The sequence below is a fragment of the Paraburkholderia sp. BR14320 genome (assembly GCF_040948665.1).
GTDB classification, from domain to species: Bacteria; Pseudomonadota; Gammaproteobacteria; order Burkholderiales; family Burkholderiaceae; genus Paraburkholderia; species Paraburkholderia youngii.
Genome location: NZ_JBFPKG010000031.1, coordinates 1 through 55,695 on the forward strand (window position 1 = coordinate 1; position 55,695 = coordinate 55,695).

Consider the following 55,695-nt stretch of genomic DNA (forward strand, 5'->3'; position numbering starts at 1 on the left):
TTCCCCTGGTTCGCCGGACGGCTTTTCGGCGACTACCAGCCCGGATTCGAATTCGGCCGGCTCGGCTGCAAGCTCGTCGAACGACGCGGCCTCGTACGCTTCGAAGCCCGCACGCATCTCGCGTTCTTTGTTTATGTCGCCCGCTGGGTGCAACCTGCGCGGCAAAGTTGCGGTGACCACTTTCGCCAAATTTTCGACGCTTTGGACCGCACCGGCGATCTTCCATTCGGCGCGTTCGCGTCCAGCCACTTGGTCTCGAACCTGCTTTTCATCGGCGAGCCACTGGTTGAGGTGCAACGAGAGGGTGAAACCGGCCTGGCGTATGCCACAAAATTGCAATTCGCGCTGGCGATTCACTTTATCGAAGACCAGCTTGCGGTCATCCGGACGCTGCGCGGCTTGACGCCGGTATTCGGCTGCCTCGACGACGCGCAGTTCAACGAAGCTCGCACCGAACAGCAATATCGGGCAAAGCCGTCCCTGTCGGCCGCTGCATGCTGGTACTGGATCCGGAAACTCCAGGTGCGCTATCTCGCCGGCGACCACGAGGCGGCCATGGCCGCCGCGTCAGAGGCGCAGCGGCTTCTGTGGACCTCGCACTCGTTCCTCGACGAGGCCGAATATCACTTCTATGCGGCGCTGGCGCGGGCTGCGCTGTGCGACTCCGTCGCCGCCGGCGACCCCCAGGAGCACCTCGAAGCGCTGATTGCCCGCCACAACCAGCTGCGCATCTGGACGGATCTCTGCGCAGAGAACTTCGCAAGTCATACCGCACTGGTCGGCGCCGAGATCGCGCGCATCGAAGGCCGAGTGGTCGAGGCCGAGATGCTCTACGAGCAGGCCATCGATTCGGCGCAGGATAGCGGATTCGTCCACGTCGAGGCGCTGGCCAGCGAACTCGCGTCCCGCTTTTATGCGGCTCGCGGTCTCCGAAGAATTGCGCGTACCTATATGCAGGACGCCCGCTATGGCTATCTGCGTTGGGGCGCCATCGGCAAGGTGCGTCAACTCGAGGAACAGTATCCGTATCTGAGGACCGAAGAGACGGTGCCCGGACCAACCAATACGATGGCAGCGCCCATCGAGCACCTCGAGCTGGCAACCGTGATCAAGGTGTCGCAGGCGGCGTCAGGCGAGATCCACCTTGAGAAGCTGATCGGGATGGTCATGCGCACGGCCATCGAACAGGCGGGCGCCGAACGGGGCCTGCTGATCCTGTCGGATGCGGGCGACCTGCGGATCGCCGCGAGAGCCACCACCGCCGGCGACGGGCTCCACGTGCAGCTATCCGACACACCGCTCAATGGCGCAATGTTGCCGGAGTCGGTCCTCAACCAGGTCTTGCGTACGCGCGAGAACATTTTCCTCGACGACGCCGCAACGGACCCGATGGCCGACACGGATCCCTACGTCCGTCAGCATCGCGCACGTTCCATTCTGTGCCTGCCGCTGATGAATGGCGCCAAGCTCATGGGCGTGCTCTACCTCGAAAACAATCTCGCCGCGCGCGTGTTCAGCCCCGCGCGGATCGCCGTGCTGAAGCTCGTGGCCTCGCAGGCTGCAATTTCGCTCGAAAATGCCCGTTTATATCGCGACGTCGCGCAACGCGAAGCAAGAATCCGACGCCTCGTCGACGCCAATCTCATTGGGATCGTCATCTGGGGCGTGGATGGACGACTCATCGACGCCAACGATTCATTCCTTCACATGCTCCAGTACGAGCGTGAGGATTTGAAGGCCGGGCTTCGATGGTATGACATGATGCCTCCCGAATGGCAAGAACGCGTCCCGCGCGAGTTGGAAGAGCTCGAGGCGACCGGCGCCATGCAAGCCAGCGAAAAGGAGTTCTTCAGGAAAGACGGCAGCCGGATACCTGTCCTGATCGGCGGCGCGGCATTCGAAGATCAGCCGAGCCAGGGCGTGGCTTACATTCTCGATCTGACCGAGCAGAAGCAGGCGGAAAAGAAAATCCGTGACAGCGAAGAGCGCTATCGCGACGTGCAGGCCGAACTGGCGCATGCGAATCGCGTCGCGACCATGGGGCAGCTCGCCGCGTCGATTGCTCATGAACTCAGTCAGCCCATCGCTTCGACGGTGATCGACGCTCGGGCCGCGTTGCGGTGGCTCGACCGCGAGCCCGCCAACGTCGACGAGGCCAGCCGTGCGCTCGGCAGTATCGTCAGCGGCGCGAATCGCGCCGCTGACGTGCTCGACCGAATCCGGCAACTGGTCAGGAAGGCGCCACGGAGAAGGGAACCGGTGGACCTCAACGAGGCTATCCGCGAGATTGCCGAACTGGTCCAGGGCGAAGCGAAAAAGAGCGGCGCCCGGCTGGAGATGCAACTCGCGGAAGCTTTGCCGCTTATTGAAGGCGATCGGGTGGAAATGCAGCAGGTACTGCTCAATCTGATCATCAATGCGCTGGAGGCACTGAGCGGCATCGATGGAGTACGACAGGTGTGTCTCAGCACAGCGGAAGACGAAGGAGGCTGCGTGCTCGTGACCGTGCGCGACTCAGGGCCGGGCTTCGGCCCGAACGGTACCGAACCGGCATTCACCGCGTTCTACACCACGAAGGCGACCGGCCTGGGGATGGGTCTTTCGATCTGCCGTTCGATCATCGACGCCCATGGCGGACAGTTGTGGGCGACTGACTCGCCGCCGCGCGGCGCGGTCGTTCAGTTTACGGTGCCGAAGCATGCTGCTGTTTCTTCTTGATGGTCGCGATTGCGCGACGGAGGGTGCTCTCGGACAAACATATTCACCGCGCAACCAAAGGAAGAATTGAAAAAACCGATCGCGCAGGTGCGCCGCCAAGGTTGGGCGATCGTCGACCAGGAGCTCGAAGGCGGCTTGTTTCCAACGCATTACTTCGGCCATCGCCATGACGGCTCGGACAGATGCTCCGCAAAATAATCGGACAGCGCAGCCACCTTCGCAGGACGCGCGCGCGCCGACGGCGTGACAAAGTAAAGACCACCCTTCGTCAGCGACCAGTCGGTGAGGATCGCTTCGAGCCGGCCATCGGCCAGATATTCGCCAGCGATGAATTCGGGCAACTCGGCAATTGCGAGCCCGTCGAGCAGCGTGGGCAGCAGCGCATCGGAATTCGTCACGCGCAGCGGGCCGATCGGCATGACCGGCTCCTCCTCGCCAGCGGCGTTCGTGAAGCGCCACACATCGCTGCGCGCCCGGTACGCGTATGAGAGGCATGGCCGCTCCACCAGTTCGCGCGGATGCGCGGGCCGCCCTTCGCGCTTCAGATACGCTGGCGACGCGACCACGAACTGTGTGACCGCGCACAGCCGCCGGGCGACCAGCGACGAATCCGGCAGCGCGGCGATACGCAGAGCGGCGTCGAAACCATCGGCGACCAGATCGACCGACGCATCCGAAAGATGCAAGTCGATCGACACTTCCGGGTACGCGCGAAAGAAGCCGGGCAGCAGCGGTGCGACCCAGCGCAGCCCGAACGACATCGGCACGGCCAGGCGTACCAGTCCGCGCGGCTGCACTGACATCTCGCGCGCGGCGCTTTCTGCCTCTTCGGCCTGACGGTAGATCTCCGCGGCCTTTTCGCAGATCGTCCGGCCGAACTCGGTAAGCGACAGCTGGCGCGATGTACGGTTGAAAAGCCGTGCGCCCAGCCGGTCTTCCAGACGAGCGACGCCACGCGAGACCGTAGCGACCGATACCCCCATCGCGCGCGCGGCGGCCGCGAACGATCCTTCCTCGGCGACCTTCGCGAACATCGCGAGTCCTTCGAAATCAGGCAGCTTCGCCATTTCCCCTCATCTTTTCATTTTTGCAACGTTAGATTGCAATCAATTCTATTTCGGAAAGGGCGAGGCGTCGATATTCTCCTCACATCGCAGCACGCAACACCGAACCTCAACCTCCACTGAACGACACCAAAGGAGCAACACCATGGCACGCAAACTCGACAACAAGATCGCGCTCGTCACCGGCGCAACCAGCGGCATCGGCCTTGCCACCGCCCAGCGCTTCGCAGCCGAAGGCGCGCACGTCTACCTCACGGGCCGCCGTCAGGCCGAACTCGATGCCGCCGTGAAGAGCATCCGCGACGCGGGCGGCAAGGCAACCGGCGCCCGCGTCGACTCCACCAGGCTTGCCGAACTCGACGCGCTGTATGCGCAGATCAAGGAAGAACAGGGGCGCCTCGACGTACTGTTCGCGAATGCTGGTGGCGGTTCGATGCTGCCGTTTGGCAACATCACCGAAGAGCACTTCGACGACACCTTCAATCGCAACGTGAAGGGCGTGCTGTTCACGGTGCAAAAGGCGCTGCCGCTGCTGGCCAGGGGAGCGTCGGTGATTCTCACGGGTTCGACCGCCGGTAGCGCGGGCACGGCGGCATTCAGCGTGTATTCGGCTTCGAAGGCTGCGGTGCGCTCTTTCGCACGCAACTGGATTCTGGACCTCAAGGATCGCCAGATCCGCGTGAATACGATCAGCCCGGGCGCAACGCGCACGCCTGGCCTGCTCGATCTGGCCGGTGACGACGCCGCCCAGCGCGAGGGTCTTGCCAATTACCTGGCCGCGCAGATCCCGATGGGACGTCTGGGCGAGCCCGGCGAAATCGCGAGCGCCGCGCTGTTCCTTGCCTCGGACGACGCGAGCTTCGTGAACGGCATCGAGTTGTTCGTCGATGGCGGCCAACAGCAAATCTAGGCGTAGTTCGAGCGTGCAGGGCGCAGCGGAGGCGGTCTTCGGAAATCGCACCCGCGCCCGGCGCGTAAGGCATTCGAGCGCAGGCACATCATGATCGAACATCGTCTTGACCTTGCGTGTAGCGCAGTCAGGCGCGACTGGCTCAACACGCGAGCGCATTTCCGGGTCGGCCAAGGCGGACGAACCGGCCATGCGCCGCTCGGCGCGCTCTACGTGTGGAACGACGATGAGTTCGCGCCGCGCTCGGGCTTCGACCTGCATGCTCACCGCGACGTCGAGATCGTGACATGGGTGCGCTCGGGCGCGATCACGTACGAGGACGACGCGGGCAATCGCGCGCGACTGGTCGCCGATTCCGTACAGGCGATGAGTGCGGGCACCGCGCTCCACCATGCCGAGCGGAACGAAGAAGATGTGCCTGCGCGGCTATTCCAGATCTGGCTGCATCCACGCACGCCGGGCGGCACGCCCCGTTGGGCGACGCGTATCTGTTCGCGCGGATGTCGCGAAGGCCGCTTCGTCACGCTGGCGAGCGGCGATCCCGACGATGTGTGCGCCGGCGCGCTGCCCATCCATGCGGACGCGCGCGTGCGTATCGCGACGTTACGCGAAGGCACGACGCTGCACCACGTGCTGCCGAGGTCGCGCCGGGCGTATCTGGTTGCCGATCATGGTCGCCTTGATGTCGGCGAAGTCCGGCTCGCGCCACGCGATGGAGTTGCCGTACGCGACGAATCGCAGCTTACGTTGGTGGCGCGAGACGACACTGATGTCGTGATAGTCGAGCTTTTGCGGTAGGAAAAGTGTGCCGTTGGGCTCGGGCGCGATGACATCCCTCGCTGGCTTCCGCATTTGGCACAAGACACGCTTTGGTAGCTTTAATCGGCTGTTTTGCGATAAGGAAACCGTGGGTCTTCAGTCGAACGTGATCAAGTCCTTGAAGATCAGTCGTCCCCAGTTATTTCCCCGCGCGTGCACAAGCAGTCCACCCTCCGACAGCCCGCCAAGTTTGATTGGCGCGAAACCGAGTTTTTCCGCAAGCGCACCAATCTCCGCTGCGGCGCCGTCATCATCGCTCGCGAGGAACACGACTCTCCTGCCACCCTGTACGGCCGGGTCCTGGCCGAGGACGGCCGCGGCCAGATGATTGAAGCCTTTCACCAGCCTGGCTCCGGTGAACGCATTCGCGACGAAAGCTGAGGACGGGAGACCGTCCAGTTCCGCAGGCGGGGCGAACGTGTTCATCACGTCGACGATGGTCTTTCCCTTCCAGTTGGGTAGCACCTTCGCGACCTCCGCGTACGACTCGAAACGGACAGCCAAAAAGATGACGTCCGCCTTGACGGCTTCCGCCAGGGTTTCGGGAATGATCGTAGGTCCGACCGCTGCTGCATCGGACGCAAAGCTTGCCGGGTCGCGCGAAGTCGCAACGGATACTTCGATGCCGTTGCGCGCGAACGCCCTGGCAAGTGCGTGGCCGATCTTGCCGAAGCCAATGATTGCGTAGCTCATATGTTTCTCCTTGGTTTCCCGGCGCGCTCAGAGCTTGTAACCGCCGCTCGCTTCAATCGTTTGGCCGGTCACCCAATGGCCGTCATCGGAGGCCAGGAACGCCACCACGGCCGCGATTTCTGAAGGCTCGCCAAAGCGGCCCAGCGCGATTTGGGCCTCGACCGCCTTGACGAGTGCGGGATTCTCCCGAAAATCGGCGTTCGCATCCGTTCGCGTGAAACCAGGCGCTACGGCGTTCGCTGTGATGCCACGCGGCCCGAGCTCGATTGCCAGCGTATGAGTCAGGGTGTTGATGGCCGCTTTCGCCATCGAGTAGACGGGCGCAGCCGTCACGGGCTTGGTGGCGGCCGCGGATGAAATGTTGATGATGCGTCCACCATCGGCGAGACGGTCGAGAGCGGCCTGAATGATGAAGAAGGGCGCGCGGGCGTAGACCGCCATCAGGGTCTCCCAACTCTCCGGCGTCGCGTCCTTGAAGCCAACCCAGCCGGAATTGCCAGCGTTGTTGACCAGAATGTCGAGGGCCTTGCTTCCGTTCCGCTTGGTGAACTCGTCGTCGAGTCTCTCGAACAAGGCCGGCACGGTCGCCGGATCGACGAGATCCGCATGGATCGCGAACGCGCTGCCTTGCGCTTTCTCGATTGCCGCGATCGCCTCGTCCGCGCTGGATTTGCTGGCGTTGTAGGTTAGCGCGACTGTCGCACCATCCTGTGCAAGCCGTTCGGCGATGGCGCGGCCAATGCCTCGTGATGCCCCGGTAACGAGAGCTGTTTTGCCCTTTAGAGGTCGTGTCATCTGATTTTTCCCCTCAGAGTTGTGCCAAGCCACCGTCGACGGCGACCTCGCTGGCGGTCATGAAGCTGCTGTCCGACGACGCAAGAAAGGCGGCGACCGCCCCGATCTCCACCGGATCGGCCATACGCTGGAGCGGCGTCATCGCACCGTAGGCCTTCTGCCCCTCTTCGCCTAGCGCCTCCTTCGCTAGTTCGGTCGCCGTCGCCCCGGGCGACAGCACGTTGACCCGGATGCCGCTGCCCTTCAGGTCCTCCGCCCAAGTCCGGGCGAGGTTGCGAACCGCTGCCTTGCTCGCGCTATAGGCCGTGAACCCTGGGGCTCCTGTGGTGCCGGCGCTCGATCCGGTCAGGATGATCGAACCGCCTGAGCCCATCAGCGGCAGCGCCTTCTGGACCGTAAAGATCGTCCCCTTCACATTGGTGTCGAAGGTCTCGTCAATGTGCTGGCCGGTGATCTGTCCGAGCGGAAGCGGGCTTCCCGTCCCGGCATTGGCGAAGACGATGTCCAGGGTTCCGCGCTCGGCCTTCACCGCCGCGTAGAGCCGGTCGAGGTCGGCCAGATCGGAGACCGAGCCCTTCACCGCGCGTGCATTGGGCCCGAGGGCGGCCACAGCGGCGTCGAGCGCTTGCTGCCGGCGGCCGAAGACGAAAACGAACGCGCCCTCCTCGATGAAGCGCTGAGCCGCAGCGCGGCCGATACCGGTAGCGCCGCCGGTGATCACGGCGGTCTTTCCATTCAGTCTTTTCATGTCATGCATCCTTGGAAACGAAAACGACAAACAGGATTCTGCGGCTCTTGATTCATGAAGCCAATTGACTAAATATGCATACTTTTCATCTAGTTTTTAGATAGCCATGCTCGACAACGTCACGATCAATCAACTTCGGGCCTTCGTCGCCGTGTGTGATCAGGGAAGCTTTTCCGGGGCCGCACGCGAGCTGAGGCGTGCGCAGTCGGCGATCAGTCACGCGATCAACGCGCTCGAAAGCGCCTTCGATGTGGTGCTGTTCGAGCGCAACACGCGCAAAGCGACGCTGACGGCTGCTGGCCGCAGCCTCCTGCCTGATGCTCGCGGTGTGATCTCGCGCACAGAGGAAATGAAGATGCGCGCGGTTGCCATTGCTGAAGCTGGGGTCCCACAGGTCTCGGTCGCCGTGGATACCTACTTTCCGCGTGCGCATCTGATCGAATGCCTGCGCACCTTGCAGGCGGACTTTCCAACGGTTGCAATCAATCTGCGCATGACGACCATGCAGGACGGCGAGCGTTTGGTTCGCGAAGGCATGTGCGCGTTGGCGGTGACGATCACGGACGTGCCGGAGCTGAGCCCCGGCACCATAGAAAGGCAGCATCTATGTGATGCGCAAATGGTGACCGTCTGTGCGCCATCCCATCCGCTGGCCTCAATCGCGGGGCCGATCCCGCGGGAGGAATTTGGCCGGCACATCCAGCTCGTCGTAACCGACAATCAGCCCGATGCGGACAAGACCCAACAGGGGGTCGCCAGCGAACGCCAGTGGCGGGTGAATGACCTCGGCGCAAAGCACGATCTGCTCAGGGGAAGCTTGTGCTGGGGGCACATGCCGCGCCATCTGGTCGAGGAAGACCTCGTGAAGGGAACACTTGTCGAACTCCAACGGCGCGCATGGCACATGCGCCCCCTCACGTTCATGGTCTCGCAGCGGCGCGGGTACTCGTTTTCCGAATGCGAGACACGGCTGGTCGAGCTTCTCGGCAATCGTCATCCTTCAAACGCTGGGAAGACCAAGACCAGCGTAACGCACGGTCGCTGATGGCTTTGCTGGGAGACGCTGTCCGCACCGGGGCATGCGCACCGCCCTGTGAGCGCAGTCGCAACGACGCTCAGTGTCGCGACCGGCTCCAGCGACACCAGTCGTGGTGATCAAGGTTGCGCAGCAGATCGGCACGGCGCCGTTCGCGGCGGTAGTGCGAAATCACGCCACACGCGGCCATCACCAGCACGATCAGGCCCACAGCCATACCCAACCACGATTGGTCCACGTCAACCTCCTCTGACACACCCGGATTGCCACCCGCCAGCGAAGACGGCTCGATCAACGAATATAGTTCGTCTCGACAGGATGTCTGTGCACCAGTCAACGTAACCGTGCAAAACGAACCCAGCACGAAGTCGCCACGTGGCGTCGCGCGAGGAAACAGAAAGCGCGGCCCAGCAAACCTATGCAAAGAGAGGGTGCCCCGGGGCACACCATTCATTGCGCGGTGACTTGCCGGCGCAGAACCGGTTGCGTGGCCCCGCGCGGCATCACCCACGGGCCGTTCCGGCTGAAGTCCCAGCCCACGAAGCTGGCTGGATTGCTCATCTGTGCGGATGTGAGCCCGTTTGCTGCGGGCAAATGAAAGTTGGACAGTGGCTGCTACCGTGCCGCGGTCAACACCGGCACAAGAAAGGCGCGCACAATAATGGGTCGCTTACCTGGCCCCAGAGGAGACAGTCATGTCGCTCGATCGCTACACCCTGCTCGGTCGTTCCGGCCTGCGCGTGAGCCCGATGTCGCTCGGCACGATGACGTTCGGCACTGAATGGGGCTGGGGCGCCGACGAAGCAACGGCGCAGCGGCTCTTCGATCTATACGTCGACGCAGGCGGCAACTTCATCGATACGGCTGATCTCTACACGGAAGGCACGAGCGAGCAATGGGTCGGCCGCTTCACAGCGGCGCGCGCGATGCGCGAGCGGCTCGTGATCGCGACGAAGTACTCGTACAACGCGCAGCCCGGCAACCCGAATGCGGGCGGCAACCATCGGAAGAACCTGCTTCGGGCACTCGAAGGCTCGCTCAGGCGGCTCGGCACAGACTACATCGATCTCTATTACCTGCACACGTGGGACCGCATGACGCCCGCCGACGAAGTGATGCGCGCCATGGACGACGCCGTCAGCGCTGGCAAGATCCGTTACGTCGGCCTCTCGGACGTGCCAGCCTGGTATGCCGGTCGGGCGCAGACGCTCGCGGACTGGCGCGGCTTCGAACCGGTCGCGGCAATGCAGTTGGAATACTCGATGATAGAACGCAACGCGGAACACGAGTTCGCCGACCTCGCCACACACCTCGGCATGGGGCTCGTGGCGTGGAGCCCGCTTGGCATGGGCGTGCTGTCGGGCAAATACCGTCCGTCGCAAGACGCCCAAAATCAGACCGCTGTAACGGGCAGCGGTCGCCTGCAGACGCTAGGTACCGCGCCGCCGCCCGGATTCGACAAGCTATCCGCGCGCAACTTTTCGATCGTCGCCGAGCTGGAGGCAGTCGCGCACGCTGCGAATCGGCCGATGGCTCAGGTCGCCCTGAACTGGCTGTATCAGAAACGGGGGGTTGCGAGCATCGTCGTCGGCGCGACGAAGGCGGCGCAGCTCGAACAATCGCTCGGCGCACTCGACTTCGTGCTGGCGCCCGAGTTGATTGCCAGGCTCGACGCGGCTTCGGAGCCGCCCCACCCGTTCCCGTACTACATGTTCGCGGATGGCCATCAGGCACGCATTCACGGACAGGTCGATGTCGCCGCACAACCGCCGAATCATGCCGACTTTCAGCGAGTGCCCGCGCCGCCGCCCGCCGCCAAGTGAGCAGCACACCGCGCGACAGGAAGCTAGACGGCGTGGGGCATCCGTTTCACCGGCGCCAACGCGCACTTACCGTCGCAACAACCACAAGAGCACTGACACCACGACCGAAATCACGATGCACGTGACGATCGGAAAATGGAAATCGATACCGCCGCGAACGATATGTATGTCGCCAGGCAGCCGGCCGAACGGGATGCGCGCGAACCAATGCCATCCGAGGCCGGCAAGCAGGCACAGCACGCCCAAAATAACGACGAAGCGGTTCATGGTGCCCGGTCACTCAAAAAAACCAATCATGTCGAAGTCCCCTATCAAGCATGGCTCAAGCTACCGCGTCCATTCTTCCCGGATCGCCTGCTGACAGCCGCGCCATCGACGCGCTCAAAGGAATGCGCCGCAGCCATCCCATGAGCACGCAGCACCTCGGCCAGCGAATCGCGCAAGAGTGCGATCGGCCGCACGAGCCGTCCCGGTAGCGGGTGGTGGACGAGCCAGACCTCGACGCCTGATTCGAAATCCGTGACATCGATCACCTGCAACACGTCGCGAAACGGGCTGCGCGCAAGCACTTCCGGCGAGACGATCCCGATTCCGAGCTGCCGCGCGACAAGCGATAGCTGCAAGTCGGAGCCGAACGCCTCGACGGCGACGTTGAACGGCAACCCCGCCCGCGCGAGCGCGCGCGACAGCGCCGAGCGCATGCCGCAGCCGTCCTGGTTGAGCACCCACGGATGCTGCGCGAGGTATTGCAGCGTGACGGGCGCTTTCGGCAGCCCAAGCGAACGCGCCGCGACGACGGCAGTCGGCATGAAAGCGAGCCGCGTACTAACCAACGCCTCGGGCAGCGCGATATCACCGGGCATCAACACGACAGCGGCATCGACCTGCGCCAGTTCGACCGATTGCAGCAGACGCGGCGACCAGCCCGCCGTCACACGCAGCGTCAGCTTGGCGTAGGTGCCGCGCAGGCGGTCGAGCGGCTGTTCGAGCGCGAGGTCGGAGAGGAACGGCGGTACGCCGATGCGCAGTTCGCCTTCCGGCTCGCTGTCGGGGGAAGCGACGGCCAGCAGTTCGTCGACGGCGCCGAGCACGTTACGCGCAAGCAGGTAGACCTCCCGCCCGGCAGCGGTCGGCTTGAGCGGCTTTGCCTGACGGTCGAGCAGCGCAAGAGCCAGCGTGCTTTCGAGGCTCTGGATGCGGCGCGTCAGGCCGGGCTGGGTTAGATGGAGCCGTTCGGCCGCACCGACGATCGACCCACATTCAACGACGGCCACGAACGCCTGGAGATCACGCGTATTCAAAACAATCTCGCATAATCATTATCAAGATGTTTCAATTGTCGCATAACGAAGCAGCTTCTAGCATAGACCACAAGTCCTTCAACCGGAGCGTCGTCATGGACCGCCCCGCAGATCTTTCATCCTGCACCGTCGGCCAGCCGCACGCTGAACGCGCCGACGAGCGCCAGGCCGGCCAGCTCACCACGCCGATGACGGTTTTTTTCGGCACTGCAGTCGGTCTCATCATCATCAACCTGTTCGCCGCGCAGCCGCTCACCGGCCCGATTGCCGCCACGCTGAATCTTCCCCATGCGCTCGGTGGCCTCGTGTCGATGCTGCCGCAGCTCGGCTACGCCACTGGGCTCGTGCTTCTCGTTCCGTTGGTCGATCTGATCGAGAACCGCCGCCTGATCGTGCGGACGCTGTTCTGCTGCGCATTGCTCCTCGCTGTGCCGATGTTCGCGCGTTCGGCGTGGGTGTGCCTTGCCGCGCTATTCCTGGCGGGCGCGACATCGACCGTGATCCAGATGCTCGTGCCGATGGCCGCGTCGATGGCGCCCGAGGCCCAGCGCGGCCGCGCCGTGGGCAACGTGATGAGCGGCTTGATGATCGGGATCCTGCTGTCGCGGCCGCTCGCCAGTGTCATCGCGGCTTGGGCCGGCTGGCGCGCGTTCTACGGCACGAGCGCGCTAATCAATGCGTTGCTCGCGGGTGTGCTCATGCGGCGCCTGCCCTACCGCGCGCCGCCAGTAATCACGCGCTACGCTGCCTTGTTGCGATCGCTCTGGACCCTTCTCGCGCGTGAACGCATCCTGCAGCGGCGCGCGATCTCCGCCGCTTTGGCGATGGCGGCGTTTAGCGCGTTCTGGGCGTCGGTCGGACTACTGCTCGCGCAGCCACCGTTCGGATTTGGCCTGCACGGGATCGCGCTTTTCGCGCTCGCGGGTGCGAGCGGCGCAGTCGTCACGCCGCTCGCCGGCCAGGCGGGCGACTGCGGGCACGGTCGCAGTGCGCTGCTGTTCGCGCACCTGTTGATCATCGCGGCCCTTGCGCTCATCGCCGTGGCGGGATCGGGCGGGTTGGGCTTCGCTCCGCAGGCCCACCCCCGGCTCGCGATCGCGGCGCTCGTCATCGGTGGTGCGGCGATCGACACAGGCGTCGTCATCGATCAGACGCTTGGTCGCCGCGCCGTCAATCTCATGAATCCCGCCGCACGCGGGCGGCTGAACGGACTGTTCGTCGGTGCGTTCATGGTTGGCGGCGCGCTCGGGGCGGCGCTCTCGGGCGCCGGATGGGCTCACGCGGGGTGGCGCGGGGTCTGTGGCGTGGGTGTTGCATTCGCGGGAGCAGCCTTTGCCTATGGTGTCGCGGGCCGCTCCAACCGGGTGGGAACCTGAGATCTGCAACGCGGTTGAACGCGCGTGGCCGGGCGCGAACAATGCTTGTCTGCTCGCAAGAGGGTAGTGCTATGGGTGCATCATTTGGCCGCTATTGGCCGCGCTGTGTCCAACGATCGAGCGAGACCGTCATCTCGTATCGTGCTTGATGCAACAGGTATAGGCCGACCCTGAGCAGCCTTCGGTTCTCTCAAGAGTAGTCGCTCAGAGATGTTTCGATCCTTGACGCGACGTTCTACTCGACTAAAGGTACTTGAATTTTATGATCTGCACTTTGCTAGTGAATCGGGCTGCTTTGAACTGAACTGGCTCCGTCGTGTTTGCAGTTGTGCGCTCCATAATCCACGGATACGGCCGATACGTCATCTTCCGGCCATTGATAATCAAATCCAGTATCTCGTATTCCTCTACATAGGCACGCGTCAAAAGTCGTCCATGAGATTGCCACTCCCAATGAGCCGGGATAGTTCGCTTAGACATGACCGTGACCTTTCCAGTCCGTGCTTTCACTCCAGCAAAATTGGCAATATCGAACAGTGCTTTGGTGATGCAGGCGACGATGACCCCGTAGAAGAAGAAAAGCACACCTGCGCTACCAAGTTGACCGCGATTCAGTAGCGTGAACGGAAGCGACACAACGCCATGCAAAGACACTCTCGATCTCCATCCTGAATGGAACGTGTTTCATAGTGGCCGATCCACCCAACCAGATCTTCAGGCCGGGCGCATTCCCGCCGCTAACCACGGAACCGTTCAGCCCGAAACGGACGCGCATCCGCACAGGTCGGTGTCCCGGTCATCATCTCCGCCAGCAGTCGACCGGTGACGGGCCCCAAGGTCAAACCATGATGGTTATGACCGAATGCAAACCACAACCCGCGATGACGCGGCGCGCGCCCAATGACGGGGCGCATATCGGGTGTGCAAGGACGCAGGCCGAGCCACGGACTCGCGTCGAGTCGCTCACCGAGACCGAAGCTCGGCCTGGCAATGCGCTCCGCGCGTTCGAGCTGTATGCCCGTCGGCCTCGCGTCACGCCGCGCGATCTCGACCCCCGTGGTCAGCCGCAACCGCCCTTCCATCGGCGCCACCACGTAGCCCTGCTCCGCGTCGACGAATGGCATCGACAGCATCTGGCGGGTAGGACGGTAGTGCATGTGATAACCGCGCTTCGCGCGCAAAGGAATGCGGTAACCAAGCGGCGCGAAAACGCGGTCAGACCATGAACCGAGCGCCACCACGACTTCTTTAGCGCTGATCCGGCCCGACGATGTCTGAACCGTCCACGCGCCCGCTTGCGCCGTTAGCGTGGCGGCGTCGCCGGTGAGCACCGTTCCGCCGCCCGCTTCGAAAAAACTCGCATAACCTTTAGTCAGTGCCCCGGGATTGACGATGCTTTTCGGGTCCTGCCAATGCAACGCGCCACAAAAGCCGTCCGCGAGGCCCGGCTCGCGCGCGGCCAGCGCCGCCGAATCCAGCACCGCGACCCGCAAGCCATAGGTCCTGGCAGTCAATGCGGCGGCCGCCGCCTGCCGCGAAAATTCCGTTGGGGTGCGATAGGCGTCGATCCAGCCGCTGTCGCGAATGAGATGGCCGAGTTGCGCGCGCTCGATGAGCCGATCGTGTTCAGCTACGCTTTGCTGGATCAACGGCAACATGTCGCGCGCGGCGGCCATCAATCGCTCGGGCGACGATTCCCACCAGAAGCGCGCGAGCCAGCTCGCAAAGTGCGGCAACGCCCGATAGTCCCAGTACAGGTCGGTCGAACGATTCTTCGCATAGCGCAGCAAGGTGCCGAAATCGCGCGGAAAACCGTAGGGAACGACCGACGAGCTTTCAATCAGCCCCGCGTTGCCGAAGCTGGTCTCTTCGCCCGGAGCGCGCCGATCAACCAGTGCCACCCGGCGGCCGCGATCCTGCAACTGCAGCGCGGACGATACGCCGACAATCCCAGCGCCCAGCACTATCACATCGAAATCCATAAACTCGCTTCGCTTTTTCTATCAGGACTGGACGCCGGGCTGCCGCATTTTGCGCAGCGAGCCGGCGAGAAACCTCTGGCGCCGGCTCGTGGACTCGTTACTTCGCGATGATGTCGTTGTTGAAATACTTCTGCGAAAGACTGCTCAACGTGCCGTCTTTCTTCAGCGCGTCGAGCGCGGCATTGACTTTCGCGACCAGCGCCTTGTCGGCCTTGCGCAAGCCCCAGCCGGTGCCTTCGCCGAGCGTTGCCGGATCGCTGAGCGGCTTGCCGACGATCGCATACTCGTGGCCCTCGGGCTTGCCGAGGAAACCGTCCTGCGCAGTTTGCGCTTCCTGAACGGCAGCGTCGAGGCGCCCGCCAAGCAGGTCCGCGTAGACCTGATCCTGGTCCTGGTACGACACGACCGTGACGCCGGCATTCGCCCAATGAGCTTTGAGGAAATCCTCCTGCGACGACCCCTGCAACACGCCCACCCGTTTGCCTTGCAGACTTTTCACGTCGGGCAACAGGCCGGAGCCACGTCGGGCCACCATCACGATCGGCACGATATAGATCGGCTTCGTGAATTCAATCGATTGCTTGCGCTTGTCCGTGATGTTCATCGCGGAATTGATCACGTCGAATTTGCGAGCTTCCAACGCGGGAATCAGTCCATCGAACGCATTTTCGATCCACACGCACTTCACGCCCAGCTTCGTGCAGACCGCATTGCCGACGTCGACGTCGAAGCCCTGAAGTTGCCCGCTCGGCGACTTGCTTTCGAACGGCGGGTAGGCTGCCTCGATGCCGAAGCGCAAAGTGTCCTGAGCCTGCGCGCCGACGGTCCCTAGCGAGCCCGCCAATGCAGCAGCGACGATAAGTGAAAGTTGAAGCTTCCGAAACATAAGAGGTCCCCTGGGTATTTGGGCGACGACAATTGAGGGCATGCGCGACGGTTGACCGGCCCGCTCCGAGACTTCGCATGAGGCAGATGACGCGCCGGCCTTACACGTGCTCTGGATTGACAGTCTATTCTGGACAGATATAAAAGCAAGCAATTTTCAAAATAAATGTCCAGACTGGACAGTTTGACTTAGAATCACCTGACCGCCGGAGCACCGGCACCGTTGTGGAGCGCAGTTCAATGATCCAGTCAGAAAACGCAATGCCCCTGATCGTCGACCAGCAAACCATTCGCGAGGCGCTTCCTCACCTCGACGTGCGCAGCGTGCTGGCGCAGATGTTTCGCGCGCTCGGAAGCCACATGGCAGTGCAGCCTCCGCAGACGCTGACTCTTTTCCCGCAGAACGCTGGCGACTTCATCACATATCTGGGCGTGATGGCGGACGCGAAAGTGTTCGGCGCGAAGCTGTCGCCATACATCGTCACGCAGGCGAAGCCGATCATTACCGCGTGGACGGCATTGATGTCGATGGAAACGGGGCAACCGCTGATGTTGTGTGATTCGGGTCTGCTGACGATCGAGCGCACCGCCGGAGCGACCGCACTCGCGGTACAGCAACTCGCCGCCGATCATGCGCGCCAGCTCGCGATTGTCGGCGCGGGGGCGGTCGGACAGGCTCATTTGCGCCATCTCGCGTCGACGCGGCCGTGGCGGTCGATCCGGGTGTTTTCGCCCGGGCTTGCGAACGGCACCGAAAAACGTGTGCAGCTCGCAGCGCTCGATGAAAGAGTCTCCATCTGTACAAGGATCGAAGACTGTGTCGCCGACGCCGACGTCGTTGCGCTGTGTACCTCGTCCGGCACCCCGGTGCTGCACGAAAACATGCTCGGCAAGCCAGCGCTCATCACGTCTATCAGCACCAACGTGGCGAACGCTCATGAGATTCCGCCCGCATGGCTCGCCGACATGGACGTCTATTGCGACTACCGCCGCACCACCCCAGCCAGCGCGGGCGAGATGAAGCTCGCTTCCGAATACCATGGCTGGCGTCCCGAAGCCGTGCTGGGCGATCTCGCCGAACTCATGTGCGGCGAAGCGATCAAACCGTCCTATCGAAAGCACGTGTTTTTCCGCTCGATCGGGCTGGGTCTTGAAGACGTCGCGATTGCCTATGAACTGTTCAAATATCTGACTGCTCGCGCGGGCACGTAAGTAATCCCCACGATCTTGCCGACGCGCCAGATCGCGCCATGCCGCCGGAGCAATGGCAAAGGGTCTTCGCCGACATGCGGGTCGTCGTGCCATCGAGCAGGAGTACCGCATCGCTCGTGGCAAAATGCCGAACGTTTTCGGACCTTCCATACCGACGCCCACCCAAGTGGACCTTCAGAAAGCTGCAAGCATCTCTCCCTATGCGAAAGCCCAAGACAACGGCCGCACGTCGGCTACTTCTGGACCGCTACAGCCGCGTCGCCGATGGCATTGCGCTGTTGTTTTTCCCGTACGTCGAAATCGTCATTCATGACCTGCAAAGTCAAACGATCGCCTACATCGCCAATAACCTGTCGAAACGCGAACTCGGCGACGACTCCGCGTTGGAAGAGATCGACCATTCCGCGGAGTCCGGTACCGTCGGGCCGTATGAAAAAATCAATTGGGATGGGAGGCGCATGCGGTGCGTCAGCACGGTGTTGTTCGACGATGCCGGCAGCGCCGTCGGCGTGATGTGCGTGAACTACAACATCGCCGTCTTCGAAGACATCAAACATGTGATCGATCGTGTGATCTCCGGCGCCGGCGTGGTGAAGCAGCCCGAAGAGCTGTTCAAGGACGACTGGCAGGAACGCATCAACACGTTCCTTCACACGTGGCTCCAGGAACGTCAGTTGGCGCTGAATTCGCTGACTCGCGACCATCGTCGCGAGATCGTCGAAGCGCTGTGGGCCGAAGGGGCGTTCAAGGGGAAGAGCGCTGCCAACTACGTCGCGAATGTGTTGGGGATGGGACGTGCCACCGTCTATCAGCATATTAGAGATTTGCGAGGCGCGGCGAGCTGATACGGGGCAGACAACACCGAAATGCACACGATGGCGAACGGCCATCCGCGCGGTCTCCCCGCCGTGCTGAAGCTGCCGTCGCGGCACCGAGACGCGACACGTAACGACCATGCTCGGGTTAATCGAAGCGGGGCTCGGCGTCGCCGCCGTGCCGTCGATGGCCATGCCCGGACATGACCACCCGATCCTCACGAGTGTGCCGCTCGTCGAACCGGTGGTGAAACGACGCGTGGGAATCGTAAGACGGCGCGGACGGCCGCTCACACCGGCCGCACAGGAGTTTCATCGGACGATCATCGAGATGAAGCGCGCCGGAGCCGCAAGCGGTGATGCCGTGGGCAATAACGTAACGGCGACAGTCAAGACAGGAAGGAAGACCGCATCGTGACGTTTCAGACAAGCCTTCCCGTGGTTCCGCCTCAATGCGCCAGGACGGAATCGAGCCCGGTCGATTTCACTTCTGCCTGTACACCGGGTGAAGCAAGATAGTCGAGAAGCGCCTTCGCTTCCTTCGGATGCAGCGCACCGACGGGAATGCCGGCGGCGAAACGCGTGACGGACTGCAGAGACTCGGGAATCTTGCCGACGAACGTGGCGCCCTGGACGGGCAGCAATTCGCTCACCTGCTGGAAGCCGATTTCGTAGTCCCCGCTTGCCACCACCGACGCCACCGGAATCCGCGGGATCATCTTCGCCTTCGACCTGACCTGGTCCTCGATGCCCAGCTTCTTGAACAGCTCTCGCTCGATATAGACGCCGCTCGCACTGTCCGAGTAGGCGATCGACTTCGCCTGCAACAGGGTCTGCCTGAGACCCTCGGGGGAGCCGATGTCGGGCTTCGCCGCCCCTTCGCGCACGACCATGCCGATGCGCGAATCGGCCAGCTCTACCCGCGATCCGGGGATGACCTTGCCTTGCTTGATCAGCTCGTCGAGTGCGTAGCCGACCATGATGACGGCGTCCGCGGGCTCGCCGCGCTCGAGCCTGTTGGGGATCGCTTCGGGCGATTTGCCCATCGAGGGTCCGAGCGCGGTGTCGAGCGTGTTGCCCGTCTCGGACGCGAACCTCGGGCCGAGCACCTTGTAGGCGGCGGTGAAGCCGCCGGAGCTCATGACGTGCAGGTCGGCGGCCTGCACGTTCGTCGCAGCGGCCGAGCTTGCGACGAGCGCCGCCGCGCAAAGTTTCAGAAGCAGATTTCTCATGGTTAAGGTCGTGTGCGGTTGCGATGGATGCGGGGGAAGCGCATCAGTGCGCCGGCGTCAGCGACACTGCGCGGCGGCGATAGAGCGCGAACGTCGCCAGAAGCGCGCACGCTGCGGCGAGGCTCATCCAGTATCCGGGCGCGGCCTTGTCGCCAGTCATATGAATAAGCGCCGTCGAGATCGCGGGCGTGAAGCCTCCGAACACGGCCGTCGCGAGACTGTAGGCGAGCGAGAAGCCGGCAACGCGCACCTGCACCGGCATCACTTCCGTGAGCGCGACGACCATCGCGCCGTTATAGATGCCGTACATGAACGAGAGCCAAAGGAGGACGAGCAGCATGTTGACGAAGCTCGGCGCGTGAGCGAGCAGCGACAGTGCCGGGTAGGCGGTCGCGATCGCGAGCACCGTCATGGCGACGAGGAGCGGCCGGCGGCCGAGCTTGTCGGAGAGCGCCCCGCCGACCGGCAGCCACACGAAGTTCGAGACGCCCACACACAGCGTCACGAGCAGGCTGTCGGCGGTGCTCAGGTGCAGGACCGTCTTGCCGAAGGTCGGCGCGTAGACCGTGATGAGGTAAAAGCTCGTGGTGGTCATCGCCACCAGCATCATGCCTGCGACGACGACGGCCCAGTTCTGGACCAGCGTGCCGAATACTTCCTTCATGGTCGGACGATGCTGGCGCGCCTTGAACTCCTGCGTTTCCTCCAGATTGCGACGCAGCATGAAGATGAACGGCACGATCATGCAGCCCACCAGGAACGGCACGCGCCAACCCCAGGCTGCGATGGCCGATGCGCTCAGCCACTGATTGAGCGCGAAGCCGAGGCCCGCGGCGACGACGATCGCCACCTGTTGGCTCGCGGACTGCCAGCTCGTGAAAAACCCTTTGCGGCCGGGCGTGGCCATCTCGGCAAGATACACCGACACACCGCCCAGCTCCGCGCCCGCCGAGAAGCCCTGCAGCAGCCGTCCGAGCAGCACGAGCGCGGGCGCCAGGAGTCCGATCGTCGCGTAGCCCGGTACGAACGCGATCAGGATCGTGCCGCTCGCCATGATGGAAAGCGTGACGATGAGGCCCTTGCGGCGGCCTACGTCGTCGATGTAGGCGCCGAGCACGATCGCGCCCAGCGGCCGCATCAGGAAGCCGGCCCCGAACACGGCGAACGTCATCATCAACGAGGCGAACTCGCTGTGGGCGGGAAAGAAAACATTGGCGATCTGCGTGGCGTAGAAGCCGAACAGGAAGAAGTCGAACTGCTCCAGGAAATTTCCGGCCGTTACACGGAAAACTGCGGCGGCCTTCGAACGTCCGGTCGAAAGGTTAGTCGAGGGGTGCATCAAGGTGTCTCCTGAAATCTTGAAAAGACGCGGTGGTCCGGCCGATTGTGGTTCTGGCAATATTCGCCCGGAGGCGGCAAAACGATAAGTGCAATTTTCGGAACGATTGATGTTCTACTGTTATCAATCTCGGCCCTGCCGTCGCCACCGAGCCGCGCAACGCGAGCACGGCGGCGACCGTCAGAGGCTTATCACTGCGTCGACATTGACGCACCTGTCCGCCTTTGCCAGGCGCCTTGCCGAACACGACGTTCATGCCCGAAAACGCATGGCTCACCGGCGTCACCTCCGACGATTCGCCGCCCAGAATCTTGAGCACGCTCTCCTTATGCCACGCGCGCTTGCAGGTGCGCCTCGCGCGCGCCGATACGCGCCGCGACCTGCGCGTCCGCCCGATTGCATCCACGCATCGGCCTTGAGTGCGCACTGGATCACTTCGCGCTGTGCTTTTGAACCGTTTTCTCGGGCTTCTGATGACGCATAGTTGCGCAAGAAGACCAAGAGTAGAAGTGCGATTTCTGGAATCATTGATGCATGGACGTTATCAATGCCCATGCATCGGCCGGTTGAATCGCCAACGCATAGCGGCCTTTGGCACTCGGCCAATGACCGTAATGGCCGAGCTGCTGCCTCTGATCCGCCCTCATGAATGACCGGACCACCTCGTTATTTGTGGCTGAATTCCCAACGTCGCGACCGGCGGCAATGCTACGAAGACAAGTTATAGCGACAACTGGGCAGTGCTCCCATTTTTGATGGGCGGTTTTCATCGATAGAAATGTGCCGGTGCCTAGTTGCGTGCGCCGTGACCGCCGCTGTGGCCCCCGCCCTGCTCGAACTGAGTGCTGCGACCGTGGAACCCATGGTGAAAGCCGTCGCCATGGTCAAAGTCGTGGAAGCGGCGGACACCGCCGCCAAGGAATACGCATGGCTGGCCGCGAGACGGACAGCCGGCATAGAACTCACACGGATAAGCCGGATACGCCGCGCACGTGTTGTAATAACCTGGATCCGCGGCGCAATCTATCGCGCCGAGCAGCAGCACGGCAAAGAGAAACTTGGCCTTCATGAGGCAAACCTGCCATACCCCGTTCTCTCAATACTCGCCACCGCTATTCACAGCCGTTGGCATGGTGGCGCCGTCACCCGATGGCATATATTGCGTGACAGGTGGCGCGTTTTGCGTGTCGGGTGCCGCTGTTATGGTCCTGGATGGCCTATCCGCAGCGGCTGCATCGATGCAATGAATGAAGTGTAGACCATTCGATCCAGTGGATTGCCTTCGGGCACCACGGATCAATAACAGCCGGTCGCGTCTGGTGAGTCCCGCGACCGGCTGAGATGAGATCCTTCGTCTCGAACTTGAATATCGTCAATGATCAGCGCCTCGCTCCCTGGAGCCTCTTGCCGGAGCGATGATCCCGAAAAGTCCATTGGTCTCCTTGTTAGGACCGGCCGAGAAGTACAGCGTGTCCGGGCTCGAATTGCGGCCGCCACCGAGTGTCAGAGTCCACAGACCGTCGATTGCCAGTGGATTGCCGAACTCGTTCTCCAACTGATCGACGAAAGCGCCGTCATTGTCGAAGACATTGATTCGACCATCGCCGAAGTTGCCAATGAGAATCTTGCCGCTGAAGCGGCCGAACGCAAACGATGCACGGGCGATCCCCCATGGCGAGTCGAGCGTCCCTCGGCTTGCAAAGCGACGCAGCAGGTGGCCGTCGGTATCGAATACGTCGACGAATCCACGACCGCGTCCTGCATCGTCGTCGTGCTTCTCTTTGTTCTGCTTTGCGTAGGTGACGAAAAGATCCCCATCGATATTCGCGATACCGAACGGGGCATAGCCGGCAGGGATGTTCGGGTCGACGAAGCCGCCGTCGGTCGTCGCAGCCGTGAACTGGCCGTCTGAACCGTTCGGCCCAAATACATCGATCCGACCCGAACGGAAGTTCGTCGCAAAGAGGAATCCGCCTTGCGCATTGACTCCGAAGACGAGCCCCTTGTAGACAGCCCCGCTGTCGGCGGAGGGATTGGAAGAGTTATCGACCGCGATCACGGCGTTATTCGGCGGATTCAACCCACCGGCCCAAGCGGAAATCGTGCCATCTTCGGTTGCGAAGATGAACACGGCCGGGATCTTGGTGCCTGGCACGAGAAACGCAGACGAGGGATTCCACACAATCCCGGTTGGCGCCGCGGGCGTGGGATTCGGTGGAGACTTGGGAAGGACGGGATGACAGGCGCCGCCCGGTATGACGTTGCCTGGCAGCGGGATCGCGACCTGCAGCGTCGTCACCTTGGTCCCCGCGCCGTCATATAGCGTGGAGCAGCCGGTGGCATTGTCGTTGATCCAGAATGGACTTCCTGCCGGACTAAAGGCAATACCCCAGGCGTTCTGCAGGACACCGTCGACTTTCGGGGCTGCGCCTGCCACGTTGGACACGAGCGGTGTGACGACATAGGCGTCATCAGCAGCGGCATACCCGATTGTGAAACCGGCGGCGAGCGCGATCGCAGCCGCCGCTTTGAGACCACGCGAGATCTGAGACATAGCTACCCTCCTCGTCACTGGCGAGACATCGCCGCAAGCTAAACGACCGCAGGAGTTCGAATATTCCCGCTCTACACGAAGAATTCCGAGCGGTGCGAAAGTCCGCACTGGATGCGCCACACTCACGCGACGCATGCGCCCGGAGGCGGCACGGAACTGAGCATCGTGCTGGACAACCTGCGGCACCCTTCAGCGTCGACAACGACGATCTATCTGCATAGCGATGAAGTGAAGCGGGCACGACAAATGAGCGAGTTCGGCAGGTGGCTAAAGTGCCTTGCTAAAACCCCCATCGTGCACTAAAAAACATCTACCTAGCTCGTATGTCTACTGGCCGCCCAGCCAATGCAGTGGGCGCCTCCACCCCAGCGAACGCGACAGTCTATGAGTCTTCTTGAGCTCAGAGGCGTTTCCAGACATTTCGGCGCCATTCAGGCCCTGATCGACGTGACGCTCAGCCTGGAGCCGGGCGAGGTGGTCGGGCTCATGGGCGATAACGGGGCCGGCAAATCGACATTGGTGAAGGTGGTCGCCGGTAACTTTCCGCCTTCGCACGGTGAAATGCTCATCGATGGAAAGCCCGTGCATTTCAACAAACCGATCGACGCCCGCGCGCGCGGCATCGAGGTCGTCTATCAGGACCTCGCGCTTTGCGACAATCTGACCGCAGCCGCCAACGTCTTCCTTGGCCGCGAACTGCGGATCGGGTTCGGACCTGTCCGCGTGCTCGATCACGCGACCATGTATCGGCGTGCGGGTGATCTGTTCAAGCAACTGAAGTCCGAGACGCGCCCGCGCGACCTCGTCAGGCAAATGTCGGGCGGGCAGCGGCAAGCGGTGGCCATCGCCCGCACACGCCTCTCTGAAGCGAGGCTCGTCCTCATGGACGAGCCGACCGCCGCGATCAGCGTCCGCCAGGTCGCCGAGGTGCTCGATCTCATCAAACGCCTGTCCGAACACGGCATCGCCGTCATCCTCATCAGCCACCGCATGCCCGACGTATTCGCCGTCGCCCACCGGGTGGTTGTCATGCGGCGCGGGCGCAAGGTCGCGGACAAGAAAACCGAGGAGTCCTCCCCGGAAGAGGTGACTGGTCTCATCACCGGCGCCATCGCCGCTGCCTGAAACTGCCTTGCATCGGAGCCCCACTTTGAACGACGCGTCGCGAAGGCCCCCCACAATGCCGCCATTGCTCGATGATCCACAGTCCGCGAGGACGCATACTCGCTGGTCGGGACTACTCGCAAGCCAGGTGTTCTGGGTCGTGCTGGCAACGATCGTCGCCTGTATCGCCCTGTCGATTGCGACCTCGACCTTCGCGACTTCCGAGAATCTGTTCAACGTTACGCGAAACTTCGCCTTCGTCGCCATCGTGGCGCTAGGAATGATGGCGGTGATCGTCACGGGCGGCATCGACATTTCGGTCGGCTCGACCATCGGCATCAGCGGTATCGTGCTCTCGGTCGTCATGAACGCGGGCTACCCGATCTGGGCCGGCATCGGCATGGGACTGCTGACCGCCGGGCTGGTCGGCCTCGTCAACGGCCTGCTCATCGCCTATCTCGGCATGCAGCCTTTCGTCGTGACGCTCGCGATGCTGAGCGTCGGCCGCAGCCTCGCACTCGTGATTTCCCGCAGCCGGACCATTTTCGATTTCGGCCCCGACGGCAGCAAACTCCTCACGCTCGGCGGCGGCGCGACGCTCGGCGTCGCCAATCCGGTGTGGTTCCTGATCCTGCTTGGGCTGTTGTTCTGGTTCGCGTTCGGCTGGACGCGCTGGGGCCGCTACGTCTTCGCGATCGGCGGCAACCGTCATGCGGCGACTCTCACCGGCGTACCGGTGCGCCGCATCGTTTGTAGCGTCTACGTGCTCTGTGGCCTCATGGCGGGCGTCGCGGCGATTCTCGAAGTCGGCTGGCTAGGCGCAGTCACGACCGGCCTCGGTACCGGCGACGAGCTGCGCGTGATCGCGGCCACCGTGGTCGGTGGCACCAATCTGATCGGCGGGGTTGGCAGCGCTTTCGGCACGATCGTCGGCGCGGCGCTCATCGAGGTCATCCGCAACAGCCTGATCCTGCTCGGCGTCGACGCGTTCTGGCAGGGCACGGTCGTCGGCAGCTTCATTGTCGTCGCGGTGCTCTTCAACCGGCTCGGTGGCGAGCGGCAAGGGGATTGAAATGTCTGTGGACGCACCGGCCGCTTCCGGGCCGGTGCCGCGGGAGGCGGGACGCGTTACGAAGACTGTGTAAGCCGACACGGGCACCGCAGAGCCGGCGCCCAACAGGAGGAAGCCATGAAAAAACTGTTGATGTGTCTTGCTGCGGCTGGAGGACTCGCGATGCTGGCGTCCCCGGGCTTTGCGGCCGATAAGACCCTTGCGCTGGTCGTGAAGGGTCTCGACAACCCGTACTTCGACCTGATGCATCAGGGATGCGAACGGGCGAACAAGGAACTCAACAAGCAAGGCTACAACTGTTATTACACCGGTCCCGCGACCGCGGCCGACGAGAGCGCGCAAGTGCAGATCATCGACGACCTGCTGACCAAGGGCGTCGCGAGCATGGCGATCTCGCCCGCGAACGCGCCGGCCGTGGCGGAGGTGCTGCGCCGCCGCGGCGGATCGGTCCCGGTCATCACCGCGGATGCCGATTTGCTGCCGAAGGATGCGTCACTGCGCAAAAGCTATGTCGGCACCGACAACTACGAGCTGGGCGCCAAGCTCGGCGAGCAGCTGAAGATGCTGATGCCGAAAGGCGGCAATGTCTGCCTCGTGATGGGCAATCCGGCTGCGGAGAACATCAACCAGCGGGCCCAGGGCGCGCGCGATGTGCTCTCCGGGAAGAAGGGCATCACGAAGCTCGCTGGCGAGAACGGGTGGCATGAGATCAGTGGCTGTCCGCTCTACGTGAACGACGACGCCGCGAAGGCGAATCAGATGATGCAGGACACGCTGACCGCCAACCCCACGGGTCTCGACGCCTTTCTACTGGCGGGCGGCTGGCCGCTCTTTGCTCCGCAGGCCTTTTCGCAGGTCGTCGCCCCGATCATGGACAAGATCAAGAACGGCAAATTCGTGATCGTCTCGGCTGACACGCTCGGGCCCGAACTGCAGGCGCTCAAGGACCGCAAGGTGAATGTGCTCGTCGGTCAGCGGCCCGAGGAAATGGGCTACCGCGCCGCGATGGTCATGCGCGACCTCGCGCAAGGGAAGTCCGTGCCTCCGGTCATTCACACCGGACTCGACGTCTGCACGTGGAAGAACGCCGACACTTGCCTGAAGCATTGAAAGCCGGCGACCACGGCGACGACGAAGCGGCTGAAAATGTGGAATTGCGCAGCCAGTTCGTCTGGATAGCAAGTAGTAAGCCCCGATCGTGCCTTGATTGTAAGTTGCGCCGTTGACGCCAGATCCTATCGGTGCACGGAGCATACTTCGCGAGTCCCGGATGAAATGGCCATCGAAATGGATGAGCGCGCTCCTGGCAGTCATCGTGGTCGCTGCACTGCTTGCCGTCCCGTTGCCTGGGTCGGTCAATCTTACGACGAGGATTGCCACCGTGACCTCGATCGAGCGACCGGATGCGGTGGTTTTCGACTACGTCACGACACCTGCTCACTGGCCCAGCTGGCACCCGTCTTCGCTATCGGTAAGAGGGGCGGTCGACCACTCGTTAAATGTCGGTGAACAGGTTGCCGAAGAATTCCGCGTGGCGGGTCGCCGGGGAAGCGTCCTGTGGACCGTTTCCGTACGGGACCGTCCGCACAAATGGGCCATTGTCGGCACGATAGACGGGAAGCCTGCAGGCACAGTGAGCTACGCGTTGACGCCCGTAGCGTCAGAAACACGATTCGTGCGCGAGTTCGTGTACCGCGCGCCGACACTATGGTTTGCGGTGTTGAATGTCCTGTTCGTTCGAACGCGAATCCAGCAGGAGTCCGACGAGGCAGTCGCGCGACTTAAGAAAGCGTTGGAAACAATGCCGTAGCCCGGATTTTTTCCGAATCTTTTTGTTCGCACACATTCCACTACAGAACCTGGAAGGCGGCGAATGCGCCGCCCGCGAACACTTGCTGGGAGAAGATCTGCCAAATGCCGCCCACTCGCACGCCAATCATGCACATGTATTGGAGTGGATTCGCGCCAGCGCCGGGCACCGGGTAGCCGTTTGGAAAGCCGGGGATGTTGCTGTGCCCTGCGCCATACACCATGAAAGGAGCGGCACCTGCATGATTCGCGAAATCGCCGGCGCCAACGTTAGCATTCATTCCGCAGAGCTGCTGGGCCATGGTCGGGCCGACATGCGGGTTCGGATGTCCGGGGATGCTGGGCGAAATATGAGCGCCATAGATCACCCCTCCCACGTCCTTCATGCAAAAACTGCAGCCGGTAAACTGCGTCGTGACCATCACGTCGGAGCCATCGAGACGTGTACCGTCGATGGCGCCAAAGCTGGCAGCACCCGGCGGTGGCCCCGGATTTACTACGATTCCTCTACCGGGGACGGCAGTCCAGTGCACGGCGCGCACGCTTGCTGCGGAAAAGCCATACGCGCCTGCAGGAACCGGAAAGCCCGCGACGGGCACGAACATGTAGCGATCCTGGGCCGCGTCGTAGGTGAAGTAAAAGTTCACGAGATTGCGGTCTAGCGCATCCGGCGCATAGGCCGTCGAACCACGAACCATGATCTTGTTGTCCGTGAGAAACTGCAGCGGCGCAGCCGGGATAACCGTCGTCAGCAGATTTCTGCTGCCGTGGTCGCGCGCATGATGTGCATCCTCTACTATCCTGGCCTTCTGCAACAGACGGCGATACTCAGCTGCCAACAATCCGGCACCGAGCGTCGTGGCCCGATTTGCAAGCGCGTTGTTTCCAATGGCATGCCACAGGAGATAAATGGCGCGTCGCATTTCGCGCTGGGTCTCGTTACCCGCGTTGTGCACATTCTTCATCGACATCCCGTTTGAGAAATTCACGTAGCCGGGTTGATGTGCGTTGGCCGGGGGATAGTGATTCTGAATATAGGAAGTGGCCAGAGCGTGCGCGCAGGCGTTCTCGGCGAAGGTCCCGATTGCCGAGGTTTGAATGAATCCAAGCGTGTCGTTGATCCTGACAGTCACGTCTTTCATGGCTATTCCCAAAGTGTCGTGTGCCGCAGCAATGGTCTCGCACCGATCCGTCCGCCCTCGTGCATCGCCACGGTGATTCAAACCACGTGAACGAAATCCAGGTACTTGTCCAGGATGTGAAGATGATCGCTCGGCGTCTGGATATCTTCTGTCACGGCGATCATCATCCCGTCCCTCCCCTCGCGCTTGAGGTTTTCGCTAACGGCGTCATGATCACTGCCGGTAATGGTCACCTTCGACGACCGCTTGATCCCGATGGTGGGATTCCGCTTGCCGGTATGAAACGCAAACGTGCAGAGATCGGAGGTTGGGCTAGGGGTGAAGACTTTCCCCTTTCGCGCCTGGAAGGCCTGCTGATTGACCAGATCCCCGCTGTGTTTGTTTTTGACGATGACATCGGCGTTGTGGTAGTCGAGCACATAGGTCGCCACATCCGCGCATCCCACTGCATTCTGAATCTGGCTGATGTTGTGATATTCCTTGCTGCCCACGTTCCAGCCGGCGATATAAAGCTCGTAGACCCTGTCACCGCCGATCAACGTGACGGCGCGCGCGAACAAAGTGTTTGTGCTGCCGCGCCAGCCCTGGGTTTTATGAACGCCCACGAGCCGGTCGGCGAGTACGCAGATAATCGCAGAACAGGTCGACATCGTGGGAAATGCGAGCGCAGTACCCTCCCCCGTCTGATCATCGTGAATCGACATCACGGTCCTGGTAACCGGCATGACGTTCTCCTCGATTCCCCCTGAATCTTCATCGCCGCGGGGCGGCTCGCTGCGTCAATCAGACTTCTCTTCCGCCTCGATCCAGGCTTTGGTGGGTCTGGTCCGGTTATCCGTCGCCACGACCCCCACGCATTCGAACTTGCTGTTCTCCTGTTCGAGGCAATTCTGCAGATTCTCGGCGTCCGTCGTCTTTGCATCGACCAGCATGCCGGGCGGGATAAAGCCATTCAGATTCTCAACCACCGGTTTCAGGGCTTCATAGACGAGGCTGTAGCGGTTTCCCTTTTTCAAGGCCAGGAAATTTTGCGGACCCAATAGAAAGTTCTTCGCCTGCTGTGATTGCAAGGACATATTGTGCAGCGCGGCGTGCAGGCAGGCCGCCTGAAAACAGTATGTGACGAACTGCGAGCAGCTGATTCCCTTGCGACTCGAAAGCTTCACGCCCGTGATCCCGCGGTGCCAGGCGCGCACCGCGCGGACCAAAGAGTCGCCAGTCCAGGCTTCATCGGTCTGGTATTCATCTCCACGCCGCCCGAACGGAACGGTCGCATTCACGACCTGATTTTTCGTTTCGGCATATTTCACCATCGCAACCACCATGGGATCGTCACTTCGCGTGGCCCATCTTGCGGCGAAACACGCTGCCGCCTGGGCCACGGCGGAACTCTCGTAACGATAGACGAGGTACTTGATGTCGTCGTCGGTGACTGCCAGCGCACCGACGGACTGCTGCACGACGCCCTGCAGGTTCCCCACGTCCTTGCTGTGGATGACGGTTTTTCCCCCGGCGTCAGCCACCCAGATGAGCGCATGCTTCGCTTCGTCGGCACTGTCGTCGTACTCGATAATGATGTCGCCGGCGGAAAAGTCCATATCTCGATCGGCAGATCAGAGCGGCCGTTGCTGTTGCGGAAATGTGTGCCTGAAATGGGTGCCTGAATTGCAGCGGCACCGTCATCGTATGCAGAGGTCGGCCTTGATCAGAATCGCCGGCTTGATCCCGCCACGCTGGACGATCTGAACCACGGTTGCACGCCCCTGCCCCGCCTCCGACGAATACTCAACGGGTTCCTCCACGACGACACCTTCGCTAGCATCGATACTGTGACGAAAGCGCACCGCCTTGCCTTCCTTGGTGGTGGTCACTTTGAATTTACCGTCACCGATGTCTGTCACGGAATGGGTAATCTGAAATCCTGAGCATGGCGCAACCGTCCACGGTTTCGTGCCATAGACGAAGACCTGGTATAAAACCATTTCGCCCGGGCCGGTTAGGGCGATCTCGGCAGGAAAGCCGTGCTCATCGTTGCTTTTTCCCAAGTATGTCTCCACCTTGCTGGAAACATGAAAACCTCGATTGGCGAAACAACCTGTGGCTTTTATCGGCGCGGATATGAGCTCGTTGCTGTACACCCCCGCGAGATGCATAAGATTGCCATCGGCAGATTCCCAAAGCATCTGCACATCCATTCCACATTTATCCTTCATCACCGTAAGCGGCACGAAGTGATCAAAACTGTAGTTGCAGGGATAACTGAAGACTGTCTTTGGGATGGTGATGGTCAGCCCAAGTTTGTTGGGTGTAGACATGTCCGCCCCTTCCGCTGAGTACCACACGGCCCGCACTTAAGCCCGGATAAAAGGATAGGTAAACTGCTCCGCCCAATCAACAAGATCAGACGTTTGGGCGTCGGCGGCTGCGAAGGCGGCCAGAAATGCATTTTTCGCCTTCGCAGGCGGCATACGTTCCGCATAACTTATGCTTGTGCCGCCGGAACGAACGACAAGCGTGCGCGTATGCCGGGTCGGAAAAATGTTGCCAGTGCCCCAAGGCAGCGACGCGTCGCGTTGCGCAAGCGGTATGCGCCGATCCGCCCGAGTCTTTTAGCCCTCGCGCCCCACCACGTCTTTCGGGCTGATCGTGTAGCGCAGCATCCTTTCGCGCGATGCTTCGAGCAGACGCGTCATCGCGGCGGACGCGGCCTCCGGTTCGCGCGCAACGATCCGGCGACGCACCGCGTCATGCAGCTCGATATCTTCGCTCGGCCGCGCCGCCTGCCGCAGCAGCATCTCGGACGACACCCGCAACGCCGCCTTGATCGCACTGCCGATCGTGATGAACATGCCGTTCTGTGACATCGCGATGATCGCCATATGAAATTCGAGCACCGCTTCGCTCACCGCGCGCACATCCGAATGCGCCGACGGCGAAGCATAGGCGCTCGCCAGCTCGCGGTAGCGGCGCTCGATCAGCTGAAGGTCGTCGTCGCTGCCGTGCCGCGCCGCGAGAAAGCTCGCGCGCGGCTCGAAACAGATGCGCATCTCGAAGATGTCCTCGACGATCTTCGAGTCGAATTGCGCATTGAGCCGCCACGCGAGCACATCACGGTCGAGCAGATTCCAGTCCGAGAACGGCAACACGCGCGTGCCGATCTTCGGCGTCACTTCGATCAGGCGCTTGCCGGTGAGCTGTTTGATCGCCTCGCGCACGGTCGTGCGACTCACACGGTACTCGGTGCACAACTCGCTTTCGACAGGGAGCAGATCGCCAGGGCCGAATTCGCCCGAGACGATCCTCATGCCGACGATCCGCGCAACCTGCGCGATCATCGTCCCTACGACGGGCTCACGCTCGAACATCACCCCTCCTTCGTAGACTTCTCGTGCGAACCACCTAGCCGCGCTTTGCCGCGGTCGTGACTATCACGTTCCACGAGCCCGGCTTCAGGCGCGCCGTCAGTTTTTCGCCATCGACCGAGATCTTCTCGTTGGTCGTAGGTACGACCGTCAGCGGCGCTTCGCGCGTATTCACCGCCTTCATGTTCGGGTGGTGAAGTTCGAGCGCGTGATCGAGCGTGCGCTCCACGCCGAGGCCGCGCAATTCGATGCTGAGGTCCATCTCGTCGGTCAGGTGCCGGTTCAACGCGAAGATCGTCGTGGTGCCGCTCGCGCGGTCGTCGACCACGGCGGCGCACAGGTAGGCGATCTCGGGAAAGCTCTCGGCCGCGTAGGCGGGCGATTCGATCACCGGCTTAAGCACGCGGCCGTGACCGAACTTCGACGCCTGCGAGAACGGATAAAAGATCGTCTGCCGCCACGCGGCTCCGCCCGGCTCGGTCATGATCGGTCCGATCACGTTAACGAGTTGCGCAAGGCACGCCGTTTTGACGCGATCCGCGTTGTTCATCATCGTGATCAGTGCGCCGCCGACCACCAGCGCGTCCTCGGCGTTATAGACCTCCTCGATCAGGCGCGGCGCGCTTGGCCAGCCCGGCTTGCGCAGATCGTTGATCGAGCGCGCCTTGTACCAGACATTCCATTCATCGAACGACAGCATGATGCGTTTGTTCGAATGCTTGCGCGCCGCCACGCTGTCCGCAACGGCAACGATCTCCTTGATGAACAGATCCATCACGTCGATGTTGCCGAAGAATTCCGCGGTCGAGTCGTGACGGTTCTCGAAGTACGTGTGCAAGGAGATGAAGTCGACCTGATCGAAGCAGTGTTCGAGCACGCGATCTTCCCACGCTCCATAGGTCGCCATGTCGTGAGTCGACGAGCCGCACGCCGCGAGTTGAATGGTGGGATCGACCGCGCGCATCAGCTTGGCGGTTTCGAGCGCGACGCGACCGTACTCGTCGGCGGTCTTGCGGCCGATTTGCCAGGGGCCGTCCATCTCGTTGCCGAGACACCAGAACTTGATGTCGTGCGGCTTCGCGTAACCATGTTCGTGGCGCAAGTCCGACAGCGCGGTGCCGCCGGGATGATTGCAGTACTCGACGAAATGGCGGGCTTCGTCCGGTCCGCGCGTGCCGAGATTGACCCCGTACATGGGCTCGATATCGAGCTCGCGGCACCAGTCGATGAATTCGTTGGTGCCGAACTGATTGGTCTCGACCGAATACCATGCGAGATCGAGCCGCTTGGGCCGCTGCGCCTTCGGGCCGACACCGTCTTCCCAGTTATAGCCCGACAGGAAGTTGCCGCCGGGATAACGGACGATCGTCGGCCCGAGTTCGCGCGTGAGCGCCATCACGTCTTTTCGATAGCCACGCTCATCCGCGTCGGGGTGATCCGGCTCATAGATGCCGGTATAGACGCAGCGGCCCATATGTTCGACGAAAGTACCGAACACGCGCCGGTCAAGGTCAGCGACGACGAAATCCCGGTCGACGACAAGGCGGGAGGTAATCATTGTGATAGGTCCTGTGGTGAGGTCGCCTGCGCGTGCCGCGCGATGCGGCACGCCGGCTTGTGAGCTCGAATGGGTTCGGCGAGGTTTCGTTGAGTTCGGGACAGGCGTGCGGCCACTACCTGGACAGCAGCTTGTTGACGCGGTCTTGCGCATCCTGTTCGACGGCGGCGATCGGCTTGCCTGAGGTCAACATGTTGCTGACCTCGCTGCCGACGATCTCCTGAATCGCGAACTGACGCGGCACCGTGTTTGGCAGCGCATAGCCGATGGACGAGATCTCCTTGATGTCCGCGCGATGCGGCAACGCGTTGAACGCCGCGCTATCGATGACCGACTGCCGCGCCGGCAGATGCCCCGTGCGGGCCCAGTCGGCGTCGTGGTCGTAGAGGAACTTGAGAAACACGAACGCGGCGTGGCGGCTCTTGTCATCCTTCGCGCCGCCCTTGAGCATCACCCATGAGTGGCCATCGGCCCACACCGCTTTCTTCTGGAACAGGTTCGGGAACGGCACGACCTCATAGCCGTTGTTGGCGAGCGGCGAATCGGTTTTCTTCGACAGGTTGGTCAAGTCCTCGATCACCCATGTGCCGCAGATCAGCACACCCGCTTTGCCGTTCATGAACGCCTGATTCGCTGCACCGTAGTCGAGGTTCGGGGTGATGTCGCCCGCCTTCATCAGCCCATCCAGCAATTGCAGTGCGTTGGTCACGGGCTTGACGCGCGGATCGATTTTGGTCGGGCCCGACGGAAAGAGCGTGCCGTTCTGCTGATAGACCATCGTGTACAACGAACGCGTCTGCGCGGCGCTCTCGTTGGCGATCGGCATTGTGATGTACGGCAGACCGGTCTTGTCCTTGAACTGTTTCGCCTGCTTGAGCAGTTCGTCGGGCGTGGTCGGCAGGATCGGCTTGCCGCTCGCGTCGACGAGACCCGCCTTCCTGAACAGATTGATGTTGATATGCCAGAGCCACGAATGCGTGTCGAACGGCAACGCGTAGGTCTTGTCGTCGAACGTGACGCCGCGGCGCGCGTGATCCGTGAAGTCCTTCGTATCAATCCCCACCGACTTGAACCCGACGTCGAGCGGTTCGACGAGCTTGCGCTTCACATAGTCGCCGAGCACGGCTTCGTGCATGACCGAGATCGTCGGTACGTCGTGACTCAGAATGCGCGCGTCGATCTGCGTATAGTAAGGAGACCATTCGATGATCTGCGGCTTGACGACGATATCTTCCTTGTTCGTCGCATTGAACTCATTGACCAGCGTCGTGATGATTCCGCACTCACCCGCGGCCTTGCTCACGTCGTTCACATTGCCGTATTCAGCGTCGCAGGCGCCGAAAAAGCGCGACAGCGTAATTTCGGTTTTGGCCTGAGCGGGAGCCGCGAGGCCCGCCGTCAGGCTCAGCAAGGCAAGCAAAAGCGCACCGCGTACGAGCGATCTCTTCATGGTTGTCTCCTGTCGAATACTCGATGAGCCGCGTATTTCCGATCGACAGCGCGCGGCCGCTATGGATTACCGGCGTGACCGGTTCTTTTCAAGCAAGGCGCCGATGCCGGGAAACATCGGTGTGCCAGCGGTTCAGCGCACCGTGGTGCCCGCCACGGCGGCCACGATGTACTTCTGGAAAAACAGGTACAGCACGAAGATCGGCAGGCCGGCGAACACGGCTTGCGCCATCAGATAGCCAATGCCCTCGGACTGCGCGAAATTGCCTTGCGTCGACGCGAGGCCGATCGTCAACGTATACATCTCCGGCTTCGATGCCGACACGAGCGGCCACAGGTAGTCGTTCCACGCGCTGAGGAAGGTGAAGATCGCAAGCGTCGCCTGTGCCGGAATCGACAGCGGCAGCACGATGCGCCAGAACACCTTGAAGCGCGACGCGTTGTCGAGCAGCGCGGCTTCCTCGATTTCGACGGGGACGGCCTTGAAGTACTGGGTCATCAGGTACACGCCGAACGGTGACGCGAGCCTCGGCATGATCAGTGCGCCATAGGTGTTGTGCCAGTCGAGCGACGCGAACAGGCTATGCAGCGGAATCACGAGCGCCTGCTCGGGAACCGCGAGCCCCGCGAGGCAGATCACGTATACCCAGCGCTTGCCTGGAAACGTCGTGCGCGCGAAACCGTAGCCGGCCAGCGACGCGATGACGAGCGTCAGCAGCGTCTGGCCCAGCGCGACGATCGCGCTGTTGATCAACCAGCCGCCGACGGCTGACGTACCGATGATGCTGGCGTAGTTCTGCAGCGTGAACGGTGGCGAGAACAGCACATCGGTATGCTGCTCCAGGAAGGCGTTCGGCTTGAACGACAGCGCGAACACCCAGACCAGCGGCGCGATCCAGACGAGCGCGAGCAGCACCACGGCGCCGAGCATCACGCGTTCGCCGAGACGGCCGGCCAACGACCCGCGCGAACGTTCGGGCCCAGCTGGATTCGAAGCGGACTGCATTGCGGCGGTACTCATGCGGGGTCCTTTCTGCGTACGATCCATGACTGCACGGCGATACCCAGCAGCATCAGTGCGAACAGCACCTGGGCCGCGGCAGCCGAATAGCCGAACAACCATTGGCGGAAGCCGGATTCGTAAATGAACTGGACGAGTGGTCGCGATGCATTGTTCGGTCCGCCGCCGGTCAGCAATTGCGCCTGACCGAACAGCTGGAACTGGAACACTGCTTCGATCACCGCAACCAGCGCGACGGTGCGCCGGATCGACGGCAGCGTGATCGCTACGAAGGTGCGCCAACGGCTCGCGTTATCGAGCGCAGCGGCTTCGTATAACTCCTGTGGGATCTGCTGGAGCGCGGCAAGAAACAGCATCATCGGCAGGCCCACGATCCACCATACGGTGACGATCGCGATCATCGGCAGCGCCGTGGCTTCATGGACGAGCGGCACGTACTCGGGGATGTTGAGCGCGCGGCTGACATCGGCGAGCAGCCCATGGCCCGGCATCAATACCAGCTTCCAGACGAGCGTGACGATCGTCACCGACAGCACCGACGACCCGAAGAAGATCGCACGCAGCGCGGCGCAAAATCGGCCCGGCCGATTGAGCACGAGCGCGAGCGCAAGACCGAGCGCGACGAACATCGGCACGGTCATGAACACGAAGTAGAACGTGTTGCGCACGGCGCCGCGAAAGATCGGATCGGACGCGAGGTCGAAATAGTTCTTTAGGCCGATGAACTCGAACGTGCCGCCGAGCAGATCGACGTTCTGCAAGCTCAGCCACCAGCCGTACACGAGCGGCACCACCAGCAACAGCACGTAGACGATCACGAACGGCAACACGAACAGCCCGTTCGACCAGGACGCGAGGGGATAGTTGAAACGGCGCCGCCGCGCTTTCGGCAGACCGGCCGTCAGCGGGCGATCAGCCGCCATGATGCGCGCTCCCGCTGGCGTCGAACAGGTGCAGATGGGCAGCATCGAGACTCATACGAAGCGGGTCGCCGGGCTGCAATTCGTACTCGCGCGGAATCTCGATGACGATCAGCTGATTGCTGGCCAGACTCACGTGCGCGAGCGAACGGTCGCCGAGGCGCTCGATGAATTCGGCGCGCCCATTGAGCGCGCCGGCGGCGTCGATCACCACATGCTCGGCGCGGATGCCGAGCGTGAGTTGGCCCGGCGGCAATCTGCCGGCGGCGATCGTGGTCGGCAGCACGACGCTGTCGACCGGCAGGCGCACGCACAAATGGCCGCCGTTTTCGCCGGCCGGTTCGACATCGATGAAGTTCATTGCCGGTGCGCCGATGAAGCCGGCCACGAAGCGCGTCGCCGGACGCCGGTAGATATCGAGCGGCGCGCCGATCTGCTCGATGCGGCCGCGGTTCATCACGACGATGCGTGTGGCGAGCGTCATCGCTTCGATCTGATCGTGTGTGACGAAGACCATCGTCGAGCTGAGGCGCCGATGGATCCGCGCCAGTTCGACCCGGGTACGCGTGCGCAACGCCGCATCGAGGTTCGACAACGGCTCATCGAACAGGAACGCTTCTGGTTCCTTGACCACCGCGCGGCCAATCGCGACCCGCTGACGCTGACCACCCGACAGTTGCGCGGGGCGGCGCTTGAGCAGCGCATCGAGTTCGAGCATGCGGGCGGCCTCGGTAATGCGCCGGTTGATCTCGCTCGCGACGACGCCCGAGTTGCGCAAGCCGAACGCCATGTTGTCGTAGACCGTCATGTGCGGATAGAGCGCGTAGTGCTGAAACACCATCGCGACGTCGCGCCTGGCCGGCGGCAGGTGCGTGACCTCGCGGCCACCGATGCTGATCTGGCCTTCGCTGACGGCCTCCAGCCCGGCGATCATGCGTAGCAGCGTCGACTTGCCGCAACCGGACGGGCCGAGAAAGACGAGGAATTCGCCTTCATGGATGTTCAGGTCGAGACCGGTGATCACTTCCGTCTCGCCATACCGCTTTGTCACGCCGTTGAGCTGAATGCCCGTCACCGTGCCTCCTTGGGTTATGTCCCGGAACTGCCGTCTCTATCTGTATTTGTCTGCTTTGATATTATGAAAATATAGTAATTTCGAACGGTTTGATTCGTCCAATCCCTATTTCGATATTGATCTGTTCGGATTTGGTATCGGGATATGCTTATTGAATTGCCCATGCAATACGCAATTCGAAAGGAGAACTTGCCGTCCATGCGGCCGCGCTACCTACGCCAAAAAGAAGCACGAGGATCGTGAATGATGATCTGAATGCGTTTTGCGAAGTCGTTGGAGAGATAACTGTCCGCGACGCCGTCCCGAGGCCTAACGGAGTTCTATGTCCCAGATCGACTGGCTCAGCCACCTGCTGCAAATGATCACCGTCACCGGCCGGCTGGAGGTTCGCTGCGTCTACGGTGCGCCATGGCGCGTGGCCTGGGACCAGTCCGCGGCGCATGAGATTCCTTACCACGTCGTGCTCAAAGGCCGGGCAGTGATCGAGGATCCTGAGACACAGACGGCCACGGAGCTGGTAGCCGGCGATATCGTGCTGCTGCCTCACGGGTCGGCGCATGTGCTGCACGATGGCAGCGGACACACGCCCGGGCCTACTTGCGAACGCCATGATTCCGCCGGTTTGATGTTCAGCGAGAACAACGGCCAGGGCGAGCATCTGGACATGCTGTGCGGGCGTTTTCTCATCGGGCCGCCTCATGATCGGCTGATACGCAATTACCTGCCGACGAATCTGGTGGTACGGACCATGGAAAGTCATGGTGAAACGCGCATCGGGTCTGCTTCGAACCACCTGGCCAATTTCGTGGCACTGATGCGCGAAGAGTCCACGGGCGACAAGGTCGGTGGCTACGCGGTCCTCAACGCCCTTTCCTCGGCGCTTTTCACACTCGTATTACGCGAGGCGAGCGAATCCGAACACGCGCCGGCCGGCCTGTTGGCGCTGGCCGGCCATCCACGATTGGCGCCAGCCATATCAGCCATGTTCGCCGATCCGGCGCGGCCCTGGAACCTGCCTGAGCTAGCCGACTTATGCAGCATGTCACGCGCCACCTTCATGCGGCACTTTCAGGACACGCTGGGGCGCTCGGCCCTCGAGCTGCTGACCGAGATCCGGATGAGTCTGGCTGCCAACGAATTGAAGAAGCCGATGATGACCACGGAGGCCGTGGCCGAGTCGGTGGGGTATCAATCCGTATCGTCATTCCGCCGTGTGTTCACCGAGAGGATGGGCATGACGCCGGGTCAATGGCGCCGTATCGCCCGCAACGGTCAGTAACGGCAAGTCGCGGCCACGAATCGTCGCTTCGCGTTCTGTGTGCGACCCCGATGAGGCGTTAGACGGGTCGGCGCCGCCGCTCATTCGCGCGAGCGACCCTCGACGCGTCCGTCCATACCTGCAGCCCGCAAACCTCGATCTCGACGAGACGAGAGGCGCCGTGTCGACTTGATCCTTTTGGACATTTTATTGAGTAAATCCAGTCTCGAAAGCGGCATCGAGCAGGCCTAAAGTGAAGGCTCCCAAACCAAATGTATCAACGGCACCGACGTCGACTTCCCGCCGCTCGAGTAAGCCGCCTTGCCGCGCGCAAGGCTATCGGCTCGCCGGCAAGTTGGAATTACCGGATGGCTGGGCATAGAGCGAAAGCATCCGTGTACCTGAATCTATCCATCTACACACAGGACTTCTCATGAAAAACGAAATCACCATGACCAATCCCGTCATCGAATGCATCCTGAGCCGCAGCGCGGCCAAGTATTACGACCCCGCCGCGACCCTGAGCGACGACCAGATCCGCGAACTGGTACGAATCGGCACCAGTGCGCCGACATCTTTTCACTTGCAGAACTGGCGCTTCATCGCCGTACGCACGCCCGAAGCCAAGGCCCGGCTGAGTCCAATTGCGTGGAACCAGCCCGCGATCAAAGATGCAGCGGTTACTTTCATCGTCTGCGGCCAGCTGGTCGAAACCAGTGTGATACCCGAGCGTCTGGCACCACTGGTGGAAGCGGGCGTGATGCCGGCAACCATGGTGCCGGAGTGGGAAATCCCGGCGCGCAATCTGTACATGGCGTACCCGCAGCGACGGAGAGACGAAGCTGTACGCACCGCCACTTTCGGCGCGGCGGCGATGATCTATGCGGCCCGCTCGATGGGCCTGGGTTCGACGCCGATGATTGGCTTCGATGACGAAGCCGTGCACCGCGAGTTCGGACTGGGCGAGGACGAAGTGCCGGTCCTGCTGTTGTCCGTAGGAGCGGAGCGTCAGGGAAACTGGGCGCAAAAGCCGCGTCGTCCTGTGGCCGACGTATTGGATCTGGTATAGGCGCGGACCGAGCCGCCTCGAGTACAAACAGGGACCACGGCGCGAAGCAAATCAATGAGCGGTCCTCGCACGGACCTTTGCCGATCAGTAAAACCAGCAACTTGATAAGGACGACTACGATGCCAAGAACTACTGCTCTAACGCCGCAACAGGTACCTGCGGATTCCAGGCCGACGCTCGACGCGTTCACCAGAAACATCGGCTTCACCCCGAACATGATGGCGAGCTTCGCGCAAAGCCCGATCGCATTCAACGCATGGGCCACCCTGCTCGGTTCGCTGAGCAAGGCGCTCGACGTGAAGACGCGTGACAGCATCGGCCTCGCGGTCTCTGAAGTGAACGGCTGCAACTACTGCCTGACGGTTCACAGCTTTACGGCCGAACACATGGCAAAGCTGTCGGCCGATGAAATCATTCTCGCCCGCAGGGGCCACGCCGCGGATCCGAAGCGCGACGCCGCTGTCCAGTTTGCGCGCAAGGTCATCGAGGCCCGCGGCAAGGTCAGCGACGCCGATCTGCAAGCCGTCCGCGATGCCGGCTACACGGATGCGAACGTGATGGAGATCGTCGCGCTGGTGGCCATGTACTCGCTGACGAACTTCTTCAACAACGTGTTCGATCCCGAGAAGGACTTTCCCTCGGTTACGCCGGCCGGTTCGATCTGAACGCTAATCCCCCGTTTGCCAGCGCATTCGAACATGACGATAGACCACTCACAAGGAGATGGACGATGAAGGCGATCATTGTGACGGACCAGGCCGCGGGAACGGCCGGGATGCAGCTGATGGACCGGCCTGAGCCGGAGGCAGCGATAAACGACGTCGTCGTTCGGGTTCATGCTTCCGGATTCACCGGGGATGAGCTGACGTGGCCCTCGACCTGGACCGATCGCGTCGGCCGTGACCGGACGCCGGTGATTCCCGGGCAAGAGCTGGCTGGAGTGGTCAGCGCGCTGGGCTATGGCACGACGGGGCTGTCGGTGGGACAGCGGGTCTTCGGCATCACGGACTCGCATCGCAGCGGCACGCTGGCCGAGTACGTGGCAGTCGAGGCACGCAATCTCGCGCCGCTGCCGGGCGACGTCGACTTCACGGTAGGCGCGAGCGTGGCGATGCCGGGTCTGACCGCGTGGCAGGGACTATTCAATCACGGTCGCATCCAGGCGGGACAGAGCGTCCTCGTGCACGGTGCGGCAGGCGCTGTCGGCTCGATGGTCACCCAGCTCGCACGTGAGGCCGGCGCCTACGTCATCGGCACCGGGCGCGCAGCCCACCGGCAGGCGGCGCTTGACTACGGCGCGCAGGAATTCGTCGACCTCGAGAACGACGTCCTCGAAGACGTCGGCTCGATAGATCTGGTTTTCGATGTCTTCGGTGGCGATATCGCGAAGCGGTCGGCTGGCCTGATTCGAGCCCGCGGAACGCTGGTGTCCATTGCTGGCCCGACCGATGCACGTCCCGCCGACGGTCTGGCGATCGACTTCGTCGTCGTGCCTGAGCGCGCCCAACTGACCGGGATCATCGATCGTGTGCGTGACGGACGGCTGCGCGCGAACATCGGCAACGTCTCGAGTCTCGACGACGCCGTCGCCACCTTCAATGGACCCAGGCGGACCCACGGGAAGACGGTTATCCGCGTTCGCCCATGATGGGTCCACGAGAAATAGTAAGCCCCGACATCCGTACCGGCGCATCAGCATTCCACCGATGAAGCGAAAGAGGAAAGCGATATGAAGCAGGCCCCCCAGATCGGCGACAGGATCACCGACAAATCAGCACCACCCGATGAGCGCATTGTCCGGGACTGGATCGGGCCGGACGCGTTCGAGCATTGGGCCGAGTTGCAGAGCTGGATCGCGGCATCGTACCCCGGTGTTTTCACGCCAGATTGGCTCTATGGCGGCAAGAAACGCGGTTGGTCGCTGCGCTACAAGAACACCAGGGCGTTCTGCACGTTGCAGCCGGCATACGGGCTGTTTTCGGTTCAGGTGGTACTGGGGCGAGCAGAGCGAGAGAAGTTCGAGGAGCGGCGTTATCTCTGGAGCCCGCAGTTGGTCAAGCTCTACGATGAAGCCCGAGCATACCCCGACGGGAAATGGTTGACCGTTGCGATCTCATCCGCGGAGGTTCGCCATGAGGTGATCGAGCTTGTGAGTATGAAGCGCCCTCCACTATCAGGCGGTTCGATGTCGCGCAAGTTCTAAAACCCGCGCCACACTTTCGGCCTCGATTGCATCGACGTTAAGTGGCCACGAGCCCAATGCATCGAGCCGGGCGAGCGCGGTCTCGAGTGAGCCAATGGCCCGGGGCAGGCGGGCCGATCTTAAAGGAGATAGTTCTCATGAAGGCAATCACTGTGACGGATCAAGCGGCGGGAACGGCCGCGATGAAACTGTCCGAGCGGCCCGAACCGGCGGCGGCGATAAACGACGTTGTTGTTCGGGTTCACGCGTCGGGATTCGTCGGGACCGAGTTGGCGTGGCCCTCGACCTGGACCGATCGCGGCGACCGTGATCGAACACCTTCGATTCCCGGCCACGAGCTGGCCGGAGTAGTCACCGCTCTCGGCTATGGCACGACCGGGTTGTCGGTCGGACAGCGAGTGTTCGGCCTCGCAGACTGGTATCGAGACGGCTCCCTCGCTGAGTATGTGGCGATCGAGGCCCGCAACCTTGTGCCACTGCCGGGCGATGTCGACTTCACAGTCGGCGCGAGCCTGCCGATCTCGGGACTGACCGCATGGCAAGGTCTGTTCCAGCACGGGCGCCTTCAGGCGGGTCAGCGCGTTCTCGCGCACGGTGCGGCCGGCGCGGTCGGGACGATGGTGACTCAACTCGCGCGAGAGGCCGGCGCTTACGTCATCGGCACGGGACGCGCCGCTGACCGTCAGAAGGCGATCGAGTTCGGCGCGCAGGAGTTTGTCGACCTCGACCGCGGCAGGTTGGAAGATGTGGGCGCAGTCGATCTGGTGTTCGATGTCATCGGCGGCGACATCGGGAAACGGTCCGCGGGTCTGGTTCGAGCCGGCGGAACGCTCGTGTCCGTGGTCGGGCCAGCCGAGGCGCGACCCGCCAATGGTCTCGCGGTCGACTTCGTTGTCGAGTCCGATCGTGCGCAACTGAACGAGATCGTCCAGCGCATACGGGATGGACGACTGCGGACGAACATCGGCAAGATCGCGACTCTCGACGAAGCCGTCGCCGCTTTCAATCCGACTGAGCGGATCAGCGGGAAGACGATCATCCAGGTTCGTCCATGAGAAGTCGCGGAAGGTCGAGCGGCGCTGCTCTGCACCTTGCCCCGCCATTCGTGCGCGCGGAACAGGAAGGTTACCGGCGGGCTTCCGTTGCCATGCGGACTGCAAGGCCTGCTAGCACTGTGCCCATCAACCAGCGTTGAAGCGTAATCCACGTCGGGCGGCTCGCGAGAAATCCGGCAATCGAACCAGCCATGGTCGCAATGGCTGCATTCACGCAGACGCTGATCAGGATCTGCGTTGCGCCCAAGGCGAGTGATTGATGAAATACGCTGCCGTGCGACGGATCAATGAATTGAGGCAATAGCGACAGGTAGAGCACGGCGATTTTGGGGTTCAGCAGATTGGTGGTGAACCCCATCAGGAACAGTTTGCGGCGACTGTCCACGGGAAGATCGCGGACCTGAAATGGTGAGCGTCCGCCGGGCTTGACTGCTTGCCACGCAAGATAGAGCAGATACATCGCGCCGCCAAAGCGGAGCGCATCGTAGGCGTAAGGTATAGCGAGAACCAGAGCGGTGATGCCGAATGCCGCACACAGCATGTAGAACACGAAACCAAGGGCGACGCCAGCCAGGGAGATAAGTCCAGCTTGACGACCTTGGCAGATGGAGCGTGAAATCAGATAAACCATATTCGGTCCGGGTGTAAGCACCATGCCGAGTGCAACGAGACCGAATGAAAGGAAATGACTTAGATTGGGCATCGAAAACTCCAAAGTTACGCGTATCGAAGGCGGCGAATTTTCATCCGTGATTTTCCACTAGCTTTGCGGGTTTCCGCCAGCACATGTTTGGCAAGACTCAAGAGAACGGATGCAGCGCCAGTTCGAGACCCAAGACGATGAGAAATAGGAGAAAGCAACGGCGGGAAGTTTTTTGGACTGATTTTCTGCCGCACGATCGAGCCCAACCACATTCCAGCGAGAGCAGGAACGACAGCCAGCAGCGACAAGCCGAGCTGATCGATCCTGAACGCGCCGTGGGCGAAGAGCCCTGCTGCGAGAGCAACCGTGGAGAGGGTGAACGAAAGGCCAAGAGCCTGCACAAGCTCGTCTTTTTGAAGACCCAATGACTGCACATAAGGCACGGCGGGAATCGTGAAGACGCCGGTGGCGCCGGTCAGCAAGCCGGTAGTCATGCCGATGACGGGCGAAAGCCAGGACTCGCGCCGTTGCGGGACCGAAAGTGTCGGCAAGAACAGCGCATAGGCCGCGTAGGCGATCAGCGCACGTCCCAGCGCACGTCCCGACCAGACGGGGTCAACGAATACCAGCAGTCGCGTGCCTAGGACGGTACCGATCACGATGCAGAGCATCATGGCCCATAGGCGTCGCGTGAGGCGGAGTATGTCTCGTCCGACTAGGATCTGCCACACGTTGGTCACGAACGACGGAATGATCAGGATGGCCGCCGCCGTAAGCGGCGACATGATGGCTCCGAGCACGCCCATGGCAACTGTGGGCAGGCCCATTCCGGTCACGCCTTTAACCTATCCGCGCCGATGCAAAGCCTGCTGGCGCATCTCGGTGGCGGACCGCAGACCGTAGCTGGCGCAAGGCCGGCTCATCGGCTTCGCGCGTTCACTGAGAGCAAGCTGCGCAGCTTCATCGAGCAAATACGCATCGCGAGGATCGATTCGCCGCGTGGTCACACGGCGGCAGACGACGCTCGGCGCGATGCCGCCTGAAAGCGTACGGCCCGCGCCCAGCGCCACCTCGTTGAGGGTGGCACAATCGTTCCCGCCAGCGCCGGCTCCCGCACGCAGCCGGCGATATTGAACGCGTCCACTGCAATCGACCACCGCTGCAGTGGCGCCCAGTTCCGAGGAGTTACCATGCCGCTCGCCACCGCCTCCGCACGGCTCGCCGCCGATGCCCCCAACTACCTCGTGGCCCTCGAAGCCGGCCGCCATGCGCTCGCTGGCGACGAGGGCCCGCACGAAGGCGGTCAGGATCGCGGGCCTGCCCCTTTCGAATTCGTGCTTGCGGGTCTCGCCGCGTGCACGTCGGCAACGCTGCGCATGTACATGCAGCGCAAAGGCTGGCCCGACGGCAGCATCGATGTGACCACGACTCTGCACGCCGATCAGGAGCGCAACCAGTACATCCGTCGCACCGTCGACGTTGATGCGCCGCTCGACGCCGCACAACGGGCCCGACTCGCGGAGATCTGCGAAAAGACGCCCGTCACGCTCTTCATCAAGCGCGGCACGCGCATTGACACCACGATGATCGAGCGGTGAAGAGTGGACGAACGGGTACTGCCGGTCAGTTCCCGTCATTGCTCTCATATGCTCGATGCGCTTCGGCAACTGACGTTTGCCTCTCAGTGTTGCCAGAACAGGGCGGCCGGCTGCGTACAGCCATCGGAGCTGCCACCATAGAGATGGACATACGCAACGGATTTCACCCTTCACGTTTTATCCAATCGTGCCGCGCATCGAACAAGATGAGAGCCGCATCGGCGACAATCAAAAAAGGGCGCGTCAATCAATGAGCGCTTGTCTGGGTCCATCAACGTTGGCTCATCAACTTCGCCGCGACATGCTCATCTTGCTTGTCGCGCCACACGATCGGGATTTCCCGTCGGATGGCCGCTATGACCTTCGTGCCGTGCACGAAGGAGCGGCCGAAAACGAGGCTGCGGATTACCTTGACCCGCCCGAGCCCGAACCGCCTCCGCCGTGACCGCCGCCGCCTGAACCGCCTGAGCCGTGACCGCCTCCACCCGGACCGCCTGAGCCGTGACCGCCCGCGCCCGAACTGCCTGCGCCAGACCCGCCTGCGCCCGAACTGCCTGCGCCGGGGCCGCCTGCGCCCGAGCCGCCTGCGCCGGAGCCGCCTGCGCCCGAACTGCCTGCGCCCGAGCCGCCTGCACCGTGACCGCCTGCGCCCGAACTGCCTGCGCCAGACCCGCCTGAACCCGAACCACCTGCGCCTGCGCCCGAACTACCTGCACCCGAACTACCTGCACCGTGACCGCCTGCGCCCGAACTGCCTGCACCCGAACTACCTGCACCAGAGCCGCCTGTACCCGAACCGCCTGCGCCCGAACTGCCTGCGCCCGAGTTGCCTGCGCCCGAGCTACCTGCGCCCGAACTGCCTGCGCCCGAACTGCCTGCGCCCGAGCTGCCTGCGCCCGAGCTGCCTGCACCCGAACTGCCTGCACCCGAACTACCTGCGCCCGAACCGCCTGTACCCGAACCGCCTGCGCCCGAGCTGCCTGCACCCGAGCTGCCTGCACCGTGACCGCCTGCGCCCGAACTGCCTGCACCCGAACTGCCCGCGCCCGAACCGCCCGCGCCCGAACTGCCCGCACCCGAACTGCCCGCACCCGAACTGCCCGCACCCGAACTGCCCGCACCCGAACTGCCCGCACCCGAACTGCCCGCACCGTGACCGCCTGCGCCCGAACTGCCTGCACTCGAACTGCCAGCACCCAAACCACCGGCACCAGAACCGGCCGCGCCCGGGCCCGAACTGCCTGCGCCCGAACCGGCTGCACCTGCACCCGAGCCGCCGGCACCGGCACCAGAACCGCGTGCGCCCGAACCGGACGCGCCTGCACCCGAGTTGCCGGCATTCGAACCGCCCGAACCCGAACCGGCTGTGCCTACCCCTGAACCGCCCGCGCCCAAACTACCTCCTGCGCGACTGCCTGCAGGCTGTCTTTGAACCAGTTGCAGTGAAGCAGAATTCCGAGAACCTGCGCCGCGAGTATTCGGAGAAGGCGCGCTGCGGTGATCGAGCGAAGCGGAAGACGCGCGTGGAGCGTGCTCAGCACTGGTAGTTGCAGATCCCCGCGCAGAAACTGACGATGATCGCGCGACATGATCGGACGAAGACGCTTGTGTCGTCGGCGATTTGGGTCCAGTGATCCCGCTCGCATGCCGCTCGATTGCTCTCACGTCCGGCGCCGAATGGTGGCGAGCTTGTGCAGCGGTATAGCTTGCCTGGTCGGGCTCTCGTGTGACCGACTGCGGCGCAGCAGGCTCCGGAGCAGTTCTAGCGCCATGATCGGACGGACCGGAAAACGCCGGCGGGGCGAGTTCAGCACCGCCAACCGCGGTTGGGTGGGTGGAAGGCGACGGCGGTAGCGCGACATGCCCGAACCATGTCGTGTGTGGCGCTGGCGACGTGGTTTCGTTAATCCCGAGCGCCTGATCATCGTCGAACCGATCGATTTGCGCGACCACACCCATGACCGCGACAGCCAACGCGCTTGCCGACGCAGCCCAAAGCGCGAGATGTCGGCCACGCGAAGGCTGTGCGGTATTGATGTCTGCATCCGGGCTACCGGCACCCGAACCCGGATCGTTTCGCCTGGTCCTTCCATTCACTACGTTCATCTGCCGTCCCCTTTACGGAGTGCTCATCGAAATGAGCCGCGGTTCGGCCTGTTCGCCCACGGTTCCGTCACGGCAATGGGGAGCCGTGAACCCGCTTTTCTATCCTAAGCCTTTGAGCTATGGAAACGCCCGCCATCTTCGTGGCCGATCTTGACTGGCGACCGGAACCGCCGCCCGGCGCACCTCTGCGCGATCCCTGTACAGTTGGCGGCGACGCATGCAAGTGGAGCATTCGCTGTGCCTGTTAGGTCGCACCTCAATGAAGTTGTGAGATCGTCGCCACCTTGTCCGCCTTGCGTCATGAGGCAGTTTGCATGCGCATCGCGCAGCGACGGTCACCTGAGCGTGACGGAGACAAACCGGCGAGCATTTTGACGCTGGATCAGCACCGATATCGCTTTCTTCGCCTTTTCTTCCACTGCACTCGCTTGCTCCCGGGATTCGATCAGCTCGCCATTGAACGACAGGACGATATCGCCAGCGCGTATGCCAGCGGTCGCCGCAGGTCCAGTCACCTGGTCCACCATCATCCCTTCCGGAAGATCATTCGCCCGCTTCTCGTCGTTGTTCAGCGGATGCATCGTCAAGCCAAGGCGATCCGGTGCGGCGCTTGCAGTTTGGGCCGGAGCGGGATTCGACGCTGCACCAGGGGCTTGCACGGCGCTCGGGGTTTCGCCGCGCGCGCCGACGATGATTTCAATCGTCATCGGCTTTTGGCTGCGGATTAGCGTGAGCGTCGTCTTCGTTCCGGGCTGCAGCCCGCCGGCATACTGGGCCAGCTCGGCCGAGCGAGCGATCGTCCTGTCGCCAATCTGTGTGATGACGTCGCCAGGCCTAAGGCCACTCGCGGCGGCGGGCGTACCAGGCGTGACGACGTTGACGAGCGCCCCGGCCGGCCGTTGCAGGCCAATGGCCACCGCCAGCCCAGGTCCGACGTCCTGAACCTCTACACCAGCAATGCCCGCCGGTCCGTTGCTCTGGGTTTGCAACTGCGCTCGCACCTTATTCGCCATGTTGATCGGAATCGCAAACGTCAGGCTCGGGTACCGCTCCGCGTCCGGATAGACCTGCACGTCGATGCCGATCACCTCGCCCGCCCGGTCAAACAGAGGACCGCCCGAATTGTCGGGACTGGCGGCAACCTCGGTTTCGAAAAAGGGAAAATTGCTGCCGTCCGGCAACACTCGCGAAGTGGCGCTAACGATGCCAGTCGTAACGGTGTTCTGGTAACGGTCGGGCGATCCGATCGTCAGCACCTGTTCACCGACACGCACGCGCGACGAGTCACCGAGCTTGACGGCCGGCAGCGTCGCGGCATCGATCTGAATCACCGCAACGTCGCTATCTGTGTCGACGATCAGCACCTTGCCCTTGAACTCCCGCCGGTCCGTCAGACTGACCGTGACTTCGTCCGCCTGATCCACCACATGTGCGGTGGTCAGAATGAGGCCATCGGGGCTGATGATGAATCCGGAGCCGGTGCCCGTTGTCACGCGAGCAATATTGCGTTGCGGCTCCGGGGATTGCGGCGCGACGCCGCTGAAAAACGCGGCGATCGGATCGTGGGGGCCGATGTCCTCGGGGGGCGACGCGGAGGTTTGCTTCTCTGGCGCCGTTGCGCGGATATGGACTACGGCGGGCCCGTATCGCTCGACCATGGTGGGGAAGTCAGATGGCGTCGTGGCATTGGCCGGTGCAACCAACTTCGCGTCAGCAGGCTGGGGTGACGCGGTGCCGGCGGCGAGCGCAGCTGGCAAGAGGCACGGACAGCCGCCCAGAAGTCCAGCTGCCACCGCAGCATGGAGCAACGTGCGATTCAAGGTCCGGCGGAACACGGCGCCTCCGAGGCGGTCGTCATCGCAGCGTATCGAAGTCTGAAGCGACCAAGGCCAACAGCGATGGCGAACAGAACAGACGCTGATGAATAATTTTATGCCGCTGGCGGCGCTCCGGTGTGACTCAGCTCACCAACGAAAGCAAGATCACCCAGTTCTAGCGCGCCAGAATATAGAGAATGACGTGAATGACCGAGACAGATCGATACCACCCAAACCACCTACGAATTTCGCGAGTCGCTTGACCGTGGACCGGTGCAATTTCGTACCTTCCTGACTAAAGCTTTAGCCGTTGAGCGCTCCCGTCGCGCCGGGTTGTTTGCTCTTGCGGCGCAGTTCTTCCGTCGTTTCGCCTCCGCCGTCCGGCAGCCAGCCCGGCGGCTGGATCACGTGATTGATCGCGATCCACGGGCTCTTCGCCTTGACCATATCGCGAATTAGCGTGGCCCAGTGCTCGAACTCGACGACGAGCGGGTTGCGCGACGTGGTCGGCGTCACGAGACCGTAGCGGCACGGTTCGTCAGCGCGTTCTTCCACGTAGGTGCCGAACAGCCGGTCAAAGATGATCAGCACGCCACCGTAGTTCGCGTCCAGGTAATCGACGTTCGATGCATGGTGCACACGGTGGTGGGACGGCGTATTGAACACATATTCGAACCAGCCCAGCTTGGGTATGTACGTGGTATGCAACCAGCCCTGGTACATAAGATTGAGGAACAGCGTGAGCAGCACGACCTCGGGCTTGACCCCGAGCCATACCAGCGGCGCGAAGAACAGCGTCGAGCCGGTCAGCTTGCCGGTCAGGCCGAGACGGTAGGCCGTTGAAAGCGTCAACTGGTTCGGCGAATGGTGCACGGCATGCGTGGCCCAGAAGAAGCGCACACGATGCGACGCACGGTGATACCAGTAGTAGCAGAACTCCATTCCGATGAAGAGCGCAAACACCATGAGCGCGCTATTGACGTCGACCGTAAAGATACGATGGTCGTAGACGAAGCTGAAAACTGGCGTGGCGACCGAGATCGGCAGCAGTGATATCAGCCTGCGCGCGGCCAGGTCGAACAGCGAGATCCACACCTCGTGCCAGGCAAATGGTGAGGACGCACTCTTCCTGCGGCTCAGCACGACTGCTTCGATCAGTGAAACGACAACGACGACGCCGGTTACGACGAGAAGAAGTTTTGTGAAGGATTCCATGACGATGCCATATCGGGTGGTGGCGGGATGTATCGTCTGCGGTGACGAGGGGTCAGTGCATCGCATCGATACGCGCACTTTAGACAGGGTTCTCGTGACTGGCTACGCAAAAGGTATTTCACCGCGTGTCATGGGATTGGGGAGGCTTCTGGCGGGGGCTTCGGGGGGATTCACCCCCTAAAGGAAGGTCCGCGAACAAGATTTTCCCCGTGACGATCGCAGATCGGCGTTGCCCTTTCCCGGCAAGGAAAGGGCTTTACCAGGCCTTCCGCGGCGGCGGGTTCTATTGCTATTCACGCCGCCGAAACTCGCATCAAGCCTTCCATTCGTACGGCTGCAAGAGTTCTTCGAGCGGCGGCTGGGTGACGCTCGCGGTGTAGTTCGTCATCGTCGAGGCGGCGACGACGAGGACGACATCAAGCACCAGCGCCTGATCGAAGCCCGCCTCGGTGAACGCGGCGATGTCGTGGTCGTCGATGCGACCGCGCTTTTCGATCAGCGTGCGTGCGAGGCGCGACAGCGCCGCAAGCCTGGCGTCCTGCGGGAAGCGGCGTTCGCGGATCGCCTGCACGTCGGCCTCGCTCAGGCCTTCCTTGAGCCCGAGGAATGAGTGGAAAGCGACCGGCCAGGCGGAGCCATTGGTCACCGCATTGGTGAGCAGCAGTACCTGCATCTGCTGTTCGTCGAGGTTGCCGCCGTGCGCCTGATTGAACACACCCAAGAGGGCAGTGATCAGCCTCGGTGAGCCCGCCATTTTGGCAGGCATATTGGGCACCATACCGAAGATCTCGGCGAGGCTGTTCAGCGCGGGCTTCGATTGTTCGGGTGCGGATTCGAGCGTATAGGTGGGAAAGTTGGCCATGGTATTTCCTTGAGGGTCGAGGTGTGTCGCTGACAACGTACAGGCGACATGCGCAGACTAGTCAGAGGCGCGAGTCCAGCCAATTACATGGCAGGTAATAAACGAACCACACTATCCACGGGTCGCGCCGAGTCAGGCGATGTTCCGCCGCTTCGCCCTCGCTGACTTCGGGAGCACCCTGACCGAATCATTTCAACAAACTTACATCGCTACTGCACGATTATCGGCACTACCACCTGCGTACCTGTCCCCTTCCCCGGCAATATAAGTTGCACCCTTTTTGAACTAGACTTGGAAAATACGAAAATCGGAAACGGGAGTGTTAGCCATGAGTGAACCGTGCATCATCTCCGTTGCGATCACTGGCTCAGTTCCGCGCAAGAAGGACAACCCGGCTGTGCCGATCACGATCTCCGAGCAGATCGAAAGCACGCAGGAAGCGTACGAAGCCGGGGCATCGCTGGTTCATCTGCACGTGCGCGACGAACAGGAGAACTCGAGTTCCGACCGCGCGAGTTTCGCCGCACTTCAGGAGGGCATCCGCAAGCATTGCCCCGACATCATCATTCAGTTTTCGACAGGCGGCCGTGGCCGTTCGTTCGAGCAACGCGGCGCGATGCTCGACCTGCGGCCGGATATGGCGTCGCTCGCAACGGGCTCCGTCAATTTCCCGACTACCGTCTATGAAAATCCGCCGGACTTCGTGCGCGCGCTTGCGCAAACGATGCTCGACTACGATGTCAAACCCGAAATCGAAGTCTTCGATCTGGCGATGCTGTACAGCACGGCAGATCTCGTCCAGCAAGGGTTGCTGAAGTCTCCTGTACACGTTCAATTCGTCATGGGTGTAAAGAACGCGCTACCTGCGCGTCGCGAGATTCTCGAGTTCGAGGTCCAGCAACTCAAGACGCTATTGCCGGATGCAACATGGACCGCCGCTGGTATCGGACGTCATCAGTTGGAGGTCAATCATTGGACTCTTGAAATGGGCGGGCACTGCCGCACCGGTCTCGAAGACAATGTGCGCTGGGACAAGGACACGCTGGCAAAGAGCAACGCGCAACTCGTTGCACGGGTGGCCGCTTTGTGTGACGAATATGGCCGGCCGGTGGCAAGTGCGGCCAAAGCGCGTGAAATGCTCGCTCTTCCTGCGAGGTAGGCCGACGGGACGGGCCACTCGCTCCCGTCTGGCGTCCGCGTAAGGGGACGCTCGCGTGCTGGCAACCTCAAGAAATTCAAGACCTGGTCGACGACGCCAGGACGCGAAAGCGCCCCACTGACGAAACGAGTGCCCGGTACCAGTCATTCGACTGGCTCCGAGCCGTAGATATTCGCTCCATGCTCCAGGTTTTGCAGCCCGCCCGCATAATCGCGCTACGATACGCGTCGCACTTTGTCGAATCTCATCCCCCTCATGCTCGAACGCTTTCATCTCACCCTGATCCGCGAAGTGGACCGGCAGGGGTCGCTCACCGCAGCAGCCGGTGCGCTGCATCTGACGCAATCAGCGTTGAGCCATACCGTCAGGAAGCTCGAGCAGCAGCTCGGCACGCCGGTCTGGGACCGTGACGGCCGCAACCTGCGCCTCACGCAGGCGGGCCAATATCTGCTGTCGCTCGCCGACCGGCTGCTGCCGCAGTTCGAGCACGCCGAAGCGCGCATGAAGCAATACGCGAACGGCGAGCGCGGCACACTGCGCATCGGCATGGAATGTCATCCGTGTTACCAGTGGCTGCTGAAGGTCGTGTCGCCGTACCTCGCGCGCTGGCCCGATGTCGATGTCGACGTCAAGCAGCGCTTCCAGTTCGGTGGCATCGGCGCGCTGTTCGGCTACGACATCGACGTTCTCGTCACGCCTGATCCGCTGAATCGGCCTGGCCTAAGCTTCGAGCCCGTGTTCGACTACGAGCAGGTGCTGGTGGTGGCCGACGGGCATCGGCTGGCCAACGCGCGTTACGTGGAGCCCGAACAGCTCGTCGATGAAACGCTGATCACCTATCCGGTCGACACTGATCGCCTCGACATCTACAACCTGTTCCTGCGCCCCGCCGACGTCGCCCCGCGCCGTCACAAGACGATCGAGACCACCGACATCATGCTGCAGATGGTCGCAAGCAAGCGCGGCGTGGCCGCGTTGCCGCGCTGGCTCGCCGAGGAATACGCGGACCGTATGCCGGTGGTTAGCGTAAAGCTCGGCAAGGCCGGCATCGCCAAGCAGATTTTTCTCGGCACACGCGACGCGGATGCGTCGCTCGACTATCTGGCTTCGTTCGTCGAGTTCGCACGCAAGTCGAACTGGAAGGGCTCGAAGCCGCGGCGCTAGAGGTTGCATATCGCGGGTCACGCCCGGACCCGCGTTCCGTCATAGCGCGCGACACGCTTCCGCGCCCCGGCGACACGCATCGCTGCAATCCTGGCAATGCTGCGCCGGATGACGCGCGCATTCGTCGGCGCAGACGTCGCACAGGCGCGCGCAGAAGTCGCAGAAATCTTGCATGAACTGCGTGTCGCGCGCGAGGGCCTCCGACGTCAAGCGGCACAGCGCCGCGCAATCCATGTCGAGCCGGATGCATTTTTCCATTTCATCGATATGCCGCTCCGCGATGCACGCGGAGTAACACCGGGTGCAGGCGCTCGCGCAATGGTCGAGCGCGTCGATACAGTCCTGGGGGGTCATTGCGGTTCCTTGGCAGCCTCGTAGCGCAGTAAAACAGCAAGCGCCATGCCGTCTCGAGATCACACCGTGCGACGCGTGAGCATCGTGCGTATTTCGCCGATCGCGCGCGCCGGATTGAGCCCCTTCGGGCACACGTCCACGCAGTTCATGATGGTGCGGCAACGAAACAGCCGGTAGGCGTCTTCGAGATTCGTCAGTCGCGCGGCCGTGTCCTTGTCGCGCGAATCCGCGATGAACCGGAAGGCCTGCAACAGACCCGCGGGACCGACGAATTTGTCCGGGTTCCACCAGAAGCTCGGGCACGACGACGAACAGCACGCGCACAGAATGCATTCGTACAGCCCATCGAGCTGGTCGCGTTCCTCCGGTGACTGCGGGCGTTCGCGCTCGGGTGGCGGATCGTCGTTGACGAGCCACGGCTTGATCGAATGGTATTGATTGAAAAACGGCGTCATGTCGACGATCAGATCGCGGATCACCGGCAAGCCTGGCAATGGCCGCAGCACGATGTGCTTCGGCAGTTCCTGCATGTTGGTCAGACACGCTAGCCCGTTCTTGCCGTTGATGTTCATCGCGTCCGAGCCGCAGATGCCCTCGCGGCAAGAGCGGCGATAAGCCAGCGACTCGTCCATCACCTTGATCGCGCCGAGCACGTCGAGCAGCATGCGTTCGCCGTGCCCCAGTTCGACCTCGTATTGCTGCAGCCGCGGACGTTCGTCGGCGTCGGGGTCGTACCGGTAGATATCGACAGTTCGAAGATCGTTCATGGTCACTCCGATGGCGGAGCGCACGGACGCCCCGTCGCACTGCGAGCAGGCGCTCCACGCCCGCTCGCTGCAGAGGATGAGATGTGGGTCGTGAGGCATGCGCCGCGGTAAAGGCCGCGGCTGCGCGCGTCAACCGTCCTCGCCCACTTCCTGCGGCTCGGGCAGATCGGGGAGGTCTTCGGTGGTTGGCGGCTCCGGTTCGCCCGGCATGTTCGGCAGGTCCGTGTCGTCGTCATTGGCGGGCGTCTGTTGCACGGAAGGCTGCGTTGCGCTCATGGTCTGCTCCTTCAGGTTTCGTTCGATATGCCTGTCAGTGAGCATGCCGCAGACCCGCGAGCACCGCATTCGGCCAGGGACGCCAATGCGGCGCATCTGCGTCATGGGATCGGCATCGGGCGATTGGTTGCCGCTCTGTCCCGAGCGCCGCTTTCGAGTGCCAGCAAGCGGCCTATGAGCTCGCCCTTGAGCTGATTTAGCAGCGACAGCTCCCGGCGAGTCGTGTCGAGCGCATCGCGCAGCAGGGGCTCGTCGCTCCGCGCGAGGCTTCCTTCCATTTTGGCCAGCGCGGATGTTCGCACCCTGATCTCGGTGCTTACGTTGATCATCTCCGC

At 62.3% G+C, this 55,695-nt stretch carries 56 protein-coding genes and 2 pseudogenes (1 of these 58 only partly in view); 24 read left to right on the plus strand and 34 right to left on the minus strand.

The annotated features are described in order from the left end of the window. Positions 1-2,718 (plus strand): ATP-binding protein (locus tag AB3X89_RS25100; RefSeq protein WP_368585687.1); only part of this gene is annotated, 2,718 nt, incomplete at its 5' end. A gap of 149 nt (positions 2,719-2,867) precedes the next feature. Here AB3X89_RS25100 and AB3X89_RS25105 read toward each other — a convergent pair. Continuing rightward, positions 2,868-3,785 carry a LysR family transcriptional regulator gene (locus tag AB3X89_RS25105; protein ID WP_368585688.1) on the minus strand — a complete coding sequence of 306 codons (918 nt, stop codon included), beginning with the start codon at positions 3,783-3,785 and terminating at the stop codon, positions 2,868-2,870. Positions 3,786-3,927: 142 nt separating this feature from the next. Between AB3X89_RS25105 and AB3X89_RS25110 the strand changes: the two genes are divergently transcribed. Together AB3X89_RS25110 and AB3X89_RS25115 are read left to right on the plus strand one after the other, a co-directional pair. Then, entirely contained in the window at positions 3,928-4,692 is a 765-nt protein-coding gene (locus AB3X89_RS25110; RefSeq protein WP_368585689.1) for an SDR family NAD(P)-dependent oxidoreductase, read from the plus strand. Positions 4,693-4,782: 90 nt separating this feature from the next. Beyond that, positions 4,783-5,490 (plus strand): pirin family protein, encoded by a 708-nt coding sequence (locus tag AB3X89_RS25115; protein WP_368585690.1) that lies wholly within the window; start codon positions 4,783-4,785, stop codon positions 5,488-5,490. Positions 5,491-5,607: 117 nt separating this feature from the next. On the opposite strand, the gene AB3X89_RS25120 is transcribed toward AB3X89_RS25115, so the two are convergent. Genes AB3X89_RS25120 through AB3X89_RS25130 form a run of 3 tightly spaced genes read right to left on the minus strand, consistent with a single transcriptional unit; the run spans position 5,608 to position 7,747 of the window. Continuing rightward, positions 5,608-6,204 (minus strand): NADPH-dependent F420 reductase, encoded by a 597-nt coding sequence (locus tag AB3X89_RS25120; protein WP_368585691.1) that lies wholly within the window; start codon positions 6,202-6,204, stop codon positions 5,608-5,610. A gap of 27 nt (positions 6,205-6,231) precedes the next feature. Next, positions 6,232-6,999: an SDR family NAD(P)-dependent oxidoreductase gene (locus AB3X89_RS25125; RefSeq protein ID WP_368585692.1), complete on the minus strand. Its 768-nt coding sequence runs from the start codon at positions 6,997-6,999 to the stop codon at positions 6,232-6,234. 13 nt (positions 7,000-7,012) lie between these two features. Then, positions 7,013-7,747, minus strand: a complete 735-nt coding sequence (locus AB3X89_RS25130) for an SDR family NAD(P)-dependent oxidoreductase (protein WP_368585693.1) — start codon at positions 7,745-7,747, stop codon at positions 7,013-7,015. 106 nt (positions 7,748-7,853) lie between these two features. Here AB3X89_RS25130 and AB3X89_RS25135 point away from each other — a divergent pair, with 106 nt between their 5' ends. Then, positions 7,854-8,792 carry a LysR family transcriptional regulator gene (locus AB3X89_RS25135; RefSeq protein WP_368585694.1) on the plus strand — a complete coding sequence of 313 codons (939 nt, stop codon included), beginning with the start codon at positions 7,854-7,856 and terminating at the stop codon, positions 8,790-8,792. 70 nt (positions 8,793-8,862) lie between these two features. Here the strand turns inward: AB3X89_RS25135 and AB3X89_RS25140 are convergent, their stop codons facing one another. Next, the gene (locus tag AB3X89_RS25140) at positions 8,863-9,021 is read right to left on the minus strand and encodes a hypothetical protein (protein ID WP_368585695.1); all 159 of its coding nucleotides are present in this window, start codon (positions 9,019-9,021) and stop codon (positions 8,863-8,865) included. A 457-nt stretch (positions 9,022-9,478) separates the two neighbouring features. Between AB3X89_RS25140 and AB3X89_RS25145 the strand changes: the two genes are divergently transcribed. Then, a complete protein-coding gene (locus AB3X89_RS25145) occupies positions 9,479-10,606 on the plus strand; it encodes an aldo/keto reductase (RefSeq protein WP_368585696.1) in 1,128 nt (375 codons plus the stop codon). 66 nt (positions 10,607-10,672) lie between these two features. Here AB3X89_RS25145 and AB3X89_RS25150 read toward each other — a convergent pair whose 3' ends face one another. Both AB3X89_RS25150 and AB3X89_RS25155 read right to left on the minus strand, forming a co-directional pair. After that, entirely contained in the window at positions 10,673-10,873 is a 201-nt protein-coding gene (locus tag AB3X89_RS25150; RefSeq protein WP_368585697.1) for a DUF2905 domain-containing protein, read from the minus strand. A 44-nt stretch (positions 10,874-10,917) separates the two neighbouring features. Continuing rightward, positions 10,918-11,907: a LysR family transcriptional regulator gene (locus AB3X89_RS25155; protein ID WP_368585698.1), complete on the minus strand. Its 990-nt coding sequence runs from the start codon at positions 11,905-11,907 to the stop codon at positions 10,918-10,920. Positions 11,908-12,002: 95 nt separating this feature from the next. Here AB3X89_RS25155 and AB3X89_RS25160 point away from each other — a divergent pair, with 95 nt between their 5' ends. Then, positions 12,003-13,283 carry an MFS transporter gene (locus AB3X89_RS25160; RefSeq protein ID WP_368585699.1) on the plus strand — a complete coding sequence of 427 codons (1,281 nt, stop codon included), beginning with the start codon at positions 12,003-12,005 and terminating at the stop codon, positions 13,281-13,283. Positions 13,284-13,526: 243 nt separating this feature from the next. Here AB3X89_RS25160 and AB3X89_RS25165 read toward each other — a convergent pair whose 3' ends face one another. The 3 genes from AB3X89_RS25165 to AB3X89_RS25175 all read right to left on the minus strand — a co-directional run bounded on the left by AB3X89_RS25165 (position 13,527) and on the right by AB3X89_RS25175 (position 16,151). Beyond that, positions 13,527-13,937 (minus strand): hypothetical protein, encoded by a 411-nt coding sequence (locus AB3X89_RS25165; RefSeq protein ID WP_368585700.1) that lies wholly within the window; start codon positions 13,935-13,937, stop codon positions 13,527-13,529. Between the two features lie 83 nt (positions 13,938-14,020). Next, positions 14,021-15,265 carry an NAD(P)/FAD-dependent oxidoreductase gene (locus AB3X89_RS25170; protein ID WP_368585701.1) on the minus strand — a complete coding sequence of 415 codons (1,245 nt, stop codon included), beginning with the start codon at positions 15,263-15,265 and terminating at the stop codon, positions 14,021-14,023. A 97-nt stretch (positions 15,266-15,362) separates the two neighbouring features. Continuing rightward, positions 15,363-16,151 carry an ABC transporter substrate-binding protein gene (locus tag AB3X89_RS25175; protein ID WP_368585702.1) on the minus strand — a complete coding sequence of 263 codons (789 nt, stop codon included), beginning with the start codon at positions 16,149-16,151 and terminating at the stop codon, positions 15,363-15,365. A gap of 239 nt (positions 16,152-16,390) precedes the next feature. Here AB3X89_RS25175 and AB3X89_RS25180 point away from each other — a divergent pair, with 239 nt between their 5' ends. The 3 genes and pseudogenes from AB3X89_RS25180 to AB3X89_RS25190 form a co-directional block, all read left to right on the plus strand. Continuing rightward, positions 16,391-17,362, plus strand: a complete 972-nt coding sequence (locus AB3X89_RS25180; RefSeq protein WP_368585703.1) for an ornithine cyclodeaminase family protein — start codon at positions 16,391-16,393, stop codon at positions 17,360-17,362. Positions 17,363-17,562: 200 nt separating this feature from the next. Then, entirely contained in the window at positions 17,563-18,207 is a 645-nt protein-coding gene (locus tag AB3X89_RS25185) for a transcriptional regulator (RefSeq protein WP_368585772.1), read from the plus strand. Between the two features lie 88 nt (positions 18,208-18,295). Further along, positions 18,296-18,595: pseudogene (locus AB3X89_RS25190) on the plus strand (LysR substrate-binding domain-containing protein); the annotation flags it as partial. A 31-nt stretch (positions 18,596-18,626) separates the two neighbouring features. Here the strand turns inward: AB3X89_RS25190 and AB3X89_RS25195 are convergent. The 5 genes from AB3X89_RS25195 to AB3X89_RS25215 all read right to left on the minus strand — a co-directional run bounded on the left by AB3X89_RS25195 (position 18,627) and on the right by AB3X89_RS25215 (position 23,302). Then, positions 18,627-19,409, minus strand: coding sequence for a substrate-binding domain-containing protein (locus AB3X89_RS25195; RefSeq protein WP_368585704.1), 783 nt, complete (start codon positions 19,407-19,409; stop codon positions 18,627-18,629). 43 nt (positions 19,410-19,452) lie between these two features. Further along, the gene (locus tag AB3X89_RS25200) at positions 19,453-20,748 is read right to left on the minus strand and encodes an MFS transporter (protein WP_368585705.1); all 1,296 of its coding nucleotides are present in this window, start codon (positions 20,746-20,748) and stop codon (positions 19,453-19,455) included. After that, positions 20,732-21,067, minus strand: coding sequence for a hypothetical protein (locus AB3X89_RS25205; RefSeq protein WP_368585777.1), 336 nt, complete (start codon positions 21,065-21,067; stop codon positions 20,732-20,734). Before AB3X89_RS25205 ends, AB3X89_RS25200 begins: the two co-directional genes overlap by 17 nt. A gap of 471 nt (positions 21,068-21,538) precedes the next feature. After that, positions 21,539-21,817, minus strand: a complete 279-nt coding sequence (locus tag AB3X89_RS25210) for a hypothetical protein (RefSeq protein WP_368585706.1) — start codon at positions 21,815-21,817, stop codon at positions 21,539-21,541. A 303-nt stretch (positions 21,818-22,120) separates the two neighbouring features. Continuing rightward, positions 22,121-23,302, minus strand: a complete 1,182-nt coding sequence (locus AB3X89_RS25215; protein ID WP_368585707.1) for a TIGR03118 family protein — start codon at positions 23,300-23,302, stop codon at positions 22,121-22,123. 99 nt (positions 23,303-23,401) lie between these two features. Here AB3X89_RS25215 and AB3X89_RS25220 point away from each other — a divergent pair. The 5 genes and pseudogenes from AB3X89_RS25220 to AB3X89_RS25240 all read left to right on the plus strand — a co-directional run. Next, positions 23,402-23,605 (plus strand): annotated as a pseudogene (locus AB3X89_RS25220) (hypothetical protein); the annotation flags it as partial. An 81-nt stretch (positions 23,606-23,686) separates the two neighbouring features. Next, positions 23,687-24,427, plus strand: coding sequence for an ATP-binding cassette domain-containing protein (locus AB3X89_RS25225; RefSeq protein ID WP_368585708.1), 741 nt, complete (start codon positions 23,687-23,689; stop codon positions 24,425-24,427). 55 nt (positions 24,428-24,482) lie between these two features. Then, positions 24,483-25,478 carry an ABC transporter permease gene (locus tag AB3X89_RS25230; protein WP_368585709.1) on the plus strand — a complete coding sequence of 332 codons (996 nt, stop codon included), beginning with the start codon at positions 24,483-24,485 and terminating at the stop codon, positions 25,476-25,478. Positions 25,479-25,595: 117 nt separating this feature from the next. Beyond that, positions 25,596-26,588 carry a sugar-binding protein gene (locus tag AB3X89_RS25235; protein ID WP_368585710.1) on the plus strand — a complete coding sequence of 331 codons (993 nt, stop codon included), beginning with the start codon at positions 25,596-25,598 and terminating at the stop codon, positions 26,586-26,588. A 181-nt stretch (positions 26,589-26,769) separates the two neighbouring features. Then, entirely contained in the window at positions 26,770-27,288 is a 519-nt protein-coding gene (locus AB3X89_RS25240) for an SRPBCC family protein (protein ID WP_368585711.1), read from the plus strand. A 40-nt stretch (positions 27,289-27,328) separates the two neighbouring features. Here the strand turns inward: AB3X89_RS25240 and AB3X89_RS25245 are convergent, their stop codons facing one another. The 10 genes from AB3X89_RS25245 to AB3X89_RS25290 all read right to left on the minus strand — a co-directional run bounded on the left by AB3X89_RS25245 (position 27,329) and on the right by AB3X89_RS25290 (position 37,814). Next, a complete protein-coding gene (locus AB3X89_RS25245) occupies positions 27,329-28,429 on the minus strand; it encodes a hypothetical protein (RefSeq protein ID WP_368585712.1) in 1,101 nt (366 codons plus the stop codon). Between the two features lie 77 nt (positions 28,430-28,506). Beyond that, positions 28,507-29,154 (minus strand): hypothetical protein, encoded by a 648-nt coding sequence (locus AB3X89_RS25250; protein WP_368585713.1) that lies wholly within the window; start codon positions 29,152-29,154, stop codon positions 28,507-28,509. Between the two features lie 54 nt (positions 29,155-29,208). Continuing rightward, positions 29,209-30,027, minus strand: coding sequence for a hypothetical protein (locus AB3X89_RS25255; RefSeq protein ID WP_368585714.1), 819 nt, complete (start codon positions 30,025-30,027; stop codon positions 29,209-29,211). A gap of 81 nt (positions 30,028-30,108) precedes the next feature. Further along, positions 30,109-30,744, minus strand: coding sequence for a hypothetical protein (locus tag AB3X89_RS25260; protein WP_368585715.1), 636 nt, complete (start codon positions 30,742-30,744; stop codon positions 30,109-30,111). A 294-nt stretch (positions 30,745-31,038) separates the two neighbouring features. Beyond that, entirely contained in the window at positions 31,039-31,794 is a 756-nt protein-coding gene (locus AB3X89_RS25265; protein WP_368585716.1) for a FadR/GntR family transcriptional regulator, read from the minus strand. A gap of 34 nt (positions 31,795-31,828) precedes the next feature. Then, positions 31,829-33,349 carry an alpha-N-arabinofuranosidase gene (locus AB3X89_RS25270; RefSeq protein ID WP_368585717.1) on the minus strand — a complete coding sequence of 507 codons (1,521 nt, stop codon included), beginning with the start codon at positions 33,347-33,349 and terminating at the stop codon, positions 31,829-31,831. Positions 33,350-33,464: 115 nt separating this feature from the next. Further along, entirely contained in the window at positions 33,465-34,799 is a 1,335-nt protein-coding gene (locus tag AB3X89_RS25275; RefSeq protein WP_368585718.1) for an extracellular solute-binding protein, read from the minus strand. 132 nt (positions 34,800-34,931) lie between these two features. After that, on the minus strand, positions 34,932-35,819 hold the full coding sequence (locus tag AB3X89_RS25280) for a carbohydrate ABC transporter permease (protein ID WP_368585719.1): 888 nt from the start codon (positions 35,817-35,819) through the stop codon (positions 34,932-34,934). Next, entirely contained in the window at positions 35,816-36,742 is a 927-nt protein-coding gene (locus AB3X89_RS25285) for a carbohydrate ABC transporter permease (protein WP_368585720.1), read from the minus strand. Before AB3X89_RS25285 ends, AB3X89_RS25280 begins: the two co-directional genes overlap by 4 nt. Next, complete coding sequence (locus AB3X89_RS25290) at positions 36,732-37,814, minus strand: ABC transporter ATP-binding protein (protein WP_368585721.1); 1,083 nt, start codon at positions 37,812-37,814, stop codon at positions 36,732-36,734. The genes AB3X89_RS25285 and AB3X89_RS25290 overlap by 11 nt, the downstream gene beginning before the upstream one ends. Positions 37,815-38,136: 322 nt before the next feature. On the opposite strand from AB3X89_RS25290, the gene AB3X89_RS25295 reads away from it, so the two are divergent. The 6 genes from AB3X89_RS25295 (at position 38,137) to AB3X89_RS25320 (ending at position 43,399) form a co-directional block, all read left to right on the plus strand. Then, a complete protein-coding gene (locus AB3X89_RS25295; RefSeq protein ID WP_368585722.1) occupies positions 38,137-39,093 on the plus strand; it encodes a cupin domain-containing protein in 957 nt (318 codons plus the stop codon). A 412-nt stretch (positions 39,094-39,505) separates the two neighbouring features. Beyond that, positions 39,506-40,141, plus strand: coding sequence for a nitroreductase family protein (locus tag AB3X89_RS25300; protein ID WP_368585723.1), 636 nt, complete (start codon positions 39,506-39,508; stop codon positions 40,139-40,141). Between the two features lie 119 nt (positions 40,142-40,260). Further along, a complete protein-coding gene (locus tag AB3X89_RS25305; protein WP_368585724.1) occupies positions 40,261-40,806 on the plus strand; it encodes a carboxymuconolactone decarboxylase family protein in 546 nt (181 codons plus the stop codon). A 65-nt stretch (positions 40,807-40,871) separates the two neighbouring features. Beyond that, a complete protein-coding gene (locus AB3X89_RS25310) occupies positions 40,872-41,789 on the plus strand; it encodes an NADP-dependent oxidoreductase (protein ID WP_368585725.1) in 918 nt (305 codons plus the stop codon). An 81-nt stretch (positions 41,790-41,870) separates the two neighbouring features. Further along, positions 41,871-42,344, plus strand: a complete 474-nt coding sequence (locus tag AB3X89_RS25315; RefSeq protein ID WP_368585726.1) for a DUF3788 domain-containing protein — start codon at positions 41,871-41,873, stop codon at positions 42,342-42,344. 137 nt (positions 42,345-42,481) lie between these two features. Further along, positions 42,482-43,399: an NADP-dependent oxidoreductase gene (locus tag AB3X89_RS25320; protein WP_368585773.1), complete on the plus strand. Its 918-nt coding sequence runs from the start codon at positions 42,482-42,484 to the stop codon at positions 43,397-43,399. Between the two features lie 70 nt (positions 43,400-43,469). Here AB3X89_RS25320 and AB3X89_RS25325 read toward each other — a convergent pair whose 3' ends face one another. After that, positions 43,470-44,102, minus strand: a complete 633-nt coding sequence (locus tag AB3X89_RS25325) for a LysE family translocator (protein ID WP_368585727.1) — start codon at positions 44,100-44,102, stop codon at positions 43,470-43,472. A gap of 14 nt (positions 44,103-44,116) precedes the next feature. Continuing rightward, positions 44,117-44,869 (minus strand): sulfite exporter TauE/SafE family protein, encoded by a 753-nt coding sequence (locus AB3X89_RS25330; RefSeq protein WP_368585728.1) that lies wholly within the window; start codon positions 44,867-44,869, stop codon positions 44,117-44,119. 363 nt (positions 44,870-45,232) lie between these two features. On the opposite strand from AB3X89_RS25330, the gene AB3X89_RS25335 reads away from it, so the two are divergent. Next, positions 45,233-45,640, plus strand: a complete 408-nt coding sequence (locus AB3X89_RS25335; protein WP_368585729.1) for an OsmC family protein — start codon at positions 45,233-45,235, stop codon at positions 45,638-45,640. A 356-nt stretch (positions 45,641-45,996) separates the two neighbouring features. Further along, complete coding sequence (locus AB3X89_RS25340) at positions 45,997-47,187, plus strand: hypothetical protein (RefSeq protein ID WP_368585730.1); 1,191 nt, start codon at positions 45,997-45,999, stop codon at positions 47,185-47,187. 894 nt (positions 47,188-48,081) lie between these two features. Here the strand turns inward: AB3X89_RS25340 and AB3X89_RS25345 are convergent. From AB3X89_RS25345 to AB3X89_RS25355, 3 genes are all read right to left on the minus strand, one after another. Next, positions 48,082-49,581: a trypsin-like peptidase domain-containing protein gene (locus AB3X89_RS25345; RefSeq protein WP_368585731.1), complete on the minus strand. Its 1,500-nt coding sequence runs from the start codon at positions 49,579-49,581 to the stop codon at positions 48,082-48,084. A gap of 285 nt (positions 49,582-49,866) precedes the next feature. Next, positions 49,867-50,778: a sterol desaturase family protein gene (locus AB3X89_RS25350; protein WP_368585732.1), complete on the minus strand. Its 912-nt coding sequence runs from the start codon at positions 50,776-50,778 to the stop codon at positions 49,867-49,869. 313 nt (positions 50,779-51,091) lie between these two features. After that, a complete protein-coding gene (locus AB3X89_RS25355) occupies positions 51,092-51,640 on the minus strand; it encodes a carboxymuconolactone decarboxylase family protein (RefSeq protein WP_368585733.1) in 549 nt (182 codons plus the stop codon). A 328-nt stretch (positions 51,641-51,968) separates the two neighbouring features. On the opposite strand from AB3X89_RS25355, the gene AB3X89_RS25360 reads away from it, so the two are divergent. Together AB3X89_RS25360 and AB3X89_RS25365 are read left to right on the plus strand one after the other, a co-directional pair. Then, positions 51,969-52,799 carry a 3-keto-5-aminohexanoate cleavage protein gene (locus tag AB3X89_RS25360; RefSeq protein WP_368585734.1) on the plus strand — a complete coding sequence of 277 codons (831 nt, stop codon included), beginning with the start codon at positions 51,969-51,971 and terminating at the stop codon, positions 52,797-52,799. A gap of 255 nt (positions 52,800-53,054) precedes the next feature. Then, complete coding sequence (locus AB3X89_RS25365) at positions 53,055-53,963, plus strand: LysR family transcriptional regulator (RefSeq protein WP_368585774.1); 909 nt, start codon at positions 53,055-53,057, stop codon at positions 53,961-53,963. Between the two features lie 39 nt (positions 53,964-54,002). On the opposite strand, the gene AB3X89_RS25370 is transcribed toward AB3X89_RS25365, so the two are convergent. The 4 genes from AB3X89_RS25370 to AB3X89_RS25385 all read right to left on the minus strand — a co-directional run. Further along, complete coding sequence (locus AB3X89_RS25370) at positions 54,003-54,317, minus strand: four-helix bundle copper-binding protein (RefSeq protein WP_368585735.1); 315 nt, start codon at positions 54,315-54,317, stop codon at positions 54,003-54,005. A 59-nt stretch (positions 54,318-54,376) separates the two neighbouring features. Next, the gene (locus AB3X89_RS25375; protein ID WP_368585736.1) at positions 54,377-55,084 is read right to left on the minus strand and encodes a succinate dehydrogenase/fumarate reductase iron-sulfur subunit; all 708 of its coding nucleotides are present in this window, start codon (positions 55,082-55,084) and stop codon (positions 54,377-54,379) included. A gap of 129 nt (positions 55,085-55,213) precedes the next feature. Beyond that, complete coding sequence (locus tag AB3X89_RS25380) at positions 55,214-55,360, minus strand: hypothetical protein (RefSeq protein WP_368585737.1); 147 nt, start codon at positions 55,358-55,360, stop codon at positions 55,214-55,216. A 101-nt stretch (positions 55,361-55,461) separates the two neighbouring features. Further along, a protein-coding gene (locus tag AB3X89_RS25385; protein WP_368585738.1) for a hypothetical protein crosses the window boundary here: on the minus strand, positions 55,462-55,695 show its 3' portion. Its footprint extends 27 nt past the window's final position; the window shows 234 of its 261 coding nt (coding positions 28-261); its start codon lies off the right edge, out of view; the stop codon is at positions 55,462-55,464.

Excerpts from the sequence above, each read along its gene's own strand:
- AB3X89_RS25105 (WP_368585688.1), bottom strand. The coding sequence starts at position 3,785 with ATGGCGAAGCTGCCTGATTTCGAAGGACTCGCGATGTTCGCGAAGGTC.
- AB3X89_RS25110 (WP_368585689.1), top strand. The coding sequence starts at position 3,928 with ATGGCACGCAAACTCGACAACAAGATCGCGCTCGTCACCGGCGCAACC.
- AB3X89_RS25115 (WP_368585690.1), top strand. The coding sequence starts at position 4,783 with ATGATCGAACATCGTCTTGACCTTGCGTGTAGCGCAGTCAGGCGCGAC.
- AB3X89_RS25120 (WP_368585691.1), bottom strand. The coding sequence starts at position 6,204 with ATGAGCTACGCAATCATTGGCTTCGGCAAGATCGGCCACGCACTTGCC.
- AB3X89_RS25125 (WP_368585692.1), bottom strand. The coding sequence starts at position 6,999 with ATGACACGACCTCTAAAGGGCAAAACAGCTCTCGTTACCGGGGCATCA.
- AB3X89_RS25130 (WP_368585693.1), bottom strand. The coding sequence starts at position 7,747 with ATGAAAAGACTGAATGGAAAGACCGCCGTGATCACCGGCGGCGCTACC.
- AB3X89_RS25135 (WP_368585694.1), top strand. The coding sequence starts at position 7,854 with ATGCTCGACAACGTCACGATCAATCAACTTCGGGCCTTCGTCGCCGTG.
- AB3X89_RS25145 (WP_368585696.1), top strand. The coding sequence starts at position 9,479 with ATGTCGCTCGATCGCTACACCCTGCTCGGTCGTTCCGGCCTGCGCGTG.
- AB3X89_RS25150 (WP_368585697.1), bottom strand. The coding sequence starts at position 10,873 with ATGAACCGCTTCGTCGTTATTTTGGGCGTGCTGTGCCTGCTTGCCGGC.
- AB3X89_RS25160 (WP_368585699.1), top strand. The coding sequence starts at position 12,003 with ATGGACCGCCCCGCAGATCTTTCATCCTGCACCGTCGGCCAGCCGCAC.
- AB3X89_RS25170 (WP_368585701.1), bottom strand. The coding sequence starts at position 15,265 with ATGGATTTCGATGTGATAGTGCTGGGCGCTGGGATTGTCGGCGTATCG.
- AB3X89_RS25175 (WP_368585702.1), bottom strand. The coding sequence starts at position 16,151 with ATGTTTCGGAAGCTTCAACTTTCACTTATCGTCGCTGCTGCATTGGCG.
- AB3X89_RS25180 (WP_368585703.1), top strand. The coding sequence starts at position 16,391 with ATGATCCAGTCAGAAAACGCAATGCCCCTGATCGTCGACCAGCAAACC.
- AB3X89_RS25185 (WP_368585772.1), top strand. The coding sequence starts at position 17,563 with ATGCGAAAGCCCAAGACAACGGCCGCACGTCGGCTACTTCTGGACCGC.
- AB3X89_RS25195 (WP_368585704.1), bottom strand. The coding sequence starts at position 19,409 with ATGAGAAATCTGCTTCTGAAACTTTGCGCGGCGGCGCTCGTCGCAAGC.
- AB3X89_RS25200 (WP_368585705.1), bottom strand. The coding sequence starts at position 20,748 with ATGCACCCCTCGACTAACCTTTCGACCGGACGTTCGAAGGCCGCCGCA.
- AB3X89_RS25210 (WP_368585706.1), bottom strand. The coding sequence starts at position 21,817 with ATGAAGGCCAAGTTTCTCTTTGCCGTGCTGCTGCTCGGCGCGATAGAT.
- AB3X89_RS25215 (WP_368585707.1), bottom strand. The coding sequence starts at position 23,302 with ATGTCTCAGATCTCGCGTGGTCTCAAAGCGGCGGCTGCGATCGCGCTC.
- AB3X89_RS25225 (WP_368585708.1), top strand. The coding sequence starts at position 23,687 with ATGAGTCTTCTTGAGCTCAGAGGCGTTTCCAGACATTTCGGCGCCATT.
- AB3X89_RS25230 (WP_368585709.1), top strand. The coding sequence starts at position 24,483 with ATGCCGCCATTGCTCGATGATCCACAGTCCGCGAGGACGCATACTCGC.
- AB3X89_RS25235 (WP_368585710.1), top strand. The coding sequence starts at position 25,596 with ATGAAAAAACTGTTGATGTGTCTTGCTGCGGCTGGAGGACTCGCGATG.
- AB3X89_RS25240 (WP_368585711.1), top strand. The coding sequence starts at position 26,770 with ATGAGCGCGCTCCTGGCAGTCATCGTGGTCGCTGCACTGCTTGCCGTC.
- AB3X89_RS25245 (WP_368585712.1), bottom strand. The coding sequence starts at position 28,429 with ATGAAAGACGTGACTGTCAGGATCAACGACACGCTTGGATTCATTCAA.
- AB3X89_RS25250 (WP_368585713.1), bottom strand. The coding sequence starts at position 29,154 with ATGCCGGTTACCAGGACCGTGATGTCGATTCACGATGATCAGACGGGG.
- AB3X89_RS25255 (WP_368585714.1), bottom strand. The coding sequence starts at position 30,027 with ATGGACTTTTCCGCCGGCGACATCATTATCGAGTACGACGACAGTGCC.
- AB3X89_RS25260 (WP_368585715.1), bottom strand. The coding sequence starts at position 30,744 with ATGTCTACACCCAACAAACTTGGGCTGACCATCACCATCCCAAAGACA.
- AB3X89_RS25265 (WP_368585716.1), bottom strand. The coding sequence starts at position 31,794 with ATGTTCGAGCGTGAGCCCGTCGTAGGGACGATGATCGCGCAGGTTGCG.
- AB3X89_RS25270 (WP_368585717.1), bottom strand. The coding sequence starts at position 33,349 with ATGATTACCTCCCGCCTTGTCGTCGACCGGGATTTCGTCGTCGCTGAC.
- AB3X89_RS25275 (WP_368585718.1), bottom strand. The coding sequence starts at position 34,799 with ATGAAGAGATCGCTCGTACGCGGTGCGCTTTTGCTTGCCTTGCTGAGC.
- AB3X89_RS25280 (WP_368585719.1), bottom strand. The coding sequence starts at position 35,819 with ATGAGTACCGCCGCAATGCAGTCCGCTTCGAATCCAGCTGGGCCCGAA.
- AB3X89_RS25285 (WP_368585720.1), bottom strand. The coding sequence starts at position 36,742 with ATGGCGGCTGATCGCCCGCTGACGGCCGGTCTGCCGAAAGCGCGGCGG.
- AB3X89_RS25295 (WP_368585722.1), top strand. The coding sequence starts at position 38,137 with ATGTCCCAGATCGACTGGCTCAGCCACCTGCTGCAAATGATCACCGTC.
- AB3X89_RS25300 (WP_368585723.1), top strand. The coding sequence starts at position 39,506 with ATGAAAAACGAAATCACCATGACCAATCCCGTCATCGAATGCATCCTG.
- AB3X89_RS25305 (WP_368585724.1), top strand. The coding sequence starts at position 40,261 with ATGCCAAGAACTACTGCTCTAACGCCGCAACAGGTACCTGCGGATTCC.
- AB3X89_RS25310 (WP_368585725.1), top strand. The coding sequence starts at position 40,872 with ATGAAGGCGATCATTGTGACGGACCAGGCCGCGGGAACGGCCGGGATG.
- AB3X89_RS25315 (WP_368585726.1), top strand. The coding sequence starts at position 41,871 with ATGAAGCAGGCCCCCCAGATCGGCGACAGGATCACCGACAAATCAGCA.
- AB3X89_RS25320 (WP_368585773.1), top strand. The coding sequence starts at position 42,482 with ATGAAGGCAATCACTGTGACGGATCAAGCGGCGGGAACGGCCGCGATG.
- AB3X89_RS25325 (WP_368585727.1), bottom strand. The coding sequence starts at position 44,102 with ATGCCCAATCTAAGTCATTTCCTTTCATTCGGTCTCGTTGCACTCGGC.
- AB3X89_RS25330 (WP_368585728.1), bottom strand. The coding sequence starts at position 44,869 with ATGGGCCTGCCCACAGTTGCCATGGGCGTGCTCGGAGCCATCATGTCG.
- AB3X89_RS25335 (WP_368585729.1), top strand. The coding sequence starts at position 45,233 with ATGCCGCTCGCCACCGCCTCCGCACGGCTCGCCGCCGATGCCCCCAAC.
- AB3X89_RS25340 (WP_368585730.1), top strand. The coding sequence starts at position 45,997 with ATGACCTTCGTGCCGTGCACGAAGGAGCGGCCGAAAACGAGGCTGCGG.
- AB3X89_RS25350 (WP_368585732.1), bottom strand. The coding sequence starts at position 50,778 with ATGGAATCCTTCACAAAACTTCTTCTCGTCGTAACCGGCGTCGTCGTT.
- AB3X89_RS25355 (WP_368585733.1), bottom strand. The coding sequence starts at position 51,640 with ATGGCCAACTTTCCCACCTATACGCTCGAATCCGCACCCGAACAATCG.
- AB3X89_RS25360 (WP_368585734.1), top strand. The coding sequence starts at position 51,969 with ATGAGTGAACCGTGCATCATCTCCGTTGCGATCACTGGCTCAGTTCCG.
- AB3X89_RS25365 (WP_368585774.1), top strand. The coding sequence starts at position 53,055 with ATGCTCGAACGCTTTCATCTCACCCTGATCCGCGAAGTGGACCGGCAG.
- AB3X89_RS25370 (WP_368585735.1), bottom strand. The coding sequence starts at position 54,317 with ATGACCCCCCAGGACTGTATCGACGCGCTCGACCATTGCGCGAGCGCC.
- AB3X89_RS25375 (WP_368585736.1), bottom strand. The coding sequence starts at position 55,084 with ATGAACGATCTTCGAACTGTCGATATCTACCGGTACGACCCCGACGCC.
- AB3X89_RS25380 (WP_368585737.1), bottom strand. The coding sequence starts at position 55,360 with ATGAGCGCAACGCAGCCTTCCGTGCAACAGACGCCCGCCAATGACGAC.